Source organism: Bacteroides faecis MAJ27 (assembly GCF_900106755.1).
Taxonomy (GTDB): domain Bacteria; phylum Bacteroidota; class Bacteroidia; order Bacteroidales; family Bacteroidaceae; genus Bacteroides; species Bacteroides faecis.
Map to the genome: position 1 here is coordinate 57,672 of NZ_FNNN01000005.1, position 57,671 is coordinate 115,342.

General features: G+C 42.5%; 44 protein-coding genes and 2 pseudogenes (1 of these 46 only partly in view). 26 read left to right on the top strand and 20 right to left on the bottom strand.

From position 1 onward, the window contains the following. From BLW31_RS05855 to BLW31_RS05865, 3 genes and pseudogenes are all read right to left on the bottom strand, one after another. On the bottom strand, positions 1-919 hold the 5' portion of the coding sequence (locus BLW31_RS05855) for an ATP-binding protein (protein ID WP_022301166.1). The gene continues 2,201 nt to the left of window position 1, outside the view; the window shows 919 of its 3,120 coding nt (coding positions 1-919); its start codon is at positions 917-919; its stop codon lies beyond the left edge, outside the window. A 120-nt stretch (positions 920-1,039) separates the two neighbouring features. Then, positions 1,040-1,660: pseudogene (locus tag BLW31_RS05860) on the bottom strand (sensor histidine kinase); the annotation flags it as partial. A 633-nt stretch (positions 1,661-2,293) separates the two neighbouring features. Continuing rightward, positions 2,294-2,821, bottom strand: coding sequence for a DJ-1/PfpI family protein (locus BLW31_RS05865; protein WP_022301164.1), 528 nt, complete (start codon positions 2,819-2,821; stop codon positions 2,294-2,296). Positions 2,822-2,987: 166 nt separating this feature from the next. On the opposite strand from BLW31_RS05865, the gene BLW31_RS05870 reads away from it, so the two are divergent. Continuing rightward, complete coding sequence (locus BLW31_RS05870; protein WP_010538490.1) at positions 2,988-3,335, top strand: winged helix-turn-helix transcriptional regulator; 348 nt, start codon at positions 2,988-2,990, stop codon at positions 3,333-3,335. An 85-nt stretch (positions 3,336-3,420) separates the two neighbouring features. On the opposite strand, the gene BLW31_RS05875 is transcribed toward BLW31_RS05870, so the two are convergent. Continuing rightward, positions 3,421-5,655, bottom strand: coding sequence for a S9 family peptidase (locus BLW31_RS05875; protein WP_010538489.1), 2,235 nt, complete (start codon positions 5,653-5,655; stop codon positions 3,421-3,423). 260 nt (positions 5,656-5,915) lie between these two features. Here BLW31_RS05875 and BLW31_RS05880 point away from each other — a divergent pair, with 260 nt between their 5' ends. From BLW31_RS05880 to BLW31_RS05910, 7 genes are all read left to right on the top strand, one after another. Then, positions 5,916-6,359, top strand: coding sequence for a GNAT family N-acetyltransferase (locus BLW31_RS05880; RefSeq protein ID WP_010538488.1), 444 nt, complete (start codon positions 5,916-5,918; stop codon positions 6,357-6,359). A gap of 13 nt (positions 6,360-6,372) precedes the next feature. Further along, positions 6,373-7,053, top strand: coding sequence for an RNA polymerase sigma factor (locus BLW31_RS05885; protein ID WP_010538487.1), 681 nt, complete (start codon positions 6,373-6,375; stop codon positions 7,051-7,053). A gap of 61 nt (positions 7,054-7,114) precedes the next feature. Beyond that, positions 7,115-7,645: a DinB family protein gene (locus BLW31_RS05890; protein WP_010538486.1), complete on the top strand. Its 531-nt coding sequence runs from the start codon at positions 7,115-7,117 to the stop codon at positions 7,643-7,645. 92 nt (positions 7,646-7,737) lie between these two features. Further along, a complete protein-coding gene (locus BLW31_RS25200) occupies positions 7,738-7,968 on the top strand; it encodes an SUMF1/EgtB/PvdO family nonheme iron enzyme (protein ID WP_488174968.1) in 231 nt (76 codons plus the stop codon). A gap of 210 nt (positions 7,969-8,178) precedes the next feature. After that, positions 8,179-9,153: an alpha/beta hydrolase gene (locus tag BLW31_RS05900; protein ID WP_010538485.1), complete on the top strand. Its 975-nt coding sequence runs from the start codon at positions 8,179-8,181 to the stop codon at positions 9,151-9,153. 1 nt (position 9,154) lies between these two features. After that, positions 9,155-9,436, top strand: a complete 282-nt coding sequence (locus BLW31_RS05905; protein WP_010538484.1) for a DUF2089 family protein — start codon at positions 9,155-9,157, stop codon at positions 9,434-9,436. Continuing rightward, entirely contained in the window at positions 9,436-10,023 is a 588-nt protein-coding gene (locus BLW31_RS05910; RefSeq protein ID WP_010538483.1) for a hypothetical protein, read from the top strand. The genes BLW31_RS05905 and BLW31_RS05910 overlap by 1 nt, the downstream gene beginning before the upstream one ends. A 122-nt stretch (positions 10,024-10,145) precedes the next feature. Here BLW31_RS05910 and creD read toward each other — a convergent pair whose 3' ends face one another. From creD to BLW31_RS05925, 3 genes are read right to left on the bottom strand one after another with little or no spacing between them, the layout of a single operon-like run. Further along, positions 10,146-11,501, bottom strand: a complete 1,356-nt coding sequence (gene creD, locus BLW31_RS05915) for a cell envelope integrity protein CreD (RefSeq protein WP_010538482.1) — start codon at positions 11,499-11,501, stop codon at positions 10,146-10,148. 25 nt (positions 11,502-11,526) lie between these two features. Continuing rightward, positions 11,527-11,823: a winged helix-turn-helix domain-containing protein gene (locus BLW31_RS05920; RefSeq protein WP_010538481.1), complete on the bottom strand. Its 297-nt coding sequence runs from the start codon at positions 11,821-11,823 to the stop codon at positions 11,527-11,529. Next, positions 11,824-12,423 carry a hypothetical protein gene (locus tag BLW31_RS05925; RefSeq protein ID WP_010538480.1) on the bottom strand — a complete coding sequence of 200 codons (600 nt, stop codon included), beginning with the start codon at positions 12,421-12,423 and terminating at the stop codon, positions 11,824-11,826. It lies immediately after the preceding gene. 202 nt (positions 12,424-12,625) lie between these two features. On the opposite strand from BLW31_RS05925, the pseudogene BLW31_RS05930 reads away from it, so the two are divergent. Beyond that, a pseudogene (locus BLW31_RS05930) lies at positions 12,626-12,862 on the top strand (MFS transporter); the annotation flags it as partial. Positions 12,863-13,028: 166 nt separating this feature from the next. On the opposite strand, the gene BLW31_RS05935 reads toward BLW31_RS05930, so the two are convergent. Both BLW31_RS05935 and BLW31_RS05940 read right to left on the bottom strand, forming a co-directional pair. After that, positions 13,029-14,519 carry a UxaA family hydrolase gene (locus tag BLW31_RS05935; RefSeq protein ID WP_010538478.1) on the bottom strand — a complete coding sequence of 497 codons (1,491 nt, stop codon included), beginning with the start codon at positions 14,517-14,519 and terminating at the stop codon, positions 13,029-13,031. Positions 14,520-14,544: 25 nt separating this feature from the next. Further along, on the bottom strand, positions 14,545-15,609 hold the full coding sequence (locus BLW31_RS05940; RefSeq protein WP_010538477.1) for a LacI family DNA-binding transcriptional regulator: 1,065 nt from the start codon (positions 15,607-15,609) through the stop codon (positions 14,545-14,547). 252 nt (positions 15,610-15,861) lie between these two features. On the opposite strand from BLW31_RS05940, the gene BLW31_RS05945 reads away from it, so the two are divergent. Then, positions 15,862-16,887 carry a sugar kinase gene (locus BLW31_RS05945; RefSeq protein WP_010538476.1) on the top strand — a complete coding sequence of 342 codons (1,026 nt, stop codon included), beginning with the start codon at positions 15,862-15,864 and terminating at the stop codon, positions 16,885-16,887. Positions 16,888-16,947: 60 nt separating this feature from the next. After that, positions 16,948-17,616, top strand: coding sequence for a bifunctional 4-hydroxy-2-oxoglutarate aldolase/2-dehydro-3-deoxy-phosphogluconate aldolase (locus tag BLW31_RS05950; protein WP_010538475.1), 669 nt, complete (start codon positions 16,948-16,950; stop codon positions 17,614-17,616). Between the two features lie 201 nt (positions 17,617-17,817). Here the strand turns inward: BLW31_RS05950 and BLW31_RS05955 are convergent, their stop codons facing one another. The 8 genes from BLW31_RS05955 to BLW31_RS05990 all read right to left on the bottom strand — a co-directional run bounded on the left by BLW31_RS05955 (position 17,818) and on the right by BLW31_RS05990 (position 28,557). After that, positions 17,818-18,084, bottom strand: a complete 267-nt coding sequence (locus BLW31_RS05955) for a hypothetical protein (protein WP_010538474.1) — start codon at positions 18,082-18,084, stop codon at positions 17,818-17,820. A 579-nt stretch (positions 18,085-18,663) separates the two neighbouring features. Beyond that, positions 18,664-18,990: a DUF2149 domain-containing protein gene (locus BLW31_RS05960; protein WP_010538473.1), complete on the bottom strand. Its 327-nt coding sequence runs from the start codon at positions 18,988-18,990 to the stop codon at positions 18,664-18,666. Continuing rightward, on the bottom strand, positions 18,987-19,604 hold the full coding sequence (locus tag BLW31_RS05965) for a MotA/TolQ/ExbB proton channel family protein (protein ID WP_010538472.1): 618 nt from the start codon (positions 19,602-19,604) through the stop codon (positions 18,987-18,989). Before BLW31_RS05965 ends, BLW31_RS05960 begins: the two co-directional genes overlap by 4 nt. A 33-nt stretch (positions 19,605-19,637) precedes the next feature. Further along, on the bottom strand, positions 19,638-20,339 hold the full coding sequence (gene hmuT / locus BLW31_RS05970) for an HmuT family protein (protein ID WP_010538471.1): 702 nt from the start codon (positions 20,337-20,339) through the stop codon (positions 19,638-19,640). 51 nt (positions 20,340-20,390) lie between these two features. Further along, a complete protein-coding gene (locus BLW31_RS05975; RefSeq protein WP_010538470.1) occupies positions 20,391-24,788 on the bottom strand; it encodes a cobaltochelatase subunit CobN in 4,398 nt (1,465 codons plus the stop codon). Between the two features lie 42 nt (positions 24,789-24,830). Next, positions 24,831-26,978, bottom strand: a complete 2,148-nt coding sequence (locus BLW31_RS05980) for a TonB-dependent receptor (protein ID WP_010538469.1) — start codon at positions 26,976-26,978, stop codon at positions 24,831-24,833. Positions 26,979-26,995: 17 nt separating this feature from the next. Continuing rightward, the gene (locus BLW31_RS05985) at positions 26,996-27,658 is read right to left on the bottom strand and encodes an HmuY family protein (RefSeq protein ID WP_029425604.1); all 663 of its coding nucleotides are present in this window, start codon (positions 27,656-27,658) and stop codon (positions 26,996-26,998) included. A 17-nt stretch (positions 27,659-27,675) separates the two neighbouring features. After that, the gene (locus BLW31_RS05990; RefSeq protein WP_032837105.1) at positions 27,676-28,557 is read right to left on the bottom strand and encodes a calycin-like domain-containing protein; all 882 of its coding nucleotides are present in this window, start codon (positions 28,555-28,557) and stop codon (positions 27,676-27,678) included. Between the two features lie 257 nt (positions 28,558-28,814). On the opposite strand from BLW31_RS05990, the gene BLW31_RS05995 reads away from it, so the two are divergent. The 15 genes from BLW31_RS05995 (at position 28,815) to BLW31_RS06065 (ending at position 53,717) form a co-directional block, all read left to right on the top strand. After that, positions 28,815-29,714 (top strand): cation diffusion facilitator family transporter, encoded by a 900-nt coding sequence (locus tag BLW31_RS05995; protein WP_010538466.1) that lies wholly within the window; start codon positions 28,815-28,817, stop codon positions 29,712-29,714. A 99-nt stretch (positions 29,715-29,813) separates the two neighbouring features. Beyond that, the gene (locus tag BLW31_RS06000) at positions 29,814-32,873 is read left to right on the top strand and encodes a SusC/RagA family TonB-linked outer membrane protein (protein WP_010538465.1); all 3,060 of its coding nucleotides are present in this window, start codon (positions 29,814-29,816) and stop codon (positions 32,871-32,873) included. 12 nt (positions 32,874-32,885) lie between these two features. Beyond that, positions 32,886-34,316, top strand: a complete 1,431-nt coding sequence (locus tag BLW31_RS06005; RefSeq protein WP_022301150.1) for a RagB/SusD family nutrient uptake outer membrane protein — start codon at positions 32,886-32,888, stop codon at positions 34,314-34,316. A 37-nt stretch (positions 34,317-34,353) separates the two neighbouring features. Further along, positions 34,354-35,538 carry a DUF4929 family protein gene (locus BLW31_RS06010; RefSeq protein ID WP_010538463.1) on the top strand — a complete coding sequence of 395 codons (1,185 nt, stop codon included), beginning with the start codon at positions 34,354-34,356 and terminating at the stop codon, positions 35,536-35,538. Then, positions 35,525-38,398 carry a M16 family metallopeptidase gene (locus BLW31_RS06015; RefSeq protein ID WP_029425602.1) on the top strand — a complete coding sequence of 958 codons (2,874 nt, stop codon included), beginning with the start codon at positions 35,525-35,527 and terminating at the stop codon, positions 38,396-38,398. The genes BLW31_RS06010 and BLW31_RS06015 overlap by 14 nt, the downstream gene beginning before the upstream one ends. Continuing rightward, entirely contained in the window at positions 38,379-39,278 is a 900-nt protein-coding gene (locus BLW31_RS06020; protein ID WP_010538461.1) for a ChaN family lipoprotein, read from the top strand. The genes BLW31_RS06015 and BLW31_RS06020 overlap by 20 nt, the downstream gene beginning before the upstream one ends. Before the next feature lie 111 nt (positions 39,279-39,389). Next, on the top strand, positions 39,390-40,988 hold the full coding sequence (locus tag BLW31_RS06025) for an aspartate:alanine exchanger family transporter (protein WP_010538460.1): 1,599 nt from the start codon (positions 39,390-39,392) through the stop codon (positions 40,986-40,988). A gap of 98 nt (positions 40,989-41,086) precedes the next feature. Further along, positions 41,087-41,419 carry a DUF8478 family putative metalloprotein gene (locus BLW31_RS06030; RefSeq protein WP_050544933.1) on the top strand — a complete coding sequence of 111 codons (333 nt, stop codon included), beginning with the start codon at positions 41,087-41,089 and terminating at the stop codon, positions 41,417-41,419. Positions 41,420-41,508: 89 nt separating this feature from the next. Beyond that, positions 41,509-43,836 carry a TonB-dependent receptor gene (locus BLW31_RS06035; protein WP_010538459.1) on the top strand — a complete coding sequence of 776 codons (2,328 nt, stop codon included), beginning with the start codon at positions 41,509-41,511 and terminating at the stop codon, positions 43,834-43,836. A 148-nt stretch (positions 43,837-43,984) separates the two neighbouring features. Beyond that, positions 43,985-44,302 carry a DUF8478 family putative metalloprotein gene (locus BLW31_RS06040; RefSeq protein WP_490016230.1) on the top strand — a complete coding sequence of 106 codons (318 nt, stop codon included), beginning with the start codon at positions 43,985-43,987 and terminating at the stop codon, positions 44,300-44,302. A gap of 103 nt (positions 44,303-44,405) precedes the next feature. Continuing rightward, positions 44,406-46,745, top strand: a complete 2,340-nt coding sequence (locus BLW31_RS06045) for a TonB-dependent receptor (RefSeq protein WP_010538457.1) — start codon at positions 44,406-44,408, stop codon at positions 46,743-46,745. Between the two features lie 280 nt (positions 46,746-47,025). Beyond that, the gene (locus BLW31_RS06050; protein WP_029425601.1) at positions 47,026-49,326 is read left to right on the top strand and encodes a family 20 glycosylhydrolase; all 2,301 of its coding nucleotides are present in this window, start codon (positions 47,026-47,028) and stop codon (positions 49,324-49,326) included. A gap of 162 nt (positions 49,327-49,488) precedes the next feature. Then, a complete protein-coding gene (locus BLW31_RS06055; protein WP_010538455.1) occupies positions 49,489-50,097 on the top strand; it encodes a TetR/AcrR family transcriptional regulator in 609 nt (202 codons plus the stop codon). Positions 50,098-50,169: 72 nt separating this feature from the next. Further along, positions 50,170-51,990, top strand: coding sequence for an ABC transporter ATP-binding protein (locus BLW31_RS06060; protein ID WP_010538454.1), 1,821 nt, complete (start codon positions 50,170-50,172; stop codon positions 51,988-51,990). Further along, positions 51,987-53,717, top strand: a complete 1,731-nt coding sequence (locus tag BLW31_RS06065; RefSeq protein ID WP_010538453.1) for an ABC transporter ATP-binding protein — start codon at positions 51,987-51,989, stop codon at positions 53,715-53,717. The genes BLW31_RS06060 and BLW31_RS06065 overlap by 4 nt, the downstream gene beginning before the upstream one ends. Before the next feature lie 392 nt (positions 53,718-54,109). Here BLW31_RS06065 and BLW31_RS06070 read toward each other — a convergent pair whose 3' ends face one another. The 3 genes from BLW31_RS06070 to BLW31_RS06090 form a co-directional block, all read right to left on the bottom strand. Further along, complete coding sequence (locus BLW31_RS06070; protein WP_010538452.1) at positions 54,110-55,201, bottom strand: TIGR04133 family radical SAM/SPASM protein; 1,092 nt, start codon at positions 55,199-55,201, stop codon at positions 54,110-54,112. Further along, positions 55,198-55,659, bottom strand: a complete 462-nt coding sequence (locus BLW31_RS06075) for a radical SAM-associated putative lipoprotein (protein ID WP_010538451.1) — start codon at positions 55,657-55,659, stop codon at positions 55,198-55,200. Before BLW31_RS06075 ends, BLW31_RS06070 begins: the two co-directional genes overlap by 4 nt. 952 nt (positions 55,660-56,611) lie before the next feature. Beyond that, entirely contained in the window at positions 56,612-57,637 is a 1,026-nt protein-coding gene (locus tag BLW31_RS06090; protein WP_010538449.1) for a TQO small subunit DoxD, read from the bottom strand. Positions 57,638-57,671: the final 34 nt, after the last annotated feature.

The window sequence follows — 57,671 nt, forward strand, 5'->3', positions numbered from 1 at the left end:
TCAATTGCTGATTGTAATGTTTCTGATTGTAAGTATAGCCACCTATCATACCTCCGTTTTCCTCGGTAATGTCGGCCATATTGAGGGTGAAAATAGGGGCGCTGGTTGTCACGATAAGTTTGTAGGCATTAGAAGCTAAGTATGTATTTCCCGCAAATTTAGTTTTATAGAGCCAGGAAGCAAATAGTATTCCTGTTGTATTCGGATCGATAAAATACAATGAATCCAGTAATTGGTTGGTTGTCCATTTCTTCGGAGTGATGAACTGATATTCGATGTCCGGATTCATGGTTTTCAACTTGCTCTGTATCTCAATGCTATTGGTTTGGTTGATTTGCCGTTCATCCCCGATAAATATAAATTTCTTCATATCGGGGACTATATGAGATATTAGTTGTATGTTTTCCTGAAGATAGAGGTTAGAGTATAAATGAACCAAGTTGTATGGATCGGCCAGTTGAGAGAGTGGTATACAGTCGGCTTTTACAATCGGTTGCTTGCATATATAGACTTCTTGTGAGCCTATATAGTTTTCTTCCGAACATAATACGATAGGAATATCCCCCCATAGTTCTCTATATTCGTCGCGCAGCAATAGAGCTGAATTACCCAATAATACCAGTAAACGTGGATGATGTTTACTATATTTTTCCTGAATAAGATTCTTGAATTCCTTCAAGGTGGTATCGGTATCAATCATTAGCATATTCATATGTTCCGCATATAAAGTTAATTGGGGAACTTTTTGTACATATTCTGATATAGCGGAGATCATCCGATTACTCCATGGAGCAGATTCTGCATAGGAATTGATACACAAAATGTAATTTGAGATATCTATGTGGTCTCTTTGCGCTAAAATAGGGGTAATAGATACGAAACATAGAAAAAACAGTAGCAGATGTTTTTTTATATTCATAAAGAGGTCTGTTTGTGCTCGATTTAATAATTAATGGTTGATTTGATATGGACAAAAGTAGTAAAAACAATCTGAAAAACGATAATATCCCTTCAAAAAATGATAAAATGAAAATATTAACTAAAGAATTTCATCTTTTATGTTGTATAGGTGCGTAAACCGAAAGCGAGAACCGGCTCCCTGTTCGGATTCTACCCCGATATGACTGCCGAGATGATCTATGATACTTCTGCAGATGGACAATCCCAGCCCCGTTCCTTTCGAAAAAGAATTCAATTTCACAAAACACTCGAATACATGTTCTTTTTTGTCCGGAGCGATGCCCATCCCTGTATCTGTCACGGAAAATTCGATTGTCTGACTATTTTCGTTCAGATGATATTCAAGAAGAATTTGACCTTCACTGGTGAATTTGAGAGCATTGTTGATGAAATTGGTGATAACCTGCATTAAACGTTTCTTATCTGTATAAATGCAGTAATCTGGAAGGTTGGAAGCAAGTAGAACGGGTACTGCCTTGTCCTCCTTTATGTCGTAATTGCGCATAATATCCTCACAGAAGCTCTTGACATTGAGATGGTCCATCGTGAATTCAAGAGTTCCGGCTTCTATTTTTGATAGATCCAGAATATCTGATATTAACTGTAACAGCAAATCTGTATTCTCTTGCATAATATTAATGTATTCCCGGCGCTCTTCTTTGCTGTCTGACTCGACAAGGAGGCTTGCAAAACCGACAATTTTTAAACCCATAGTATTTACAAATATCAGTTAGCGATTCTGTGATTTTTGCTTCGATAGTTTTATCACTGTTCAATCGTTCTAGAAAATGAAGTAAAAATGCGCTAAATCCTTGTTTCTCTTTGTTCATATACTGTTTATACCTAAGGTTAGATACGTTGCATGTGTATCGTTTTTCTTTTCAAATATTCAGGTCGCTAATATACAAACTTTTGAAAGATAATAATGTTTTACTATTTTTTTGTAATAGTCCGTTATTCTTTATTTTGATACGAAAACAGAAGGAGTGACAGCAGTTTTTTCTTAACTATAGAGAGTAATCGCCATATGTAGGTGTATGGAATGGGTACTATCTGTTTTTTATCAATAGTTACCTGCTCATTGTTGTGTTTTATTGACGAACGGATTGGGAAAATTGGTGAGTGGGAAGCGGATTTTGTAAGTCGTTGGTTCTTAATACTATATGAGTATTGTTTTTTCCCTTTTAAACCAACACCCTGTTGGTTTAAAACCAAGGACCCGTTTCTCGGTGTGCAACGGGCCGTTGGTTTTAAAGGAACGAATGACTTAATAATCCAATTGCATGAATCATTCTTCTTTTGTGTAGAATTCTTCTAAGATGTACTGCCAGGGTTATTTCAATGCTTCTATGATTCTTGGTAACATTGTCCAGATCGTATTCTCATCTTGTGCAGTAAAAAAGTTGCCATCTATTTCCGATTTTTCATCCGTGGCGGTTCCATTTTGAATTGCCGGTTTGGCTAGCGGGTGAACAGCTATTTTTTTGCCTTTCGTTATACCTGTAAAGTCAAACATCATGGCGCCGGCACAATGCCCGATCATCACCTTTCCTTTTTCTCCGAAGGTCTTGATGACTTCCATCAAGTCTACATTGTAAGGCTTGTCTGCGTATTGCTGGAATACAGGTACTGCATCACCGCAAGAGAATACGAGTGCGTCAAATTCGTCCTCATGTCCTTTTAGATTGGCTATTACATCATCTACTGTCAGGGTAACTCCTGAATTAGTTTTGATTTCTTTCGTATCCGATACGGCAAATACTTTATATGGAATGCCGTTTTCGAAAAAAGCTTCTAAATACTGGAATAAACCACACCCATTTACCGGATTAACTGCTAAAACTGCTACTTTCTTTGCCATAATCATCATTATTAGAGTGAAACAATAGTTATTTTTAGTAAGTTTATTACTTTTGTGATGCAAATGTATCTACCTTGATTGAGAAATACAATAACGAACCTCAGAATAAGGAAGTTACATGGAAGTAACTATTGCTGAAACTCAACAATATATAAAACGTTAAAAGATGAAAAACTTTCACCCGACAGGGAATTGTCCCGTAAGAGATGTTATATGCCGCTTGGGAGACAAATGGTCGATGCTGGTACTCATTACTTTGAATGCCAATGGCACGATGCGTTTTAGTGATATTCATAAAACGATAGAGGATATTTCACAGCGGATGTTAACTGTTACTCTTCGTACGCTTGAATCTGACGGCTTGGTTGAACGGAAAATATATGCAGAAGTTCCTCCCCGTGTAGAGTATTACCTGACAGATACAGGAGGAACTTTAATTCCTCATCTTGAAGGATTGGTTGGCTGGGCTTTAGAAAATATGGATACGATTCTGGAGCATAGGAAAGGCAGCTGATCAGTCAGGGCAATTGTGTTATTAGGCGCAAATGAAAACAAACAGGACTTCATTTGCGCCTGATAATCCATAGTGAAGACGGATGCTACTTTATTTCATTCCATCCCGGTGGAGTTGTATTTAGCAGATGGCGCACGAAGAAATCATAGCGTTTATGTTCACCATAACTTTCTCCCATCGTATGATGGGCTCCGGGGATGACGACTAATTCAAAATCTTTATTAGCTTTGATCAGAGCGTTCACTACCTGCATGGTGGAAGCCGGATCTACGTTATCATCCATTTCACCTACTACCAGCATTAGCGGACGGCTAAGCAGATGGGCATTTTCAACATTCGATCCTTCTTTATATTGCTCCCCAATGGGGTATCCCAGCCATTGTTCATTCCACCAGATTTTATCCATGCGGTTATCATGGCAACCGCAGGCTGAATATGCTGCTTTATAGAAGTCCGGATGAAACAGTACTGCTGTCATTGATTCTTGTCCACCTGCGGAACAACCATATATTCCGACACGATCTATATCCATATAAGGATACTTTTGGGCTGCAGATTTTATCCAGGCGATATGATCGGGTAACCCGGCATCTTTCAGATTCTTGTAGCACACGTTTTCGAAACTGCGTGAACGGAAAGAAGTTCCCATACCGTCTACCATTACAACAATAAAACCGAGTTCGGCAATACCACTCATATAATAGTTATAGGGGATGAAATTCTTGGGGACGTATTGGCTGCCGGGCCCTTGGTAGATGTATTCCAGAACAGGGTATTTCTTGGCGGGGTCGAAGTTGGAGGGACGAATGATGATTCCCCACATATCCGTTTTCCCGTCACGTCCTTTGGCTGTGAATACTTCGGGGGCTTTCCAGCCTTCCGCTATCAAACGGCTGATATCGGCAGTTTCGAGTGGCATGATGACTTTTCCGTTTTCAGCATTGCGGAGTACGGCTATGGGGGCTTTGTCTACCATTGAATATACATCGACCAGATATTGCATATCTTTGGAAAACCATGCGTTGTGCATTCCTTCTTCCGGAGTGAGACAAGTGAGATTTCTGCCATCGAAGCCGATACGATAGTAACGGATCAGGTAGGGATCTTCATTGGCCTGTACACCATTTGCCGAAAAATAAATAAGTTGGTTCGTTTCATCTACACGAAGAATATCACGTACATACCATTCGCCTTTGGTTATCTGATGAACAGGTTGGGCTGTGGTGCGATCATACATATACAGATGATTCCAGTTGTCACGTTCACTCATCCATATCATCCGTTTTCCATCTTGCAAGTCGTGGCGGAAATGGCGGGAATAATTGACGTATTTATCACTTGTTTCTTCTATTAACGGACGTACTTTTCCTGTTGTAGCCGAAAGCTCCAATACCCGGTAAACCTGATGGCCGCGTTGGTTGTATTCGAAGGTAACGGCTTGGCTGTCTTTATTCCATTCGGGACTCGTAAGATAATATTGTTGAGAGAATAAATCTGTTGATGGAATCACACCGTGTCCTGTTTCTACTTCGTAAATGCAGGGTATCCTAAATGGAAGTTCGTCTCCCGGTTTGGCATACTCTTGTTTGTGGAGTTTAGGTTGAAGTTGGTCGGTAGGGGAGGATTCAACATAATATACATAGCGTTTTTCTACCGGGCGGATCTTGCAGGAAGCCACTTTTTTACTGTCGGGAGACCAACGGATATAGGCTGAGTAATAATTTCCCAAAGTACCGTCGAGACTTAACTGTCTTTCTTTTCCGGTGGCTATTTCCTTTACATATATATTATGATTCTTAATGAATGCTACATATTTCCTGTCAGGAGAGGAGACGGGAGTTGCTGTTTTTTCGTCGTCAGTTTCCATCCAGTGGCGTTGTTTGTGTGGAGCCGGCAGAGTGCCTTCGTCTGTCAGCTGATTGGTGTTGATGGCATACATCCATCGATGATTGTTGAAGACGAAACGTAGTGTATCCAACTTCTTATTGACTGACAGACGATCCAGATAAAGAGAAGTCGATTCTATTTTACGTCCTGATGCTTCACTTAAAGCCGTTGCCATAAGTTTGTGGTCGAACAAGTCTTTCCTGTTTTTATGGTCGGCATCCACTAATACATAGAGACGTCCTTCGGGAGTATTTCGCACATACCAGAAATGATGTGTTTCATCAATCCACTCCGGATTCACATTGGAATAGAATACTTTGTTGGCACTGAATTTTTCTCCTGATGAGTAAGCGCGGCGGTAATCTTCTATGGTACCTTGTGCAACAGCTGTGTTTGTGCAAAAGAGCAAGACTGCTAATAACAGGTTTTTCATGATTCTACGATTAAAATTTGCCAACAAAGTAAACGATAATAATAGGAGAAAACAAACGCATTGTATTATTTTTCTATTGATTTGGACGATTGTCTGATTGTATCTGTATATTCTTAGAATGTGATATTCTCAATTTCAGCATTTATATCAGAGCAGGGACCGGCTGGACCGGTTCTCAAGATATACTTTCGAGAAATTGTTTATCAGGTGAATTTTTATACCTTTGCAAGATACTGATAAGATGTTCAAAGTTTTACAATATGGAGATAAAAAAAGTAATTTCTGATAAAAAAGAGTTTTTGGAACTGTTGCTGCTGGCTGATGAACAGGAAAGTATGATCGACCGTTATCTGGAACGTGGTGATATGTTTGTCCTGTATGATGACGGGTTGAAAGCGTGCTGTGTCGTCACCTGTGAAGGGGAGAGGATTTACGAAATTAAGAATATAGCTACGATCTCTTTTTTCCAGCGACAGGGATACGGTAAACGCTTGATTCAATTTTTATTTGAACATTATCAAGGGAGGTGCTCTGAAATGTTGGTTGGAACGGGAGATGTGCCTTCTACGAGATCTTTCTACGAACATTGTGGCTTCACCATCTCTCATCGGGTAGAGAACTTTTTTACCGACAATTATGACCACCCTATGTATGAAGACGGTGAACAACTGGTAGATATGGTGTATCTGAAAAAGACATTTTAGTGTTTACTCTGTAATGGAAATGGATGTAAACCGGTTGGTGGAAGAATATGGGAATATGATTTCCACGATTGCACACCGGATGATTCAGAATAAAGAAATAGCCCGCGAAGCGGCGCAGGAAGTGTGGTATGAACTTTGCAAAAGTTTCCATAGTTTTAAAGGCGATTCGGAACTTTCTACATGGATATATACTATTGCCCGGCGTACCATCGGCAGGTATGCGGAAGGTGAAAGGCAGATGAAGATGACCGAGGTAGAATATTTCCGTTCGTTGCCTGAAATCGAATATTCCGGTGAGGAAGAGGCAAAGCGGGAATGGATAAAGGAAAGATGCGACTGGTGTATTACTGCTCTGAATCATTGTCTGAATAATGATGCCCGACTGATTTTTATCTTTAGAGAAAATGTAGGGTTGCCCTATCGGCAAATTAGTGCGATAATGGAACTGAAAGAAAGCAATGTACGGCAAATCTATAACCGTTCAATTCAAAAAATCACTCTTTTTATGAATGATACCTGTCCGTTGTATAATTCCGGTGGTACCTGTAAGTGTCGTATTTGTAAACCGGTACATTCCATTGATATGGATAAGGAATACGCAATAGTGCAGAGAATGATGAGGCTGGCAGATTTATACCGGAAATTTGAAAAAGAGTTGCCTCGAAAAAATTATTGGGAGAGATTTTTGCTGTAAGTTGTCACAAACCTCATGTGTGTTTTCACTAACTATATGTATAATTTAAAAACATATAGTTATGAGTAAAATTGAATTTTTAAAAGAGCAGATGATAGAGGCTCGCGCTTTTGTGAAACGTTTGATGTCCGAATTGCCGGAAGATTTATGGTATGTGATTCCCGAGGGTACGGATTCAAATTTCATCTGGCAGGTGGGACATTTATTGGTTTCGCAGAATTTTCATACTATGACTGCTGTGACAGGAGTAAATAAGAAAGTAGGAGAGCTGTTGCCTATTAAAGAATATAACAGAATATTTAATGGAATGGGAACCATGCACCGTTCTATAGAAAAAGATATGATTCCCGTACTTAAATTAAAAGAAGAGTTTGAGATTGTTCACCAAATTTGTATCAGTAGCTTGGAAACATTAAATGATGATATCTTATCCGATTGTTTGGAACCTCTTCCGTTTAAACATCCGGTAGCAGAAGTAAAGTATGAAGCACTGGCATGGAGCTTCAAACATGAAATGTGGCATAGTGCGGAAATGGAAGCTATCAAAAGAGATTTAGGCTATCCGATTGTGTGGATGAAACAAGAAATATAATAATATAAGCGGAATTATAAAAAAATGGGGCATTAATCGGAAGACCAGTGTCCCATATTATATTTGTTCTACTCGTGAAGTATTTATAAATCATATACGGTTACGGCAATCAAACCACAGGTGCTTGTGGAGGTATTGACTTCTGGGGCAGTTGCTGGGAATGGACTTCATCCACGAACGCAGATGGTTTGTATATTGTCAAAGGTGGTAGTTGGGACTCTGACCGTGATGATTGTCGCAGCGAAAAATCGGATGTCGTAAGAACGGGTACGCAAGGCTATGTCAATGTTGGTTTCAGGGTAGTAAGAACCGATTTTATTTAATCATTAAAAACAATATTCAAATATGAAAAAGTTATGTGGAACATATGATTTCTTAAATATTCGTCTTATTATAACTCACAAAAGTGACTATAAATTCAATTAGTATTGAATATAATTAAATATAGATTTAATTATATTCAAATAATTATTTGTTTTATTCGTTTTTGTGATTACTTTTGTGATAAATTAAATCATCTAAATGTAAATCATATGAAGTGTATCTCTCTTACTTTAGCTCTTTTCTTATCCTTGTGTAGCTTTTTATGTCAGGCTCAGATTCTTCCTGTGGAAGAGCAAGCAGTAGTCTTGAATACAAAAGAGGGGGATATAAAAGGAAAGCTGCTGCTTCCTGATGAAGGGAAAGTATGGCCGGTAGTATTATTGATAGCTGGTTCGGGACCAACTGACATGGATGGAAATTCAGCTGTTGGTAACATGAAGAATAACTCGTTGAAGTTTCTGGCTGAAGGTTTGGCGAAGAATGGCATCGCATCTTTGCGTTTTGATAAGCGGGGGATAGCAAGTAGTGCTGCTGCCGGAAAGGAGGAGGTAAAACTACGTTTTGAAGATTACGTGAATGATGTGATCGGATGGATTGATTATTTGGCAAAGGACCGTCGTTTCACCGGTATTACGGTAGTTGGTCATAGCGAAGGTTCGTTGATTGGTATGTTGGCTTGTAAGGACCGTCCGAAAGTAAAGGGATTTGTTTCGTTGGCGGGAGCCGGGCGTCCGGCTTATGAATTGATAGAAATTCAGGTTGCCGCTCAGAAGTTACCTGAAGCGATGCTGAAAGAAGTGGCTTCCATTAATGAGTCGCTGAAGGGTGGTAAAGAGGTGACGGATGTTCCTGTGTATTTACAATCGTTGTTTCGTGCTTCTGTTCAGCCATACCTTATTTCATGGTACAAATATAATCCTCAGACTATTATTGCTGCTTTGAAAGTATCCGTTCTGATTGTACAGGGGAAAACTGACATTCAAGTTTCCGTGGAAGATGCGGAACTATTGAAGAAGGCTTGTCCTGCTGCCAGATTCCTTCTGATCGATCGTATGAATCATGTTTTGAAAGATTGTGATGTGACGGATCAGCAACAGCAACTTGCTGTTTATACTAATCCTTCGTTACCTGTGAATACCATTTTAATATCTTCTGTCAGTTCATTTATAAAGAAACCAAAGTAATATGGGGGAGATAAAGAAGCGTTTACCATTACAGTGCCCGGCATGTGATGCTCCTTTGAGAGTGAACCGGTTGTTTTGCGAAGAGTGTAATACAGAGGTTTGTGGTAATTTTGAACTGCCTCTGCTGGCACGGCTGTCGGAAAAGGAACAGCAGTTTGTACTCGACTTTGTAAAATCGAGTGGCAGTTTGAAAGATATGGCAAAAAATATAGGAGTCAGTTACCCTACTGTTCGAAATATATTGGATGATTTAATCGAAAAACTAACAAAAATGGATGTATGATGGGAAATAAGGTAATAGAACAAATCGTAAATCCGTTCATTCGGATTGCCGGTATGAAAGCATTGGGCTGGGGAGTTTTAGGTCTGGCTGTTTCTACGTGGATCTGTTGGATATCCGGTTATCATTATCACGGATTGCTTCATTTCGGTCCTGCTCCCAATCCGGCTTGGTGGTGTTATTTGGCGGAGCATTTGATCGTGTGGCTGATTCCTGCGTTACAGTTCTTTCTTGGAGGTGTTTTTTTGTCACATTCCCACATTCGTATAGTAGATGTGTTGGGCACTGTGCTGTTTGCCCAGTTACCGTTACTGGTGATGAATTTAATTAGTTTATTGCCGCCTATGCGAATGTTGTCTCAAATGGATATGAACATGTCACCCGAAAAGCTGCTGGCACAACCTTATTTCTTGCAAGCGGTGGTTTTGTCGTTGCTGGGATTACCCTTTCTGATCGTTATGCTTGTATGGATGTTTAACGCATTGAAGGTATCTTGCAACCTGAAGAGCTGGCAGTTGTGGACAGTTGCACTAGTAGGAATTATCGGCGGTGATGTTTTGTGCCGTATAGTGATCGGGTGGTTGTATTGACGGTCAAAAACATGGTGACACTATCCTGCTGTCATAGTGTCACTATCACACAGATATAGTGACACCATAACAATGGGATAGTGTCACCATGTTAAGACTGTTTATATTGCCATCCAGGCTTCCTATTCATTGAACCAGTCTATCTTTTTAGAGAAGTACATTACTAATGCCAGAATGCAGAACAATCCCAAACTACCTGCCAGTAAAGCGAAGGTCTCCAGCTGAATGAGAATAAAGATATAAAGGTAAAGGATGCTCAACAATCCGGACATGATCAGTGCAGGTTTCTTCTTTTTGATGATACCAAACATATATCCTCCTACCAACATAATGGTTAATGCAGCCGATATTAAATATGCTGGGTTGAAACCGATATGTTCGGAGAAGGAGAGTAGTAAGCTGTAAAACAGACATAATGCCAGACCTACCAGTAAATATTGTAAAGCGTGGATACGGGTCTTATTCATGATTTCTGTGAAGAAGATTACTCCGAATGTTAGCAGGATAATCAGAATTGCATATTTGGCGGAACGCATAGATTGTTGATATTGCTCTACCGGAATCTTAAAGTTGACACCAAAACTGGAATTATCCACCTCTTTAATATTGGCACCACTGTAATCCATCATGACCTGTGAATAGTTACGGTTCAGATTTAAAACCTGCCATTGAGCCGAGAAATCTTTTTCTGTGACATTCCGGTTATTAGGCAAATAATTGCCTGTAAAACTGGGGGTGCTCCAGTTAGCTTTCAGATCAACACGAGTTGTTTTCCCCAGTGGGATAAAGTTTAGAGATTGAGAACCTTTCAGTTTTATTTTTATCTCATAAGGCAGTTTCTTGTTCGTCTTCAACTCCGACAGATTAGCGATGGTATGCACACCTGTACTGCTTAATCCCCTGTTGTCCATTCCCGGTTCAAAGATATAAACAGAATCTCCCAAAGCAATGCTGATTTGCTCGCTGATTCCCCGCATGTCCGTCAGGTTCAGGCAAATGGCAGCTCTGTCCAATTGTAGTTGCTCTATATCTATTCTGCTTTTTCTCAGTTCTTCCGAGCTGAATGAACCTTTCAATGTGAGCTCCGACTGATATACATTGACCTCATAGATACTCCTTTTGAGTATTTCTGTTTTTAGCTGGCCATTGATTGAAAGTTCGTCAGGGAATAACATCAGGTCTTTGATAGATACTTTCTTTTCCCCTTTGTTTTCCGTAACGACCGGATACTGGATATTCAGATACGGTCCGGTGACGGTCTGTGCAAGGCTCCATTTTTCGCTTACCTCGTTAATTGCTTCTTCCTGTGTGCGTCCTCGTTCCGAGATGAGGTCTTCGATCATAAACATAGGTATCATCAGAAGAATAATTAATCCTCCGATAATCACAATTTTGATTGTTTTTGAGAAGCGATGCAGGCATCCTAATGGTTGCTGCTGTTCTACCTCTTCGTTTGATTTTTCATTGAAACCGTCCATAAGATAATAGTGTTTAGATGAATTATTATGTTGACTTTAGAAAATTCTCTAAGGCTTCAATATGGGATTTAAAGGCATCTCTGCCTAATTTTGTAGCTCGGAAAACTGTTCGTGGTTTTCGGCCTACAAAACCTTTTATGCATTCGATATATTTCAGCTCTTCCAGTGCACGGGTATGACTTGCCAGATTGCCATCTGTCAGGGAAAGCTGTTCTTTCAGAAAATTGAAATCAGCTTCCTCATTGACCATCAGCACAGCCATAATCCCCAACCGGACTTTGCTTTCGAATGCTTTATTAATATTTTGGAATGCTTCTATCATTTATGATTTCCTTCTTTCGTAATGTAAATAGAACAATATGCCATATAGAATATGGAACCCACCGAAACCGATGGCCCAAAACAGTAAGGAATGACCTTCCCAAAAACAGTCGATGATTCCCAGTCCGATAAAGGCATATCCTAACCAGGCAATGCTTGAATAGGTAAACTTGGAAACATTGACTAATGTCAGACCATAAAATAAAAGCATGATTGATGCTATTATGTCATAATATCCATGCAATAGAATGGAAATACATAATATGCCTCCGGTCAACATCGGGAGAGAAAAATTCCACAATGCCCGATAAGTCAGCCGGCTAAAAAACTTTTGCCCAGTCTTTTTGGATTTATAGTAGGAAAGGATACAGGCAGTGACAGCGGAGACTGTCAATACAAGTGAAGCTACTATGATCATTAGTTCCAAAGCTGTGCTCAACTTTGTGTCTGGTGTAATAACTTGTGTAGCGACATAGGCGCCCACTAATGCGTAAATGCCCGCCATAATTGCAGCGAGACCACTGAAAGAGATAAACTTTGAGGACTTTTCCATCAACTCTTTTATCTCATTTACTGATTCTAATGCTTTGTCTTTATTCATATAAAAAGTACTTTGTAGTGCAAAGTAAAATAAAAGATTTCAGATGAACAAGATTTTAATCGGATTATTTTGAAGAGAAATGTTGAGATATACTATTAATACGTTGATAATTGATTAGTATATGGATAAATGAAGTTGTATGTAATCACTAAATTCGATATATAAACGAAATTAGTCAAATGTTTGACTAATTCGGGGGAAATACAGTCAGTCTTTAAACATGGCTCTGTCACAAGGTCACAAGTATGACGAAGCTGTACAAATAGCAACTAATTCTCTCCATGCAACCTTACAACAGCAAAGTTTGCTGCTTGCTTTAAAAGAGATTCTGGGATATCTGTTGGTAATATCGGTTATTATTGCTGTTGTCTCCCGTTTTATCCCGTTTCATAAAACGATTCGTGTTACATTCCTTAGGACAGGGGATGATATGGTTTAATATGAGTAGGCGCTTTGAAGTTCTTGTAGATAAAAAGAGTTTTTGATAATGAAAAGAGTTGCTGTCCGATCCAACTTATGTTGGCTATTGGATAGCAACTCTTCATATTGTTCTACGTACCTTTTAAGGTTTCGTTTTAGTCTATTGCGTTAAATGTACATTACTTTTATAAAGTAACTCCTGTCTTAAAGATCGCAATTTCGCGATAACCTTTCTTTTCGTTGTTCACGAGTTCGCCGCTTGCCACTTTAATCACATAATCGATAAAACGTTCACAAGTTTTCTCCATCGGTTCGTTTTCAACGATCACTCCGGCATTAAAATCAATCCATCCCGGTTTGTTCTTTGCTAAAGTAGAGTTGGTAGAAATCTTCATTGTCGGAACAAAAGTACCGAAAGGAGTTCCGCGTCCGGTAGTGAAAAGTACCATATGACATCCGCTGGCTGCGAGAGTAGTGGCAGCTACCAGGTCATTACCCGGGGCAGAAAGTAAATTGAGCCCTTTCTTTTGCAGGCGTTCTCCGTAAGGCATCACCCCGGATACATAACTCTTCCCACATTTCTGTGTACATCCCAGTGCTTTTTCTTCCAAGGTAGAGATGCCTCCGGCTTTGTTACCCGGAGATGGATTCTCACCCACAGGCTCTCCATGTGACAGGAAGTATTCTTTGAAATCATTAATCAGATGCACAGTCTGTTCGAACAAGTCCTTGTTTTCGCAACGATTCATCAGGATTGTTTCTGCACCGAACATTTCCGGAACTTCTGTCAGCACGCTTGTACCACCCTGCGCAATCAGAAAGTCGGAGAACATACCCAATAACGGATTGGCTGTAATACCGGAGAAACCATCGGAACCGCCACATTTCAGACCAACACGCAATTCGGACAGAGGCACTTCCGTACGTTCATCTTTAGATGCCTCAGCATATAAGTCACGCAGAATTTCCATTCCTTCTTCATATTCATCGCCTACTTTCTGAGTAACCATAAACTTTACACGATCCTGATCGAAATCACCCAGAAATTCACGGAATACATCCGGCTGGTTGTTTTCACATCCCAAACCTACCACCAATACTGCACCTGCATTGGGATGAAGTACCATATCACGAAGAATCTTTTTCGTATTTTCATGGTCGTCACCAAGCTGTGAGCAACCGTAATTGTGGGGGAATGCAACGATAGCATCTACCCCTTTTCCTTCTGTTTCGCGACGCAAACCTTCGGCTAGTTGTCCGATGATACCGTTTACACAACCTACAGTCGGGATAATCCAGATTTCGTTTCTTACACCGACATCACCATTCTTACGGCGGTAACCTTTGAAAGTTAGGTCTTTATGGGGGATATCCAATGCAACCTGAATCGGATTATAGGTATATTCCAATAGTCCGGCAAGGTTCGTCTTGATATTCGTTTCGTTCATCCAGTCTCCCTGTCTCTTCGCCATGCGGGCATGGCCGATAGGGTAACCATACTTGATTACGTTCTCGCCTTCTGCAAAATCTTTGAGTGCAAACTTATGACCGGCAGGAATGTCTTCATTCAGTGTAATCTCAATGCCATCTACAGAGAGATGCTCTCCTGCCGGGAGGTTAACAATGGCAACAGCAACGTTGTCGGCAGGATTAATTCTTAAATACTTTGTTTCCATGTACTTGTTTAGTTGGATTTTGTTGTTATTTGCTATGGTAATAGTCTATTGTCTCTACAGTCAACAAGTCAATTGGCATATAGTTGATGCAGGTCACGTCTTTCTTGAAAATGAGGTGATCGCACAGTGCCTTGATACCATTGAGACCTTGTAGCTCCGGTTGCTGGGCTATGAGGAAAGAAACGCTTCCTTCTTTCAGGCAGGTGACGTTTCGTTCCAAAAGGTCATAACCTATCAGATTGAAATCTTTCTTTCCGCGGCTTTGCAGATATTCGCCAACGATGTAGACTTTCGAATTGAAAGTGATTCCATTCTTCACACTCGGGTGGGCGCGGAAGAATTCATCCAGCATTTCGTTATCTTCATCATTACGCTCTGCATGTAAGTCGAGCTCCAGTATATTACAAGACGGATGATGTTCCTTCATGTACTGCCTGAATCCGATTTCCCGGTTTTCCTGTTGATTAGAACCGACAATTCCTTCATGTATTTTGCGGAAAATGACAATCTCTTTTTCGTCTCTGGCAAGCAACATCAACATACGGGCGGCAAAGTATCCGCTTTGGCGTGAGTTCTGCCCAAAGAAGGCGAGGGGAGGGACGTCTTTAATATTTGAGTCTATATATATAAAAGGTATATCCAGTGCTTGCAACTGGTCAGTGAATCCTTTAGTATATTGAGGAGCTGTAGGAGCTACCATAACTCCGTCCGGTTGTTGAGTCAGAATTGCTTCGCTGGCATCTACAAACGAATGGTAATCGTAAGGATCATAATAGTTGATTTTCACTGAAGTATTGAAATCTGAATAGGTAGCGATGGCTTCGTGGATGCCCAATTCTACTGCGGTCCAGTATTCACCTTCCAAGTGTTGGGGCAGAAGGCAAATGAATGTATACTTTTTGTTGGATGCTAAAGCGCTGGCATACATATTAGGTTGGTAGTCAAGCTGCTTCAGAATTTCTTCCACCCGTTTTTTACTTGCTTCTGATACGCCGCTGCGCCCGTGAATGACGCGGTCTACTGTTCCTACTGACACGTCTGCTAAGCGGGCGATGTCTTTGATTCTGATTCTTTCGGGCAATTTATTCATACGATCACCTTATTTATATAGGTTTATGTGCTCGCACACAATAATAATCTTAATATTTTCGACACAAATATATAACAATTTTTGTAATTACGAAAATTGTTGTATCTTTGTGCCCGCACACGAAAGGTGTGTGGCGTTACTCTGTTTATAGATTAAATGTCATATAATCAGCTGTTTAAACCCTAAAATGGACTGAAAATGATAAATTGAAACTTCATAATATTAATAACTTAGAATTTAAAACATAAGATTATGGGAAAGAAAGTCGTTACATTAGGCGAAATCATGCTTAGATTGTCAACTCCGGGTAATACTCGCTTTGTTCAGTCTGACTCTTTTGATGTAGTATATGGTGGTGGAGAAGCAAACGTTGCAGTAAGCTGTGCCAACTACGGACATGAAGCCTATTTCGTAACCAAATTGCCAAAACATGAAATCGGACAGTCTGCTGTAAACGCTTTGCGTAAATATGGTGTGAAGACAGACTTTATTGCTCGTGGTGGAGACCGTGTAGGTATCTATTATCTGGAAACTGGTGCTTCTATGCGTCCTAGCAAAGTTATCTATGACCGCGCTCATTCTGCTATTGCTGAGGCTGATGCCGCTGACTTCGATTTTGATGCTATCATGGAAGGTGCTGACTGGTTCCACTGGTCTGGTATCACCCCTGCTATCTCCGATAAAGCTGCCGAACTGACTCGTCTGGCTTGCGAAGCTGCGAAGCGTCACGGTGTGACTGTATCAGTTGACTTGAATTTCCGTAAGAAACTGTGGACTAAAGAAAAAGCTCAGTCTATCATGAAACCATTGATGCAGTATGTAGATGTATGTATCGGCAACGAAGAAGATGCAGAACTTTGTCTGGGCTTCAAACCGGATGCTGACGTTGAAGCAGGTCATACAGATGCTGAAGGTTACAAGGGTATCTTCCAGCAGATGATGAAAGAGTTCGGATTCAAATATGTTGTTTCTACATTGCGTGAATCTTTCTCGGCTACTCACAACGGCTGGAAAGCTATGATCTACAATGGTGAAGAATTCTATACTTCGAAACGTTATGATATCGATCCGATTATTGACCGTGTAGGTGGTGGTGATTCTTTCTCCGGTGGTATTATCCATGGTTTGATGACTAAGCCTAACCAAGGTGCTGCTCTTGAATTCGCTGTTGCTGCATCTGCTTTGAAACACACTATCAATGGTGACTTCAATTTAGTTTCTATAGAAGAAGTTGAAGCTTTGGCTGGTGGTGACGCAAGTGGTCGCGTACAGAGATAAGTTGAGAATAGAGAGTTGAAAATTTGAATAGTCAATTCATTTAAAATAGTAAATAATAAGATGGCAAAATTCGATAAAATAGCCGTAATGAATAAAATCGGCTCTACAGGTATGGTTCCTGTGTTCTATCATAAAGATGCAGAAGTGGCAAAGAAAGTTGTAAAAGCTTGTTATGACGGTGGTGTCCGCGCTTTTGAATTCACCAACCGTGGTGACTTTGCGCAGGAAGTGTTTGCTGAAATCGTGAAATATGCAGCAAAAGAATGTCCTGAAATGGCTATCGGTATCGGTTCAATCGTTGATCCGGCTACTGCTGCAATGTATCTTCAACTGGGAGCTAACTTTGTAGTAGGTCCGTTGTTCAACCCGGAAATCGCTAAGGTATGTAACCGTCGTCTGGTGGCTTACACTCCGGGCTGTGGCTCTGTATCAGAAGTTGGTTTTGCGCAGGAAGTAGGCTGTGACCTTTGCAAAGTATTCCCTGGAGATGTCTACGGAACTAACTTTGTAAAAGGGTTAATGGCTCCGATGCCATGGTCTAAGCTGATGGTGACAGGCGGGGTAGAACCTACCAAAGAAAACCTGACAGCATGGATCAAAGCCGGTGTATTCTGTGTAGGTATGGGCTCTAAACTGTTCCCGAAAGATAAGGTAGCGGCAGAAGACTGGGCTTATGTAACTGCAAAATGCGAGGAAGCTCTCGGCTATATCGCTGAAGCACGCAAGTAAGATTAGACGGCGAAAGCCATCTATATAAAACAAGAGGCTGATGTGTCAGCCTCTTCAAAATATGCCTCAAAGGGTTAGTTAGTTTAGTTAGTAATGAGGCATATTTTTCCATTTTGTTTAAAGGTGTTTAAAGGGGATAAGTCATCGGAATGAGTGATCATTTCGGTGACTTGTTTTTTTTGTTTGCTGCGGTCGTTCTTTTTAAGAATGATGAACCATTCGTACTTTGATAATTCGTCCGATAACGAGTGCTGCAATATATACCACGGCAAAGCCTATGATTGAAAATACAAACGGCTTCTGTTCATTGAAAGTACGACGTGGAGGTATAGCTGCGTAAGCCTCATTAGTGGTAGTCTGATTGTCAGACTTGGCGACGGCTGTTACTTGCAGTGTTGTTTCTGTTGCTACCATCTGGCAGCTATCTGTTGTTGTGGATACAGTATCCACTAATACTTCTGTAGACATCTTTTTTACCCTTTTAAATGATACGTAATACAACATAGTACTAAAGGGTTAGTTCAAAGGGATTTTTAAAATCAGCGCAAAGGTAATTAAAAAAGTAAATGATAGAGCATGAGAAGACTATTCTTTTCAAAGGATTTGATATAAATCAATTTTTAAGAGCTTTTTCTCTTGTTCGTTTGCCGGCGGTGGAGAATGTAGACAGGCAGAAGCATTAGTAATAAACAGAAGATGCTGATGAGAGGGAAATAGCGATTGTAGATATACTCATTTTCATCAACATTATTCATCAGGCAAACAGGCATGTACATTCGGGGTTATCGCTGCTGTGTAATGACAAACAGATTGAAGCAGCTTATCATGACAATGAGGGCAAGGACTACCTTTATATACAAATGTGATTGCTTTTTGTGATCTTTTGGCAAGAGTACTATCATGTGTGTGTTAAATCTGTGCGATCTGTCACTTGAAATTTGCCAAAGAGTCTCCTTTCTGTTTATGTATAAGAAAAGGAGATCTTTCGGCAAATTCAGAATAACAAGATACTATGTATATATTTACTTTAAACCAATCTTAAATCGGTTATTCGGGTACATAAATGATTTCACCATTATCCAGTTCATAGGCGATACCTACTTTCTTTCCACGTTTTCCTTCTTTCTTATCCTGATCTTCAGATGGAGTATATCGGTTGATCTTATTACCTTCTTTGGTAATGATTTCCATATTCTCTTTACCCGGATTTTTCACCATCGTATAGTCTTCCTGCGAAAAGACCTCTGTCATGTTATACCGGCTGACGAGTGCTACCATCAATGCAACAGCAAAAACCATCGCAATGTCGAACAGGTTGGATACTACACTGATAGGATCGGCGTCTTCTTCTTTTCGTAATAGGTTATGCTTCATTTCTCTGTAGTTTTATTGATTGAACGTTTGTCATTGAGCAGTTCGGATATGAATTCAAGATTGGTCATATCCTGTAAGTACCAGCGTTGTTTCACCTGCTGTGTGAGGAAACCTACGGCACCTGCTACCAGTCCGACTACAGTGGTGGCGAAAGCAATCTGCATGTTGTAAGCCATGGAAGCAATATCACCACTGGCCAGTCCTGCAAGGGCAGGGCCCATTGGGATCAGCGTTCCCATCAACCCTAAGATAGGGCCCAGTTTAGTCAGAGTTTTAGAGATGGCTAAATCTTTGTCTGCTGCAATTTCAAAATTAGCTAATAAGCGTTGTACCTGTGCCGGAGTATCACGCGCATCCAATACTTGGCGCATATACATAATGACAAGGGATCTGGAGTTTTCCGGAAGATTGGAGCCAAGTTCTCCGACGGTATCCGGAGTCAGTTTGTTCAGTTCGTTACGGAGCAGAGCCTCTGTTTTACGGATAGACAGATATTGACCATAGAAACTACCGGCAAGTATGATTGCACGGCAAAAGAGGATGATTAATAAAACGATCACAGGAACAAGTAGGCCTGTTGAGATCCAGTATAAAATGTCTGATATAAGATTCATTGTTATTGATAATTTAATGCGTTATTTATTCTTTTATTGTTTCACACTTTTTTCTTTATTTCTATTTCGGATGTTCCACCAGAGAAGACCGAGAATTCCACCAGCCAATGCAATGATTATGACGCCTGCCAATGCTTTCCAGTCTATTTCACTGACACCTGCTGCGGAAGTCTTTCCGTTGACTGTGGCAACAATTCCCAGAACGGCTACCAAGGCATTGGTCAGGAAAAATAGTTCGAGGCGTAGCTCTTTCTCCGGCAGTAAATGGAGGAGTATAAATCTGCCACAAGGAATAGCTGCCAGAATAAAGGCTGCATAACTCCAGGCTATCGTCTGGAATGAAGTGCCGGGAAAAGCAAAGATGAGATATACCAGACCGCTGAATAGAACGGGAAAAATCAATAATCCCGGAAACCAGCGGAGGAAACGGTACATGAGTATCATGCGCGGTTTGACCGGATAGTCATTGGCCACGTGGACGGCAAGCATGGCATAAGCCATTTGTATGCAGACTTCCACACTGAGAAGCACGGAAGTATCCAGCATCAAAGGCTGATTGCTCAGCCAGTTTGCTATCTGAGTTTTCGATTGCTCGATAGCATATGGCCACATTAATCCGGTGAAGACAGCGCAGATAGCGGCGATAATGCAGACCGCTATCAATTTCCAGAACGTTTGCTTCAACAGAAAGTTGAATGCTGTAAGAAGCATAAGTACAAGAACAACTGTATCCATTATACGATTTTACGATTTACAATTTATGATTGATAATTCACCGCTCAGGACTTACATCTGACTGTTTTTGCGACGCTTGCGTACAAAGAGTATCAGAGCAAGAATAACGATTATAACAGCGATGCCTACAGCTACATTGCTCAATGTATTTGTTTGCTTTTCGGCTGTCTGATTTATTTCTTCTTTTTTCATGACCACTCCCTTATTGTTTCCGCTGGCTTTTGCTTCACGGATTTTAGAGATATTCTCTTTATACTGTGTAGCGGTTTGTGCGTCAGCTTTAGATGCAATGAAGTCACGGAGTTTGGAATTGTCACAAACAAATCCGGAACACGACGGACGGTAAGTATTGACGATTTCCGTATGAAGTTTACTTAACTCTGTAACCTGTTCTTCACTTGCTTTCCACAACCCTTTGCGGGCGCTTTCAAGCATTACAGCAGTCATCTCTTCCAGAGCTGCAGGATTCTGTTGCTCGAAATATTGTTTGACTCCCAAGTTCAGTTCATCCTTCACATATACATTATATATATTATCCCAGAGTTCTTTGTCGATTGCGGCTGGTTTCATCACATTCCATCCATAGGTGTTTGTGATAACTTCTGCAAATTCACTTGCGGAAGAGGCTCCACCTTTCATTTTCTCTTTGATGTAAGTCGGATTCAGAATAGTGGTACGGCTTTCTACGCCGACAGCTTCTTTCAGTTCTTGCATCTTCATGTGGTTCCGATTGCGATAATCACTGAGATAGGCATCCGGATCTTTGCCGGTCACATTGCGTACGGCAAGATTCATACCTCCCATAAATTCGTATACATGGTCGAGGCTTAAAGCTCCCCAAGTATTGCTTTGTCGTGGCTGTACTACAACATCCGTTCGGGTCAGTGCGGCTTCGAAAGCGAACTTCTGGAATACTTCCCAATTCTTTTCACTGCCGTAATAGGCTCCCATATTGTTGAGATAAGTATCTGCGATTTCCGATTCATTCTCCCAACGGTCGCCGGATTCCACCATTTCCTGAATACCTGTTCCATACATGCCGTTGGTTCCTCCGAATACCCGGAACGTTGAAATTTCGCGGGCATCTTTCGGGCTTAGTCCTTTTTCGGTCAGTACCCGTTCGGCTTCTATTACGCTGGCGGCAACCTGATTCTCATATTGGTCGTCTTTGGCCGTGGCAGCCATCTCTACTGCACGATTGACAAGGAAGAGGCGGGAGGCGGCAAGATCACGGAGCTGTCCGGAAGTCTGGACCACTACGTCAATACGTGGGCGTCCTAACTCGGCAGAAGGAATCAGTTTTAAATCACTGACACGACCGAAAGCGTCACGGACAGGTTCAACTCCTAACATATAAAGTACTTGTGCGATGGTTGCTCCGCCGGTTTCAATAAACTCGGATGACCAGAGTGTGTAGCTGACTTTGCGTGGTATGGAGTCGTTGTGACGTTGCTTGTATGTCTCGATCGTCTGTTTGGCTAAAGCAATCCCTTTTTCCCACGCAGACTCTGTCGGAGTTGCTTCGGCATTGATAGCATACATATTGCGTCCGGTAGGCAGCGTGTTCGGATTAGCGATCGGGTCACCACCGGGAGTAGGGGCCGTGTATCCACCTTTTAATGCATTCATCAGACTGCTAAGTTCCTCTTCAGGGCTTGTCAGCAGTGCATTTTTATAGTTAGCTATATTCTTGATTGTACGTTCTACTTCGGTTACTGCAAGTGCGAATTCTACTTCTTCTTTGCTGTATTCTTTCGGAGCTTTTCCCATAGCAGCCATCATAGCTGACATCCCCTGTGGTTTTTCGGCATTTTCCGTTTTTTCCGGTTTGCCCGGAGTATTTGCAGTTTTGCTTTGCTCTTTATTGGCTTTCATGCCGGCTTCCATCTTCTTCAATGCTTCCGGGCTGGCTCCCATAGATTTAGCCATTTCCATTGCTTTTTCCGGGTCCATGTTAGCTCCCATTTTTTTCATGGCCTCTTTCATGCTTTCGGGCATTTTGCCATGAGGGTTTGTTTCTGTTTTTGCCGAAGTGGGATGACCATTGCCTGATTTTGTTTTATCTGCCTGATCCTTCTGGGCTGCGGCAGCCATCATCATTGCCATCATGCCTTTGGGGGCATTACGCTCTGCTTCTATCTGTCTTGCCTTTGCTAGTTCCTGCGGAGTGATTCCGGCTGTACGACAAATCAGTTCATCGTTCGCCAGTGAAGGATTAGCCATCAGTCTTTCTACCAGAAGGCGGGCAGGAGTGAGGTATTGTTGTGTAAAGACACTCCGATGCTTTCCGGCAGCTTCTGTCGCTTTTCCACGTTGCTTGTCAAGGGCAAAAAGGCTATAAGCAATTGGTTCTGTAGCCATTGCGTAAACAGAAGAAGTAATTCTTTCCGGTTCGTAAGGAATCCCCATAGTGTACAGTTGTCCTGTGATTTTCTCTGTAGCCAACTCTTCGGCAAAGTTTTCTACACGGACGATTTCATCTTCTGTATATGGTTTGTTGGCAATACTGTCCAGTCCTAAATCACGGTGAATACCCATCTTCACAGTCAGGATTTTCACAGCCAGTGCTTCCTGGTCTTTGTTTTCCTTTTGAGAATTATTATAGATTTTGATCTTTTCCATTAATTCCCGGTAGATGCCCCGCACGCTGCTTTCCAGAAAAGGAGGAGTGAGGTATGACTGCAATGTAGTATAAGAACGGCGTTTGGCCATCATGCCTTCTCCGACGTTCCCAATGGAGTAGATATAGTAATGAGGAACAGCCCCTACCAGACGGTCCGGCCAGTCATTGCTGCATAAGGCAACTTGCTTTCTTGGAGTAAATTCCAGACTGCCGTGTGTACCGAAGTGGATAAGTGCATCGGCCTTGAAACCGTGCTGCATCCATAAATAGGAAGCAATATAGGTGTGTGGCGGAGCCATGTTGGTACCATGTACCACTTGGAAAGAATTGTCACCGCTTCCGGCAGCATTTTGTGGCAAAAGCACAACATTGCCGAATTGTAAACGGGCGATACCCAGTTTACCATCGGGAGTCGCCATATAATTGCCGGGAAATTCACCGAAAGCATCTACTACTTCCTGATACTTTTCGGGACGAAGTGATTCTTTCACCCAACCTTCATACTGTTCTTTTGTTATCAGTTCGGGGTGTCCGTTTTGCATGAACTCGTTGAAAGCTCCTTCTGCATAAGCATTGAATACTGCTCCCTGAGCTTGTATCATTTTTCCCAGTTCCTGTGCATTGGCAGGGAGGCCGGATATATTATATCCTTCCTGTTTCATCCGAAGCAGAAGATTATAAAGGGAAGGTACTACTTCCATTCCGGCAGCTGTCAATGCGTTTTGACCGGGACCTTTGTAGTAGTAGATTGCTACTTTCTTTTCAAAATTTGGTTTCGTTTTCAGATTCAGATAGTTATCTATCGTAGATACAAAAGTCTTCAGACGTTCGGGAACTGCATATGAATGACGCAATCCTTCTTTATCTTCATACTGTGCAAAAAGGGCGAAAGGACGAATAGCTCCGTCTATCTCCGGTGTCACGATACTTTGCGACATGAACCCTCCCGACATACCCATCGGATCATTTTCCCATTCATCCACAAGACTGTTGATTGTGAGCGGAGCGAACAAAAGGATATTCTTAGCTTTCAGATAATCTACCATTTTATCTCCCATGCGTCCGTGTGCCATGTTAATAACAGCATCGGGCTGCACTTCATCAATGAATGACATAAATCTTGTCATGGATTGAACGGGATACACATTGTATCCTGCATTTTCGAGCGCTTTGATCAGATCGGTGGCATCTGCCATTTGTCCGGTAATCATGATTTTTCGTGCTTTTTCTTTATAAAGGTTGTTATCACGCGTGAATTTCTCATAATCGGTAACAGTGAGGAATTCGAGTTCATCATCCGGGTTACTGATTCCGGCATGATAAAGCATGTCGCTAGGCCTTTCTACCGGATCTTCCACTTCGGGTACGGCAGAAGCCTTTCTGTCGATGGCTTTACGGATATAGTTCAGCATGTTGCGGTAGTTGGTTTTTCCACCGTTGCTTAGATAGCCGCGTATGAGATTCTGCTGTATACTGTCGAGGTTGCAGATATTGTTGGCCGGGTTGGTAGCCATGGAAGTGTATACAGGGATACCTTTATCCGCTGCCTGCTGTATTTGTTGACGCTGCTCTTCGACAATACGCAGTCCCATGCCATTGATGAATACCATGTCATAATTGGCCAGACGATCGAGATTGTCAAGAGACACTTCACTAAGTTTAATGAATGAATTGTCGTTGGCTTTCGAAATACTTCCCTGCTGTATCGTCTGGAAGTTGACGAAAGCAATCTTTGTAGCGCTGAACCAGGTATTCCATACGGATAGCCCTGTCAAGGCTGCTACGACGATGCATCCACCTAAAATGATTTTACTTTTCTTTTTCATTTCTCTTATTTTTAGCTTTGTATGTAGTTCTATTGCTGCTGTTTATTTCTTGAAGATCCTGTCTATATCCAGCGAAAGTCCCAACGTAAGATTGGTGCCCGTTGTGGTAGGTGAGTTGAAATAATAGTAATCAGGCACATAATCGAACAGGTTGTTTACAGCCAGATTCATATTTACTCCTTTGATGATTCCCAACGAGAAGGTAAGATCCCATATCATATATCCCGGATACTCTACTGCCTGACTTCCGGCAGCCGGATTATTGAAACTATCGTTGTATATGTTGGTTTTCACTTTCGACAGCACGCGTCCGTTGAGTGAATAGTTGAAATCGACTTTATTCAGCGTTTTGCTCCAGTCAATTCTTACAGTTGCTGTGTGAGGGCGTGTATCTGTGAACTTTTTTTGTCCGTCGTGCATGAACTCATGAATATAAGTGTATGACAGACGATAGCCGAGTCCGCAAGGATATTTTGCGGAGATGTTGGCATCAATTCCTGCAATATCCATTTTGTCGGTATTGGTATATATTTGTCCCTTGGGGTCTTCACTGTAAACGGTATTGATACGATTATGCACCAGATTATAATAGCCTGTCACAGAAAAGTTATAACGGTTCTTGGTATATTCGGCAGATACGGAGAAATTGTGACTCGTTTCCGATTTCAAATCCGGATTACCATAGATCATCATCATATTTGCCATATTGAATACCATATACATCTCCTTTAGAGTAGGGGAGCGGAATCCTTGCGAATAAGATCCTCTTAATGAACAGTTGCCTATCTTGTACATCATTCCCAGATGTGGAGACAAATGACGTACATTCGAATCAGAGAAATAGTCGAACCGCAATCCGGCTATTACGTTCAGCCTTTCTGTCGGATTCCAGTCGAACTGTCCGAATGCGTCTGCTGTATGCATAGTATGGTCCGCGTTATCAGTAAACTGGTAAGACATCAGATAATCGCGCAGATAATCGGCGCCGACAGTTAGCGTATGCTTTCCATTAAAGGTATAATTGTAGAGTGCATGTACATTGTGTTGCACGTTGCTGTAATCACGTACATCATTTTTATAAAGTGACTGATAGTCGCTTTTGTCATACTGGTCAAAGGTATAACCAACTTCAAGATTACTCATAATATTGAAAGTATAGTTAGCTTTCATTCCGCCACTGAATCCCCGATATCTGTCTTGGGTATCTCCCGGCTTATTACGTTCACGGAAATAATATCCCGCTCTTCCTGTCAGTTTGAGTGTTTCAAGCGGATGATAGATTAGACGTTCTTTAAAGTTCCATACCCGGCTTCCAAACACTGTAGAGAAGTCTCCCGGGTTGTCTACGGCATAAGTGTCGACATTGTTATATTGTACGTTGGTCAGGCTGTTGAATTTGCCAGCATTGAATCCCACAGTGCCGCCATATCGCTGGTCATTGTGTTCGGAGAAGCGCGAATTGAGATTGAGGTTCCATGGATCATCCGATTCGCGGGTAATGATATTAATCACTCCTCCGATAGCGCTGGAACCGTAAAGGGTAGATGCTGCTCCCTTTACTATCTCTATGCGCTCGACATTGTCGAGATTCAGACGCTCATAGTCTACATTATTAAGTGTTTCTCCTGCTAACCGTTCGCCATCTACCAGAAACAGCACGGAGTTACCCCCAAAACCTTGCATGTTGATGGCGGTTTGCTGATCCATGGAAAAGGTAAATTCGATACCGGGCAATTCTGTCTTTAGCAGATCGGCAACGTTATTGGCATTTACTTTCTTAATATCCTCCGAGGTGATTACCCGAGTGATGATGGGAGCATCTTTCAGCAATTTGGGAGTACGGGTACCGGTTACAACGACCGTTCCGAGGTCGAACTGATCTTCGGATAAACGAAAATTCACTTTCTTTTCCTTTTCGGTAGTTATTCTTTTTTCTTCTGTTTGATAACCTATGTAGGATGCTGTGATGATATATGAACCGATTCCGGGGAGTTGTAATGTATATGTTCCGTCAGCAGTAGTGACAGCTCCTGTTTTTTCTCCTTTTATGGAGATGGTAGCACCTGGGAGAGGTTCTCCGTTTGTATCAGTGACACGTCCGCTGATATGTTCTGTTGATTGTTGTGCGAATGTGGAACAGGTTGCTATAAAGGAGAATAGTAAGATGGATACTATATATGTAGGTTTCATTCTTTGTAATTGGTTTCTTAGTTGTTTTCTTCGAAATCAAGCGGATATAGAAAATCGAAGTCGATATATCCTTTTATGCCTCTGGCATTGGTATAGTTGGTAAAACGAATTGCTGCATAGGTGTTATCCTTCAGCCGTATCAGATAAACTTGATTGGACATCGTATAAATAGGGGGCATACTTGAAGTATCTACATTCAACCAGCCGGATAAGATCTCATTGCGATAATCTTCTGTATATTTAATGTTTCCTTCCATCATGCCGGACATATCGATTGCTATTTTATCAGTTGTCCATTCATCTTTTATAAAATTTTCTTCAGCAGGAAGTTTTCCACTTGCTTTCAGCTCATCAATATTAGTATAGGTCGTCTGATAGGCTGCACCTTCGTTTGTTTTGATATCGTAACGGTGGATGGCGAGATCCCATTCTGCCGGTATCTCACTTTTATGTTCCTCTCCGATTTCTACAGTTGTTGCTTTGCGTTCGGATAAATCGATATATACCCAGTTGGTGTACTCGGTAGTATTGATTTGTGAAAAGCTACTTTCTTTAATTTCCATCTCACTTTCGATGGGATCATCATAAATCCCTTCAAACATTCCATTACAAGCTGAGAGCGACATCGTCGCTCCCAGTATCATGATATTTTTGAAAATAGTGTGACTACTTCTTCTCATATCTTCTTTCAAATTAGTTATTGTGCACTACTTTTGCTGCTTCCGGTGAAAACTGCCGTGATTGGCATAGGCATACTTCCCGGTTTGAAAGCTACAGTGATTTCAGCGGTACCGTCTGTTGCAACTGTACCTTCCAGGCTTACACCTGTAATTGGGGTAGGAGTGCCGGTTGAAGATTCTGCCTCAGATTCGAATTCACCTAAACTTAGTGTGTAGCCGCTAGTTGTTTTTTCAACGTTTACTCCGTTAATCGTGAAATCTCCCAGACTCATATTACTTCCTCCTCCGGTTAAATTGCCAAATCCGTTCAGGGTGATATTTACTGTAGTTTCTGAAGCACGTTTAACAATTGCTTTGCAATTTTCGGTAGAACCGTATGAACTTCCCATAACACTGATGGAAAGATTAGTATTGTACTGATAGGTAGAAGCTACATAATAAGCAATCGGAGTTTCTGCTTGAATGAATTCGATGTCGATACCGCCCATCGGTACGGGAACATTCGCTTTGAGAGTTAATACCTTTGCATCGCTGACACTACCTTCCAGTGTATATTCGTAGTTACCCGGAGTGTTTCCACCCATGGCCAAAGCAACTTCACCTTCACCTTTGAAAGATTTAGAAGAAACTTTCAGATTATTCAGTATGAAATCTCCGGACCCAGATTTATATACCAGATTGATAGTACCATCCGAATTGGCTATAATGGTGGCACTGGCATCGGCTCCCATTAGATAGTCGGAAAACATTTTGCTTTCACCAATAGAATAACCTTTATAAGTGCCGGCAATTGCTTTCGCTTGTTCTGCATTGTCGGTATCGTCGTCGCTGTCACTACAAGAAACAAAAGTTGATGATAATGCCATAAGGGCAATCATCCATAAGTTTAATATTTTCATCCTTAATTTTGATAGATAATGATTAATTTATTTTTCGTCTGCAAAGTTACGGGGATATATAAGCAAGGACAATACCTAAAAGAAATGAAAAGAAATAGGGCGTTTAATCATATGTAGGTATTAAAGATAACTGGTTTATATTTTTACAGTCATTTATAAGCTTTAACTTAGGAGTCTGCTCAAGATTAGGGAGAAAAATATGAACTATTTATTTTAGCATTTGTTTCCTGGATACAGGATATAAAACTATATATAATATGGAATCTCATCATCACGAACATACTCATCGGATAACTTCGCTCAATAAAGCTTTTATAATAGGTATTGTTCTAAATCTCTCTTTTGTGATAGTTGAATTTGGAGTTGGTTTCTATTACAATTCTTTGGGGCTGCTTTCTGATGCCGGACATAATTTGGGTGATGTGGCAAGCTTGATACTTGCTATGCTGGCTTTTCGGTTGGAGAAAATTCATTCGAACAGCCGTTATACTTACGGATATAAAAAGAGTACCATATTAGTATCTTTATTGAATGCGGTTATATTGTTGGTCGCTGTCGGAATAATTATTGCCGAAAGTATTGATAAGTTGTTTTATCCTGTTGCAGTAGACGGTTCTGCTATTGCATGGACAGCAGGAGTGGGAGTGGTAATCAATGCACTTACTGCGTGGCTTTTTATGAAGGATAAAGATAAGGATCTGAATGTGAAAGGTGCGTATCTGCACATGGCGGCAGATGCATTGGTGTCTATAGGTGTAGTTGCTTCCGGTATCATTATCATGTATACGGGATGGAGTATTGTCGATCCAATTATCGGACTGGGGATAGCTGTGGTTATTGTGATTTCAACATGGGGACTTCTCCGTGACAGTCTTCGGTTGTCATTGGATGGTGTTCCTGTGGGGATAGATATTAATGAAATAAGGCAGATAATACTGGATCAGCCCGGCGTGGAGAGTTGTCATCATCTGCATATATGGGCATTGAGTACTACGGAGACTGCTTTAACTGCACATATAGTCATTGATAATATGGAAAGAATGGAAGAGATAAAACATCTGATCAAAGCACGGTTGGAAGAAGCGGATATTCATCATGTTACTTTGGAGTTTGAATGTGAAGGCGTACCGTGCGAAACTGAAAATGACTGTTTTTAGGTATTTTTAGCTGATGATATAGTTATATATGGTGATTGTCCGGGCTGTGAATAGTGTCTATTTTTGCAGTCCGGATAATACTATATAACAAACGCTAAAATGAGAGCATTTATTATCACTTTAATTTTTATCTCTGTAATTTATTCTACAACTACTTATGCCCAACAAAGAGACGTTGAACTGACCGGTATGGTCACTGATCATCAAGGTGAGCCACTTCCCGGAGTTACCATTCGTGTCAGGAATACACAGTTCGGTACGGTAACAGATACTGACGGACGCTATCTGTTGCGTGGGCGGTGGAAAGAGGGAGAGATAATTGTCTTTTCTTTTGTGGGAATGAAAGATGTCCGTATAAAGTATAGCGGGCAAAAAGTACAGGATGCTGCCATGCAGCAAGATACCAAGTCACTGGATGAAGTTGTTATAGTTGCCAAATCGAATATTAATGAGCTGGATATTCGTGCAAAATCGGGCGTGGTGCAACGGGTAGATATGGAAAGGTTAAACAGCAAACCTATGATTGACATGTCTTTGGCTTTGCAAGGAACGGTTCCCGGACTGATAGTGACAAATACGGGTGACTTGGGTTCGAAGCCCAAGATACGCATTCGTGGAAACTCATCTTTCCGTGAAGGAGACTCGGCAAACGAGCCGCTTTATGTGAAAGATGGACAAGTTATTTCGTCGGATGCTTTTATGACACTCAATCCATCAGATATAAAGGAAATAAAAGTGCTGAAAGATGCTGTTGCCTGCGCCTTATATGGCATTAAAGCAGCTAACGGAGTGATTGAGATTACTTCCTTGCGTGGAAATCCGGACGGGAGGCTGACAACCAATTACAGTTTTAATATGGGTATTACCACCCGTGGCCGCAGAGGAGTGGAAATGATGGATACTGACGAGAAACTGGAGTTGGAGCGATTGTTACAAAATGCTTCCACCCCGGGATATCGCTACAGTGAAGATTATTATCGGAAGTATTACGCTGCCGATCCCAATCTCAATCAAATGATAGCCGAAGGACAGTCTGTACTGGATTCTCTGAGAAATATCCATACCGACTGGTTCGATGAATTGATACACTTGAGTACTTACCAACGTCATAACCTGAGTGTAAGGGGCGGAACGGAGAATACTTCTTATTATGCATCTGTCAATTATGCCCAGCAAGGTGGACGAGTGCCGGGAAATGATACGCACCGTTTCACTGCCAGTTTGAGTCTCGACCAGAAATTGGGTCGATGGGGTTACCTTTCGGTAAGTACGAATGCAGGATATTCTGCAACGGATACTCCAAATGGTAGTGTGTATTCACCCACGGACCTAGTTTATCAACTGAATCCTTACGAGACACCTACCAGTAAATTAATATCTTACTCCAACGAGTCGTCTGAATATACTTATAAAGATTTGCTTAGTCAATATAACAGCAAATCGACCGATAAGCGGGGAGGAGTGAGCGGAAGTCTGAACTTGCAACCTGTCAAAGGACTGGATATTGATGCCGTGGCAGGTATTGATGTGGTACTGAATGAAGCATTGACATTAGTACCTTCCACTTCTATTCAGGAGCGTAAGAGCGGATCTCCTGTGGAAGAACTCGGTAAACTGACGAAAGACAAGAACGTGACGACGAATGTTTCTTCCAATATACGTATTACCTACAATAAGGTGTTTGCCGACAAACATGATTTTACGGTCGGCGGCAATATGGACTACTATATGACAGATGCTGACAATGTCTCCATTGTAGGTTACGGAGTAGGTACTCAAATGTCTCCTGCGGCTATCAATCAGTCTATATCCGGTAATCGTAAACCGTCGGTTGGATCGTTGAAAGAAAAGACTGCTCAAATGGGATTTGGATGGGTGATGGGGTATAGCTTCGATGCTACTTATGACTTTTTTGCTACGTATAAGGCGGATGCTTCTTCGATCCTTCCCAAAGACAAGCGATGGAATGCCGCGTGGGCAGTCGGTTTGGGGTGGACGGTGAGTCAGTATCCTTTCCTGAAAGATAATGAAGTAATTTCTCATCTGAACCTGAAAGCCTCTTATGGAAGAATGGCCAATCTGGCAGGTGTATCTGCTTCATCGACTATCGGAACTTTCTCTTATTCGACAAATTATTACGGCAATGCCCGTCTCTTGCAACTGCTTGCACTTTATAATACGGATTTGAAGCCGGAGCAGACGACGTCTACAGATGTCAGCCTGTCGTTCGAACTGTTTAAACGCCTGACATTAAGTGGTAATATTTATCGGAGGGAAACAAGTGATGCACTGCTGGATGTTCCTGTTCCTTTGTCCAACGGCTTTCATACCATGAAACGTAATATTGGAGTACTTCGCAATGAGGGGTACGAACTGAGTGCTTCCGTAAAGGTGCTGGATACTTCGGACTGGCGTTTGTCTTTGCGTGGTTCGCTGGCTTACAATCGCAATAAGGTAGTCGACTTATATTATTCCGACCGTCTATATACAAGTGAAGAGGAGGTTGTTCCTACTTATGAGGTCGGAAAAGCTTACGATATTGTTTACGGGTTGAAGTCTCTCGGCATTAATCCTATCACCGGGCTTCCGGTATTTCAGGGAGCGGATGGCCGTGAAATACCGGCTACTGAAACTCCGGTGAAGGAGAATATTATAGCGTTGGGGCATGCTACTCCTCCCTATAGCGGTACATTAAATCTGAGTTTTTCATACAGGGACTTTGACTTGGATATGGACTTTTATTATGTATTCGGAGGTATCAAACGATATAACTACAGTTATGTACGTTCATCCGACACTTCGATAAAGAATGCCATTAAAGGACAAGTACAGGATATGTGGTTCAAACGGGGAGATGAAGGTAAAAAATATCATTCACCTTATTATAGCTCGTCTGCCCTTGCTTCGTTAACGCTGTATCCTAATACGGAAACGGTGGGAAAAAGTGATTATCTCAAACTGTCTATGGTGTCGTTACGCTATCGTGTTCCACATGCTTTTCTTGAAAAGAACATCCGTTTTATTCAATATGCTAATGTTGCTTTTCAGGCTTCCAACCTGTTTATGATTACTCCTTATAGTGAGTCCGATCCGGAAACGGGAACACTGGCAGGAGGAATGCAACCGGTATTAACAATCAATCTAAGTTTGACTTTTTAATTAGAGAAGTGTATGATAACAATAATACATAAAATAAAAGATTGGAGTTATTTATTGGCAATATGCTGTGTAGGTACATCGTGTTCGCTTGATATTCCTTATGAGAACCAGTTTTCCGATCCGGATGCCGTCACTACTCCGGCTGCTGCCCGTGAATTGCTGGCATCTGCTTATTCGGAACTGCCGACCCCGGAGTTTAATTTGTCTGTATTGGGAGATGATTTTGAGCCGACATATCTGATTGCTCGTAACTCTTCTTTGAGTAATCTGTATAAATGGCAGCCACAGCCGTTGGAAGACATTTCCTTATCCATGTGGCAAGAATATTATGCAACAGTAGCTATTGCCAATGCAGTATTGGAGCGCATTGATAATGTGAGCATAACTTCGGATAAAGAAAGGCAGGAAATACGTTGTATCGTCAGTGAAGCGAAACTGTTGAAAGCCTATTGTTATTTTAATCTGTTACGCCTTTTTGCTCCTGCTTATGCCGATGGTCCGGAGAAAGACGGTATCATTCTGAAAGATGAGTTTAAACTGGGATTCCTGAAGCGTTCGAGCATAGGGGAATGTGTTACAGCTATTCGTAACCTATTGACAGAAGCTGTAGAAGTGGAGAATAATCCTGCACAGGAATATTGGCTTTCTCAATATAGCGGGTATTATCTGCTGGCTGAATTGGAATTATATGCCGGGAATTATGAACAGGCAGAAGAGTATGCGCAAAAGGTGATTGATATTAAAGGAGGGTATGATGTGTTGACGACAGCCGGCTATAGCAAGTTGTTTGGAAACGAAGTTTGTGATGAACGTATCTTTTCTGTTTATACCTCCGGTTCGTACTATACCGATATGAACTACGATAGGGATAAGGGGGATTTCTTTACGCTGAACACGTCTTTGGTCCGTCTTTATTCCGAAGGAGATATTCGTTATGACGAGACCGTCTATTGGTTTGCAATGTCGGGAGAAACGGTAGGAGAGATCACTTCGTCTCCTTATTTGGGAAAATATAACAAGATGAATTGGGAGAAAAAGGAAACGCGGTATATCAATAAATTCCGGGTGGCAGGTGCCTGCTTTATTCTTGCGGAGGCTTATTGCCGTGACGGGAAGGCGCATGATGTGCAGGCGGTGAAAGTGATGAACGAGTATCTCGCACGGCGGGGAGCGACTTTGCTGGATGAAAATCTTAGCGGTGAGGTATTGTTGAAAACTGTCCTTACGGAAAAATGGAAAGAATATGCGGGAGAAGGAGAGCGCTACTTTGACTTGAAACGTTGCCGGAAAGAAATATTGTCGGATTGGAATGTTTCCGGTTCAATGGACGGCAGACGAATACAGAAAGATGATTATCGTTGGACATTCCCCATTCCCAGGGGAGAATATCTGTATAATGAGAATGTGTCGCAGAATGAAGGCTGGACTAAAATAGAGAATTAAGATAGCTAATTTGAATTACAAATAAAAAGAAGAAAAAATGAAGAAGTTTTATGTTTATGCAATGGGGGCTTTAATATTGCCTTTCCTTGCTTCGTGTGGAGATGACAAAGAAGATAGCGGATATACAGGAGTGAATCAGATTTATTTGTCGGCTGAGAATCCGGTAGTAGAAGAAACGGAAGCTACGCCATTGACGGTGAATGTTGATCTGACTAAAGCTTGTGAGCAGAACATTACGCTCAATTTCGAGATTTTGAATGATGAGAAAGAGATATTAAGGTTGGAGAGCAATCCGGTCACTATTCCGGCAGGAAGTAAATCGGCTATTTTTCAGGTAGTGTCCAACCAAAAAGAGCTATTGACGGAAGATACTTACTTTGAAATTGGTATTTCTACATTTCCTTTAGACAATATGAAGTTGAATGCTTCGTTAAGAGTACGTGTGAAGCCTAATCCTCAGATACCTGAACTGACGGAAGCCCAGAAAATACTGATTGAAGGCTATAAGTCGAAATATGGCATTGATCTGACCGATTGGCTGGGAGCTGTAACTTATCATACAAAAGTGGAGAGTCCTGCCAGTGATTATCTTCCTCCTTTTGCAGAGCCTTTCACCAAAGATTTTGATGGAAAAACGATAATAACGCTGAGTGACCAGTCTACGGAAGAACTGCCGGTATTGAAGATGGTGGACGATCCGATGGGACTCACAGAATATCTGGCTTGGGTGTTGAGAAAGGAAACGATAGAAAACGATGAATTCTGGTATGGAGAATATGCAAGTCCTGCTTATGCTCAGATTATGGAATTGTTGAATTGGAATAAGGCGAACCCCGGGACTTTTACGATGTCTTTGGATGGAATAAAATTGAAAAATATTTCGGATGGAACGGCTACCGTTGATTTTCTGCCGGTGAGTGTACCTGATGTTCGTACGATTATTCCTTTTGAATATGTATTCAGCCCGTGGGAGCTCCAGAAAAAACTGATTAAAGAGGGAAATCAGATAGCTATTGATCTGGAAGAGGCTGACGGCACAGCTAATCCGGCTCATTATTTGCAAGCGTCTGATGTTGCAATAGATGAGTTGGAGGATGGAACCTTTATGCCTCCGGTTGGGAAAATTGATTTCAAAGCGAAGAAGCTGACTTTCCAATTTGTGTTTGATCATGCGTATGCCGGAGGGTATAATCGTGCCAATGTCGTTTATGAAAAGAAATAATATAAAAAAATGCTTATACATAGTGGCTATCTTCTTAGCTGCAATGTATGTCAATATACCGGTTTATTCCAATTCTCGGTCTATCCCTGTCTCTCTTCCCGCAGGGACACTGGAAGGACATCTGCCCAATGGCTTGCACTATCTGATATTGCAGAATCCTTCTCCTGTTTCCCGCGTTGAATTTCGTTTGGTGATGCGTGTTGGTTCTGTACAGGAAACCGAACAGCAGAAAGGATGTGCTCACTTCCTGGAACACGTGGCTTTCGGCGGAACCACTCATTTCCCCAAACGTTCGCTGGTAGAATACCTGGAATCTCAGGGCATGAAGTATGGGCAAGATATCAATGCTTTTACCGGTTTCGACCGTACCATCTATATGTTTGCTGTCCCTACCGACCATCAAAAGGAAGAAGCTGTCAATCGTTCCTTACTGATCATGCGTGACTGGCTGGACGGTATTTCCATGAACCCTGAAAAGGTAGAGAATGAAAAGGGAATCATATTGGAAGAACTGCGCGGTTATGACTTGGGAGACGACTTCTATTCGCTGAAGATAGGACAGGGGATATTCGGACGGCGTATGCCGTTGGGAACAGCAGAAGATATTCGGAAAGTAACGCCACAGATACTGGAAGAGTATTATCAAAAATGGTATATCCCCTCTTTGGCTACATTAATTATTGTAGGCGATGTGGCTCCACAGGAGATAGAAGCCCGGATCAAAGAATACTTTTCTTCATTGCCCAAACGTTCGTCAGATGATTTCCGGACTTATCCGCTGGAATATGAGAAAGGTATTCATTTATCGGAAATCCGTGACTCGTTGCAGACGAAAACAAAAGTAGAACTGATGATTCCGCATCCTTGCGTGGTAGAGCGTACGTTGGGAGATGCAGTGCGGAAAAATATGGGAAGATTACTTGTACGTGCTATTTCCTCCCGTTTCAATGGTAGGAAGTTGAAGACGAATGTGTCAGATCAGTGGTATCTGAGCGATAAGAATCATCTGGTCCTGACGGTAGAGGGAAAAAACAGAGAAGAGCTATTGACTGCTCTCTCTGCTGCCGTAGCCGAATTGAATCATCTGATTCGGAATGGATGGGAAGAAGAGGAGTTAAGGGATATAAAAGATGATTTTTGCCGTCAAATGGCATCCGGTACCAACAATATTTCCCGTTCTTCTTCCGCTTGGTGTGACGATTTCGTTGATTATGTCATATCCGGCGACCGGTATCTGACTGACTCAATTCAGCAGACACAGCTAAAGATTGCCATGGGTGAGCTACAAGGTAACGCTCTGCAAGCATTATTGAAAGAATGGTACTCGTTTTATAAGGAAGCTTTGTTGGTAGCTTGTAGTAGTCATTCCGGCTTAGGTGCTCCGTTGACCAAAGAGGAGATTGCTGGGGCATGGTCGCATGGTGAACAAACAACCTGCTCTCCTTATACCTATGTGAGTCCCGAGAAAGAGGAAGAAACTGAAATCGCTACTCCTCCCTGCCTTGCGGTATGTCCTCCTTTTGATGCTACTTCTATTACCCGCATTGCGGAATACCCGAAAATGAACGTCCGCGAGATAGAGCTGAAAAATGGAATCCGCTTAATTCTCAAACCTACCCAAGAAGCAGACACATCTCTGTTTCTGACTTCTTTCGCCCCTTTCGGAACCTCGTCTTTGTCTGACGAAGAATATCCTCTACTGGAGGGTATGGCGGGATATATGGACATGGGGGGCATTGCGAAGGTAGAAGGAAAGATTCTCTCGGACTATCTCTCCCAGAAAGAGATTTCGCTTACGATGGCAATGGAGAACCATTGGCATGGCTTCATGGGAATGGCTCCGGTTACCGGTGCGACGGAGTTTTTTAATCTGATTTATGAAAAGATATTCGACCCCGAACTAAGACGGAATGATTTCGAAGAAATACGTCAGGGATTACTCCGGGATTACGGAAAGGAAACCGTTTTAGAAAAAATGTTGAAGCGTGCACCGGACCGCCTCTTGTCCGCCCGTATGGATGAATTGATGGGAGCAGCTCTGCCCCGTTCTTCGCGTAAACTGTCTCTCGAACAGATGGAAGGTTTGAATCTTGATTCTATCGCGGCTTTCTACCAGAAACTCTATACACGTCCTGAAGGGACAACGTATGTCATTTGCGGCAATTTCAATTCGGACAGTGTCATGCGCCAGTTTGTATCGGTATTCGGACGTATTCCTGCTTCATCGTCTCCGTCAGAATACGCGTATCCTCCTTTTGAACTTCCTACGGCCAAGTACGTAGAAGGTTTTCCAAATGACAATGAAACGCAGACATTGTTTGACTATCTCTTCTTTGGGCATTTCGAACCTGGACTGAAAAGTACATTAACGCTGAAACTGATGCGTGATGTCATTCGCAGCCGCCTGATATCTGTTCTCCGTGAACGCGAATCGCTCGTTTACTCGCCTTACATCTCTTTAGTGTACGACGGTATCCCGTGGGGAATATTTTATTTTGATATCAATGCGTCCGCCGACAATCGTAATATGCCGGGCATAGATGTTTTATTGAAAGATATTCTGCAGAAGCTGCAACGTGAGGAAGTGGATCTGGAAGAACTGCAAACCATCAAACGTTCTTTCCGGATAGCAAAGCGTGAAGCACTGAATGAAGAAGCATCTGCCACATGGCGGTCTACACTGGTCGGACTGCTGAAAAACGGAGAATCACTTGCTGACTTCGAACGGTATGAGGAATGCCTTGACAGCATAACTCCCGCCGCTTTGCGCGAAGCATTTGAACGTTATCTGGATATCGAGAATTACGTTCTATTATATTTAAGTAAAAAACAACTGAATAATGACACAAAGAATAATTAATCGTGTATTATCTCTGGTATGTTTGTGTTGCTGTTTCCAGAACATCATGTATGCTCAGGAGGAAACCGGCAGACGTGCTTATACCTTATTTGATAATACCGGCAAAGAAATCACTTACGGCGAATTGATTCGGCATCTTTCCGGATATGACATTGTCTTTCTGGGAGAGATACATAATTGCCCCATAACTCATTGGCTGGAATTTGAGATCACTCGTTCGCTTTACCACCTTCATAAGAACAAACTGATGTTGGGGGCAGAAATGTTGGAAAGCGATAATCAATTGATTCTGGACGAATACATGCAGCGTAAAATTTCTTATGACCGTTTCGAAGCGGAAGCCCGTTTATGGGATAATTACAGTACAGACTATTATCCGGTTGTTTTCTTTGCCAAAGAGCATGGTATTCCGTTTATTGCTACCAATATCCCCCGTCGTTATGCCAATAGCGTGAAAAACGGAGGGCTTGAAGTGCTTGATTCTTTATCTGCCGAAGCTAAGAAGTATATAGCTCCCCTTCCTGTTCCTTTTGAATATAACGAGAAAGAAAGTGAAGCGGCATTTAGCCTGATGAATATGATGGGAGGAAAGAAAACCGGGGACAATGAGAAACTGGCTCAGGCACAAGCCGTAAAGGATGCTACCATGGGCTGGTTCATTGCCCGCAACATGAAAGATAAATTCCTGCATATCAACGGAAGTTATCATTCGGACTTTAAAAGTGGAATTATCCCTTATCTGCTTCGTTACCGTCCCGGTACGAGTGTGGTGACAGTCACTTCCGTACGTCAGGAATCCATCAGTAAATTGGATGATGAAAATAAAGAACGTGCTGATTTCTACATTTGTGTACCAGAAGATATGGTGACCAGTTACTAAAGGCGGAGCTGAATCTATATCAGTGAAAAGAATAAAAGTCTCTATAAAACAACTTTATGGAGACTTTTTTTGTACCTTTGCGCCCTTAAAACTAACTAACCTTTTATTTTTATGTTTACTGACTTATTGCATTCCTCTTATTTCTCCCTTTTCCTGATTGTTGCATTGGGATTTATGTTGGGTAGAATTAAGATTAAGGGGCTATCGCTTGATGTGTCAGCGGTGATCTTTATTGCTCTTCTTTTCGGACACTTCGGCGTTATCATTCCTAAAGAATTAGGAAACTTCGGTCTGGTACTTTTTATCTTTACCATTGGTATTCAGGCTGGTCCGGGATTCTTCGATTCTTTCCGTAGTAAAGGAAAGACGCTGATTCTGATTACTATGCTTATTATTAGCTCGGCCTGCCTGACAGCAGTCGGACTGAAATATGCATTTGATATTGACACACCGAGCGTTGTCGGATTGATTGCAGGGGCTTTGACCAGTACTCCGGGACTGGCGGTAGCAATTGACAGTACAAACTCTCCGCTGGCATCCATTGCTTATGGTATCGCTTATCCGTTTGGGGTCATTGGAGTGATCCTGTTCGTGAAATTACTTCCCAAAATTATGCGTGTAAATCTGGACCAGGAAGCCCGTCGCCTTGAAGTAGAGCGTCGTGGACAATTTCCTGAATTAAACACATGTATTTATCGTATCACAAACGCTAGTGTCTTTGGCCGTAGTCTGATGCAGATAAATGCACGTGCGATGACAGGAGCGGTCATTTCGCGCCTGAAGCACAAAGATGAAATATCTATTCCCACTGCGCATACGGTATTGCATGAAGGAGACTATATTCAGGCAGTAGGCAGTGAAGAATCGCTGAATCAGTTAGCAGTATTGATGGGTAAACGGGAGGAAGGTGAACTGCCTTTGGACAAGACACAGGAAATCGAGTCTTTGTTGCTGACTAAAAAAGACATGATTAATAAACAACTGGGAGACCTGAACTTACAAAAAAACTTCGGTTGTACAGTGACCCGCGTACGTCGAAGTGGTATTGATTTATCTCCGTCCCCCGATTTGGCATTGAAGTTTGGTGACAAGCTGATGGTGGTAGGAGAGAAAGAAGGTATAAAAGGAGTAGCTCGGTTGTTGGGAAACGATGCGAAGAAGCTTTCCGATACGGATTTCTTCCCTATTGCGATGGGTATTGTATTAGGAGTTTTATTCGGCAAACTGAATATCTCTTTCTCCGATAGCTTGTCATTCTCTCCGGGGCTGACAGGAGGAGTGCTGATGGTAGCTCTTTTCCTGAGTGCAATCGGTAAAACCGGACCTATTCTCTGGTCTATGTCCGGACCCGCCAATCAGTTGTTACGCCAGTTAGGTTTACTTCTCTTCCTTGCCGAAGTAGGAACTTCCGCCGGAAAGAACCTCGTAGCTACTTTTCAGGAAAGTGGACTGCTGATGTTCGGAGTAGGAGCAGCTATTACAGTGGTGCCGATGCTGGTAGCCGTACTTGTAGGACGACTGGTATTCAAAATCAGCCTGCTTGACTTGCTGGGAACCATCACAGGAGGTATGACAAGTACTCCGGGATTGGCCGCTGCCGATTCGATGGTGGATAGCAATATTCCAAGTGTAGCCTATGCAACTGTTTATCCGATAGCTATGGTATTCCTTATTTTGTTTATCCAGGTGATAGCCTCAGCTGTGTATTAATGAAAATCAATATATATAGGTATTGATTGTTAAAAAATAGTTCGTATCTTTGCCGCCTCAAATAAAAAGATGAGGTGAAACGATTGTCATTGAATATCATGCGCTGTTTCTTACCGGTACTGTTTGTATCGTATCTGGTAAGTATCACATTCTTTGCTCACATACATGTGGTCAATGGCGTGACAATCGTCCATTCGCATCCCTTCAAAAAAGGGGCGGCACATAAACACTCAACAGTCGAACTGTTATTAGTTCATTTCTTGTCTCACCTGACAACGGACGGTGCGGCTGTTGTGTTTGCTCTTTCTCTTTTCATCCCATTTATCTTGTGGCGGTTGCATGGTATTACGCAACATACGCACTACCATTCTCCCTACCATGGGGTGGTGGCACTCAGGGCTCCGCCTGTTATTCGTTTTTCCGCTATTTAAACTGATGGTATTCTGTCTTGTGTCAAGACAGGAGTAATCATCTGTTTGTTTACATCATCACTTTACAAAAAACGAATAACAAACGAAAAATGAAGAAATACATTCTTTCGCTTGTCTGCTTGTGCTGTGCATTGTTGCCTGCCCTCGAAGGACAAGCTGCTCTCCATGAGCATCCCGAATATCCGGATTTACGTAAATCGGATGCTAATATTGTAGGCCATATCCTTGATAAAAACACGAAAGAACATCTGCCCTATATCACTGTGGCATTGAAAGGTACAACGATTGGTACCGTGACTGATGCTACCGGACACTACTTCTTAAAGAATCTTCCCGAAGGTAACTTCGTGCTTGAAGTTAGCTCAGTCGGCTATAAAACCGTAAGACGCAATGTGACACTGAAAAAAGGCCGTACACTGGAAGAGGATTTTGAAATAGAAGAGGACGCGGTTGCCTTGGATGGTGTAGTCGTTTCCGCCAACCGTAACGAGACTACCCGCCGCTTGGCACCTACTTTGGTGAATGTAGTCGATATGAAAATGTTCGAAACAACCAATTCTACTACCTTGGCACAGGGATTGAGTTTCCAGCCGGGAGTGCGTGTAGAATCCAACTGTCAGAATTGCGGCTTCCAGCAGGTACGTATTAACGGTCTGGATGGTCCTTATACACAAATTTTGCTTGATTCCCGTCCCATCTTCAGTGCGCTTTCAGGTGTGTATGGTATTGAACAGATTCCCGCCAGCATGATAGAACGTGTAGAAGTAATGCGTGGAGGCGGTTCGGCTTTGTTCGGTTCGTCTGCTATTGCCGGAACAATCAATATTATCACCAAAGAACCGATTCGCAATTCAGGAATGTTGTCTCATACGATCACAGGTATTGGAGGCGGAGACGCTTTCGATAATAATACAGCTTTGAATGCTTCACTGGTTGCGGATGACCAGCGTGCAGGTTTATATATCTTTGGTCAGAACCGTCATCGTTCGGCCTACGACCATGATGGAGACGGATACTCTGAAATACCGAAAATACATGGTCAGACTGTTGGTTTTCGTTCCTTCCTGAAAACGACTACTTATTCGAAACTGACTTTCGAATATCACCATATGGAAGAATTCCGCAGGGGAGGGGACTTGCTGAACCGTCCACCTCACGAAGCGAATGTTGCCGAACAGACAGAACATTCTATCAATGGCGGTGGATTGAAATATGACTATTTTTCACCGAACGAGAAACATCGCTTCAATGTGTTTGCCTCTGCACAGCACATCAATCGTGACAGCTATTATGGAGGTGGACAGGACTTGAATGCCTATGGAAATACCACCGACCTGAACTGGATGGCAGGATCACAGTATGTTTATAGTTTCGGAAAATGTATTTTCATGCCTTCTGACCTGACAGCCGGAATAGAATTTAATCAGGATAAGCTGGAAGATAATATGTGGGGATACCATCGTACAGTAGACCAGAAGGTAAATATCGGTAGCGCATTCCTGCAAAATGAATGGAAGAACGATCGCTGGGGATTTTTGCTTGGTGGCCGTCTGGATAAACATAACCTGATTGATCATATTATATTCAGTCCGCGCGCTAACTTACGTTTCAATCCTACACAAAATATCAATCTGCGTTTGAGCTATTCTTCTGGTTTCCGTGCGCCGCAGGCTTTTGATGAAGATTTACATGTAGAGAATGTGGGTGGAAAAGTGGCAATGGTTGAGCTTGCAAAGGATCTGAAAGAGGAGAGATCACAGAGTTTGAGTGCTTCGGCAGATATTTACCATCGTTTCGGGGCATTCCAGATCAATTTTCTGGTAGAAGGATTTTATACTAAATTATCGGATGTTTTTGCTTTGACCGACGGTGAAGTAAAAGATGGTATACTGACACGTACACGCTATAATGCTCCGGGAGCCCGTGTCATGGGATTGACACTGGAAGGAAAGATGGCTTATCTGAATAAATTCCAGATTCAGGCAGGAGTTACTTTGCAGCAGAGTCATTACAGCGAGCCTCATGAATGGAATCCGGATGCTCCGGCAGTGAAGAAGATGATGCGTACTCCGAATACTTACGGCTATTTTACTGCAACCTATACTCCGGTAAAACCGTTGTCTATTGCTCTTTCGGGCACCTATACCGGTTCGATGCTGGTGCCTCACGAACCCGTTCCCGGATTCCTGGATAAGCCGATAACAGTAAATACGGAGGATTTCTTTGATATTGCATTGAAGGCGGCTTATGATTTCAAGCTATATAAATCAGTGAACCTGCAGGTGAACGCCGGAATACAAAATATCTTCAATGCTTATCAGAACGATTTTGATAAGGGAGCCGACCGTGATTCAGGCTATATTTACGGTCCTTCACTGCCGAGAAGTTTCTTTGCCGGCGTGAAGATTAGCTATTAATAATGGTTTAAGAACCTTTTTAGCTCTAAAATCGTTATATATAGGGATTGTCCGTCTGTGAAACAATCCCTATATTTGTCACGCAAAACTAAACATATTAGATTTCTTGCACAAAAACGAACGAATGAAACAATTATACCTGAATATAATGAAGTGTTTTCTGCCTGTACTATTTATATCGTACATGGCAGGGATTACTTTGTTTACCCACTCCCATGTGGTAAATGGTGTAACAATTGTCCATTCACACCCTTTTAAGAAAGGCAGTGAACACAGCCATACGACTGTTGAGTTCCAGTTACTTCATTTATTGAATCATGTATTGACAACAGATAGCGGAATCATTCCTTTATTTGTTGCTGCTGTTTTATCTATATTATGTATTCTTTTCACCCGTCCGCGAGGCATGCGATATGCGTGCTCTTGCCCGGGTGTCGTTTCTTTAAGGGCACCTCCCGCCGTTTAGTCTACACTTTAGGAGGCAGATATTTATCATTCAGAAACAAATACTTTATTTGCTTCCGCTACCTTATTATTTTCTGATTAAAAACATTAAAAGACTAACGACAATGAAAAAATATCTTTTAGTCCTGGTCAGCCTGTGTTGTGCCCTGTTGCCTGCATTGGCTGAGCACCCGGAGTACCCTGAACTGAGAAAATCTGATGCGAATATCATCGGTCATATATTAGATAAAAAAACAAACGAACATTTGCCGTATATTACAGTAGCACTGAAAGGGACTACTATCGGAACGGTAACGGATGCTACCGGACATTATTTTCTGAAAAACTTGCCGGAGGGGAATTTTGTACTGGAAATCAGTTCGGTAGGATATAAGACGATCAGCCGGAATGTAACCTTGAAGAAAGGGAAAACATTGGAAGAAAATTTCGAAATAGAAGAAGACGCGATTGCTTTGGACGGAGTCGTCGTTTCTGCCAATCGTAGTGAGACAACACGGCGTTTGGCTCCGACTTTGGTGAATGTGGTCGATTTGAAGCTGTTTGAGACTACTAACTCCTCCACCTTATCGCAGGGACTGAATTTTCAGCCCGGAGTGCGGGTAGAAACAAACTGTCAGAATTGTGGTTTCCAACAAGTCCGGATCAATGGTCTGGATGGCCCCTACACACAGATACTCATCGATTCCCGTCCTGTGTTCAGTGCCCTTTCAGGTGTGTACGGTTTAGAGCAGATTCCCGCCAGCATGATTGAACGTGTGGAAGTGATGCGTGGAGGAGGATCGGCATTGTTCGGTTCATCGGCTATTGCAGGTACGATTAATATCATCACGAAAGAGCCTTTGCGAAACTCCGGCCGGTTATCGCATACAATTACTTCCATAGGCGGCAGTTCATCCTTTGACAATAACACCTCGCTGAATGCTTCGTTGGTGACGGACGATCATCGTGCCGGATTATATATTTTCGGGCAGAATCGTCATCGGTCGGGATATGATTACGACGGAGACGGATTCACAGAACTTCCGAAACTGAAGAATCAGACGGTAGGTTTCCGCTCTTACCTGAAAACGAGCACCTATTCTAAACTGACGTTTGAATACCATCATATGCAGGAGTTCCGGCGTGGCGGCGATATGCTGAACCGTCCTCCGCATGAAGCCCATATTGCCGAACAGTTACAGCACTCCATAGATGGCGGAAGCCTGAAGTACGATTATTTCTCACCGGATGAGAAGAATCGTTTAAGTGTATTCGCTTCAGCGGCTAATACGGATCGTGACAGCTATTACGGACCTGGTAACGACCCGCTCAAAGCATATGGAAAAACGACGGACCTCACTGCGATGGGCGGCGCGCAGTATGTACACTCCTTTGATAAACTGTTGTTCATGCCTTCCGATCTGACGGCAGGGCTTGAATACAATCGCGACCGGTTGAAGGATAATATGTGGGGGTACGATCGCCACACGGATCAGACTGTCAATATTTACAGTGCCTTTCTACAGAACGAATGGAAGAACAAACACTGGGGGATTCTGATCGGTGGTCGTCTGGATAAACACAATATGGTGGATGATATCATTTTCAGCCCGCGTGCCAACTTGCGTTTCAATCCTACGGATAATATCAATCTGCGTTTGAGTTATTCCTCCGGTTTCCGTGCCCCACAAGCATTTGATGAAGATATGCATATCGAAAATGTAGGTGGAACGGTCGCTATGATTGAGCGTGCTAAAGATTTGAAGGAAGAAAAATCGCAGAGTTTTAGTATGTCTGCCGATATGTATCATCGTTTCGGTGCTTTTCAGACTAATCTGCTGGTGGAGGGATTCTATACAAGACTGACTGACGTCTTTGTACTGGGAGAACCCTATGACCGGGGAGATGGTATATTGGTGAAGCCCCGCAGCAATGGCCCGGGGGCTAAAGTAATGGGAATCACCTTGGAAGGAAAACTGGCTTATCTTTCCTTGTTGCAAATACAAGCCGGGTTAACATTGCAGCGTAGTCGCTATGATGAAGCGCATAAATGGCACGATGACGCCCCGGCAGAAAGAAAAATCTTCCGTACTCCCGATACATACGGCTATTTTACCGCTACTTATACTCCGATCAAACCTCTGTCAATAGCTTTATCCGGTACATATACCGGTAATATGCTTGTGCAGCGTATGGATATCACAGCAGAAAATGCAGCGATGGGAGATATGCCCGAACGGAAAGCAGAAGCGATACTTACACCGAAATTCTTCGATCTGGGAGTAAAAATAGCCTATGACTTTAAGCTATATAAAACGGTAGATTTACAGCTTAGCGGAGGTGTTCAGAATATCTTCGAATCTTATCAGAAGGACTTCGACAGGGGAGCTAACCGGGATTCCGGCTATATCTATGGCCCCGCACTTCCGAGAAGTTTTTTTGCGGGAGTAAAGATTAGTTATTAATAACAATGCCGGTCTGTTATTTTCCGATGCCAGAGTAGCGGACTATGCATCCGGGAATGTGATGAAACGATTGCTTCCCGGATGTTTTATAAATGAGGAAGTTCTTAAAAATAGGATATCTTAGCTGTTGGCAGGTTGTATCCACCCTTTTAGGATGTGCATTTAGTAGGGAATCACTAAAAACTTCTCTTTCTCTTTTAGTAGTTTTGCTGTTTGAGTTGTATTATATATAGATAGTCAATAAAAGTCAAAGTAATCAATTTATTAAACAGTTAACCTTATGCTCAAACAACTAAGTACTTCTTTACTGATTGTATCAGCATGTATTTTGTCCTCTTGTACGCCTACGGTGAAGCAAGAGATCGCAATTTTACCTACCCCCGTTAGTCTGACGGAACGGTCGGGTGCTTTCGTCTTAAAGGATGGAATGAAAATCGGTGTTTCCGATCAGTCTTTATTTCCGGCTGCCGGATATTTGCAGGATATTCTGCGGAATATAGTATCTACCTCAGTAGAAGTGACCGAGGCCGGTCAGGCGGATATTTATCTTCAACTGGAACAAACCGATGGAAAATCGGGTTCTTACAAGCTTCAGGCTACCCCCGAGTCTGTTCAGATAGAAGCCGGAGATTATTCGGGTATTGTTTCCGCTATTGCCAGCCTTCACCAACTCTTGCCTGCCGAAATAGAAGTGCAGGATACGAAGCAGACTTTTTCTATTCCTGCTGTGCAGATAGAAGATTCACCACGTTTTGAATGGCGGGGATTTATGTTGGATGCCTCCCGCCATTTCTGGAATAAGGATGAGGTGAAGCATGTATTGGATTTGATGTCCCTGTATAAACTAAATAAGTTCCATTGGCACTTGACGGATGATCAGGGATGGCGGATCGAAATCGAGAAATACCCGTTGCTGACGGAAAAGGGAGCGTGGCGGAAGTTCAATAAACACGATCGTGGTTGTATGGAACGTGCAGTAGAAGAGGATAACACCGACTTCCTGATTCCGGAAAATAAGATACGGATTGTGGAAGGGGATACCCTGTACGGTGGTTACTATACACACGAAGATATCAAGGAAATTGTGGATTATGCTGCGCAGAGAGGAATTGATGTAATTCCGGAAATAGATATGCCGGGACATTTCTTGGCTGCCATCACCCAATATCCCGATCTCGCTTGTGACGGGCTGATTGGTTGGGGGGAAACCTTTTCTTCTCCTATCTGTCCGGGGAAAGATGCTACTCTCGAATTCTGTCAGGACGTCTTTAAAGAGATATTCGATCTCTTCCCTTATGAATATGTACACATGGGTGGTGACGAAGTAGAGAAAACCAATTGGAAGAAATGTCCCCGTTGCCAGAAACGAATCCATACGGAAGGACTCAAATCTGTGGAAGAATTACAGGCATGGTTTGTGCGTGATATGGAGAAGTTCTTCCTGGCCAATGGTAAGAAACTGATAGGCTGGGATGAGGTCGTTGCCGACGGTCTGACCTCGGATGCTGCCATTACCTGGTGGAGAAGCTGGTCGAAAGAGGCGGTGCCTATGGCCACTTCACAAGGACAAAAAGTGATTGCCTGTCCGAATGAATATTTCTATTTTGATTATGCGCAGGATAAAAACTCCGTGAAGAAGATACTCGCATATGACCCGTATGCGGACGACCGCCTGTCTCCGGAACAGAAAGATTGTTTCTGGGGTGTACAAGCTAATCTCTGGGCAGAATGGATTCCGTCTATGAAGCGTGTCGAATATCTGATTCTTCCCCGTATGGTGGCATTGAGTGAAATAGCCTGGGTACAGCCGGAGGCAAAACCGAATCTGAAAGAGTTCTATCGCCAGCTTGTTCCGCACTTCAAGCGGATGGACGTAATGGGTTTGAATTATCGGGTACCCGATCTGGAAGGATTCTATCAAGTGAATGCTTTCCTTGATGAGACTTCGGTTGATTTAACCTGTCCGCTACCCGGCATTGAAGTTCGCTATACTACGGACGGCAGCATGCCGACGAAGCAATCTACTCTTTACGAAGGCAATCTGAAAGTGACGGAAACGACAGATTTTACTTTCCGTACCTTCCGTCCCGACGGTTCTCCTTCGGATGTAGCACGTACTCGGTATGTCAAAGCTCCTTATGCAGAAGCGGTAATGGCCCGGACTTCTCTGAATCCCGGATTGAAAGCTGTATGGCATAAATTCCGCGGCAATCTTTGTGAAGATATTGATACAGCTCCCGTGAATGGAGAATATATCGTAGAATCTGTTTCCATTCCCGAAGAAGTGAAAGGTGATATCGGCCTTGTGTTGACCGGCTATTTGGAAGTACCTGCTGACGGTATTTATACTTTCGCTCTTCTCTCGGATGATGGCAGTACACTGAAACTGGATGGCGAACTGCTGGGCGATAATGACGGAGCACACTCTCCGGTTGAGATCATTGTACAGAAGGCGTTGAAAGCCGGACTGCATCCGATGGAAGTACGTTACTTCGATTGTAACGGAGGAGTGTTGCAAATGGAACTGGTCAATGAAAAGGGCGAAAAGGAAGTTCTCCCGAAAGAATGGCTGAAGAATTAAGAATGATGAATGAAGAATGAAGAATTGGCTGCGCTATCACGCTGCAAAGTAATTCTTCATTCTTCATTTCTATAGGTAGTACATTGTAAGAATATCCCTATAAATGGGTATTTCTCAAACCAAAAGTTCTTCTCAACTTTGCAGAGTGAATAAAACGCCACTATGCAATATTTGAAAGAAGACATACAGGAAAAGATTCTCCATATAGCCGAAGAAGTATTCTCCGAAAAAGGATATAAGGATGCTTCCATGCGCGAAATTGCTTCCCGGTCGGGGATAACAGTCAGCAACATCTATCACTATTTCACCAATAAGGATGAGATATTCCGTACGATTCTGAAGCCGGTGCTGAATGAATTGTATGCCAAGATATACAGTCATGATGCTAACCAGATGACGATAGATGTTTTTATAAGTTCAGATTTTCAGCAGGCATCTGTGCAGGAGTATATTGATTTGGTTTCCGGGCACCGCATCCGATTGCGTATGTTGCTTTTTCAGGCACAGGGATCGTCTCTGGAAAACTTCCGCGCCGAATATACCGATGCGATGACACGTACTATTTTTGTCTTTTTCCAGGGAATGAAGCAGAAGTATCCACATTTGAATATAGGTATCACCGATTTCTTTATTCATCTCAATACGGTGTGGCTGTTTGCTTTGCTCGAAGAACTGGTGCTGCACCACGTGAAGAAAGAAGAAATGCAGAAATTTATAGCAGAATATATAGCCTTTGAAACGGCAGGTTGGAAGGAGCTCATGAACGCATGAGCTCCTTCTTTTTTTTGAACGATTCGAAAGATTGTTCTTTTTTAAAGACTTAGTGATATATAAATAAATGGTATGAAAGAAAAACAGAAAAGAAAGAGTGGTGTAGCCCGCTTGTTTGAGATAGCAGGCGAGAAGAAGGGCTTGCTGATATTGGCCGGAATACTTTCGGCGGTCAGTGCCTTATGTATGTTGGTTCCCTATTGGTCAGTATATGAAGTGCTGAAAGAACTTTTGTTGCATGGCAGCAAGATCAATGAATTGGATAGCAGTGTACTTATGCACTGGGGATGGGTAGCGTTTATCGGTCTGGTGGCAGGACTGCTTTTGCTGTATGGAGCATTGATGGCATCTCATGTAGCTGCATTCCGTATTCTTTATGGGTTGCGCATCCGTTTGTCCGAACATATCGGACGACTTTCGCTGGGATACCTGAATGGTACTTCTACCGGAGCAATCAAGAAAACGATGGAGCAGAATATAGAGAAGATCGAGAATTTTGTGGCACACACGATTCCCGATTTAGTCAATGTGCTGGCAACCGTTGTGCTGATGTTTATCATTTTTTTTTCGCTGAACGGGTGGATGGCAGCCATTTGTGTGGTCTGTATCGTTTGCAGCATCGGTTTGCAGTTTATGAATTTCTTTGGCAAGAAAGCTAAAGAGTTTATGAAGATCTATTATGACACGCAGGAGCGTATGAGTGCTTCGGCTGTTCAGTATGTGCGGGGTATGCCTGTGGTGAAGATCTTTGGTCAGAGTGTCCGTTCGTTCCGTCAGTTTAATAGCGAGATAGAAGCTTACAAGAGCTATGCCTTAAGGGTCTGCGATACCTATCAGTCCGGTATGACCGCCTTTACGGTATTGCTGAACTCGCTGATCACCTTTATTTTGCCCGTCGGCTTGTTGCTTTTGAGCAGAGAACCGCAGAATATTGTTCTGGCGGCAATTTACCTCTTCTTTATTATCATGGGGCCCGGTGTGGCATCTCCTATTTATAAGTTGATGTATCTCGGTTCAAGTACGAACGAAATCGATGAGGGAGTGAAACGTATCGACCGCATATTTGATGAACAGGCACTTCCTGAAGCAGAGGTTTCGCGTCTGCCTGTTTCCTATGATATCGAGTTTCGTCAGGTGTCGTTTGCCTATGAGAACAAAGCGGAAACGACTCGTACCGAAGCACTGAAAGACATCTCTTTTACTGCACCGCAGGGAGCGATTACTGCATTGGTGGGGCCGTCCGGTTCCGGGAAGTCTACGGTAGCCAATCTGATACCCCGTTTCTGGGATGTCAGCGAAGGCGAGATTTGTATAGGCGGAATCAATATAAAAGAGATAGCGACCGAGGATTTGATGAACCTTGTTTCATTTGTTTTTCAGGATAGTTTTCTCTTCTTCGATACCCTTTATGAGAATATCCGGGTTGGCAATACGTCCGCTACACGCGAGCAGGTGATCGAAGCTGCCCGTGCGGCGCAATGTCATGATTTTATAGAAAGTCTGCCGGATGGCTATAATACCCGTATCGGTGATAAAGGAGTGTATTTGTCCGGTGGTGAATCGCAGCGGGTCTGTGTGGCAAGGGCCATTCTGAAAAATGCGCCGATACTGGTGCTTGATGAAGCGACTGCCTTTGCTGATCCGGAGAATGAATATAAGATGCAGCAAGCTATTCAGCAACTTATAAAAGATAAAACGGTCATCATTATTGCCCACCGGCTTTCGTCTATTATTTCAGCCGAGCAAATACTGGTGCTGAAAGAAGGCAGACTCATACAAAGCGGGCGCCATGAAGTATTAAGTAAAACGGATGGAGTATACAAAAGAATGTGGGATGCCTATACCAGCGCGTTCCGTTGGCAATTAACTGTTAAAAAGGAGGAAACAAAATGAATGTAATCAAGAATATTACGGTAGGACATACCGAACGTCTGCGTAAGCCTGTCGGTTACACGATGCTTGCCAATCTGGTGAATATTGTCCCGTTCTGTCTTTCTATCGAAGCTATCAATGTGATATTCCGCACGTTCGACGGTAGCGGTACACCGTTGGATACCAATCGTCTCTGGATGATTTTTGCTGTATTGGTGGTGTATATGCTGGTAATGGCTTTTGCCGAACGTGCCGCCTATCGTGCCAACTTTCGGGGGGCTTATGAAATGAGTGCCGAAGGGCGCATTCATCTGGCGGAGCATCTGCGTAAATTATCATTAGGCTTCCTGTCCCGCAGAGATCCGGGCGATCTTTCTTCGATGCTGATCACTGATTTTACTATGGCGGAAACGGGTATCTCGCATCACTTGCCTCAATTGATGGGAGCATTGGTGATGCCGGTCCTTGCCTTTTTGGGGTTGCTTTGGATTGACTGGCGCATGGCAGTGGCTATGTTTGTTGCTTTACCGCTTGCAGTTGCCGTGCTGCTGCTTAGCAATATTGCCCAGCGCAAATTGAGTGTACGGCAGATTGAAGCCAAGATTAATGCCGGAAACCGTCTGGAAGAATATCTGCAAGGGATACGGGTGATGAAAGCATACAATCTGCTGGGCGGTAAATTCGAACGCCTGAAAATGGCTTTCAGTGATCTTCGTCGCGCCTGTATCCGGCAGGAAGCACTTCTCGGTCCTTTTATCTTATTCTCGGTCACATTGATCCGTGCCGGACTGACATTCATGATACTCTGTGGTACTTATCTGTTGATAGGAGGGGAACTTTCACTGCTTACGTTTGTCATGTTTCTGGTAGTCGGTTCCCGTGTCTTCGATCCTCTGACGTCCGCTCTGACTAACTTTGCCGAGTTCCGCTACTTTTCCATTGCGGGAGGACGTATCCTTTCGTTGATGAACGAACCGGAGATGAAGGGGGACCGTGACGTGCCCGAAAGCGGAGACATTACCTTTGACCATGTATCCTTCGGCTATCAGGAAAAAGAGATATTGCATGATATCTCCGTGACTCTTAGAAAAGGAACACTCACTGCTCTGGTCGGTCCTTCCGGAAGTGGAAAGAGTACCATGCTGAAACTTTGCGCACGTTTCTATGATCCCTGTAAAGGTGCGGTCCGTTTTAACGGAATGGATATGAAGGAGCTGGAGCCGGAGTCGTTGATGAAGCATTGCTCTATGGTCTTTCAGGATGTGTATCTGTTTCAGGACACGCTGAAGAACAATATCCGTTTCGGCAGGACGGATGCTACGGATGAAGAGATCGTAGCGGCAGCGAAAAAGGCTTGTTGCCACGAATTCATCATGCACCTGCCCAAAGGGTATGATACGATGGTAGGAGAGGGCGGCTGCACGCTTTCGGGAGGAGAAAAACAACGGATTTCCATCGCCCGCGCTATCTTGAAAGAAGCTCCGGTAGTATTGCTGGATGAGGCTACTGCCTCTCTTGACCCGGAAAATGAGGTAGAAGTGCAACAGGCCATCAATACCTTGATTGCGGGACGAACGGTAATTGTCATCGCTCACCGGCTCAAAACAATTAAGAATGCCGATCAGATTATTGTACTGGAAGAAGGAAGAATTGCAGAGCAGGGTACTCATGATGAGTTGCTGAGTCAGCCGGGACTGTATGCCAAACTCTGGAATATACAGGAACAGACATCGGGATGGAAACTGTAAATACAGACCGCCGGATATAAAAACAGAAAGGTCCGGCTTTTACAAGCCGGGCCTTTTGTTTACTAGAATTTATGCTATTTACACTTATTCTGTAATATTGAATACATTATATGGTTTTTGTTTACTAACAACCAAATGTGAAAATGCGGGAGAATCACTTCTGCCGATTCCAATGTTTTCAATGTGGCTACGTAATTTTTAATTATGACTAATTAATTCAATTCTGATACTGCAAAGATAGAGGCTTTTACGATTTCATGCAATCACCTGAAATGGGTATTCTTGGGGGAGTTAGTAACTATATATGGTGGGTTTATATCGTGTGGTTATCTGCCAATATAACGATTATAACGGTAAACCGGACATTTATATTATAAACTGTTTTGTCTCTGTCATTTGGCAGAATCTTCCGTCAATCTGTTCAGATGGCATACCAACAGTTTTCCTTCATTATCTCTCAAATGCATACCGTTGCCCTGGCAATAGCGGAAGTATTTACACCGGGCACATTCGTCCTTTTTCATCCATGAACGGTCACGGTAAGGTTGGAATCTCGTTTGCCATACTTCCCAGAAGTCGTCTTGATAGATATTGCCCTGGTGATAGTTGGAGCGGATACTGCTACAAGCGCTGATGGAACCGTCAATCAAGACGGAACCTACTGAAACTCCGGCGCTACAAAAGAAAGGTGTGTTCCGTACTTCACCTTCGTAATTTCCCAGGAAACCTTCGCAGGCATAACTGGCTCGGATTATTCCTTCTTTTCGGGTGTCGCGGATGAAGTCGAGTACTTGTTTTAATTCTTCTCCGTTCATGCGAAATTCCGGTTCTTCGGCGGCTCGTCCTACCGGAAAGATGGTAGATACTCTCCATCGTTTGACTCCGAGACTGATAAGTAGCTCTTTCATGGCCGACAATTGTGGCAGGCTACGGCGGGTGACACAGGTAATGACATCGAATGTCAGTTCAGGAATGGCTGTAATTTCGCGTATGGCATTCACTGCACGGTCGAAACTTTCGGGATGGCGGCGCATCCAGTTGTGTACATCTTCCAGTCCGTCAAGGCTGATGGATATGCTGCTCATACCGTTGCGGATTAAGTTGTGTAGCCGTTGGCGTGTGAGGTAAAGTCCGTTGCATACCATTCCCCACGGATAACCTCGTCGGGATATTTCTTTGGCACAAGTTTCAAGATCTTCACGTACGGTCGGTTCACCGCCTGAGATGATTACAAATACGTTATGCGGATCGGTGTGTGTGGCTATGCTGTCCAGTACTTTCAGGAAATCTTCCAAAGGCATATCCGGAGTAGAAGGAGAAGATTTGCAGTCGCTACCACAATGGCGGCAACGTACGTTGCAGCGTAATGTACATTCCCAAAATAGTTGTCTGAGGGGATGTTCTTCTATTCTTTCGCGTTTCATCCGGCGGAATATCTCTAAAGCCAGCCATCGACGCGGAGATAAGGGAATGATACGTTTCATTCTTTAGTTTCCTCTTCTTCTTTTTTTTCTTCTTTTATTAAGGTGACTTTTCTGTCTTGTCCGAGCTCCTGCATTTTTATTGTTTTTTGCTGGTATACACCATTCTTCTCACCGTCTACATCGGTATACTCAAGGTATATTTCACTGTTTTTGGGAGGGTACTCTTTGAATTTTAGTGTACTGGTTGCTATGCCGCTTACCGTGTAGTTGTCTATCTCGCGTGATTCTGTGTAGGCAGTATCTGTAATTAATGAATCATTTTGATTTTTGTAGCTGGCTATTACGCGGATTCCATTGATGGTGTCCTCATCTTCATTTTGTACCTGAGTGGTTAGTTTGACATCGGGAGTCCAGTCGGGACCGGGACCGTAATAACAAGGCTCATCCCAAACGTTGTTATTGCTGCATCCGGAGAATCCGAGAGCTGCCAGAAGGCTTAGTAGATATTTGTTTTTCATATCTTTAAGTGTTTAGTTCTTGATGGGACAAAGATAAGTATTCTTTTGGCTCATTATATTGATTTTGTCTGTTTTTATTTTGTGAATAAGATAAATTGATATAAAAAAGAAACTGAAGGGCAACGATCTGCTTAATAGGAGAGATGAAAAAGTCGATTGGTTTGCATATTCTGCTATATGGTTGCATTTTGATTTCAAAAATGGCGTTTCTCTTTCTCCTGATTATCATAAAAAGCTTCAGATAGGAGGCTGCATTTTTCAAGAACTAAGCTTTCTATTTTATGCCCGGCTCTCAGAGTACTTCAGGTAGGGAGGAAGTTGGGGTGAAGAGCGAGGTCAGACGAAATATAGAGTAAGTATAAGGAACAAATAGAGTAACTATGCTTGGCGGATAGCGTCACTATGCTTGGTAAATAGCGTAACTATACTTGTAAGATAGCGTCAGTATCGTGAAAATGAGTAAAAACGTACTGTTTTAGAGCTTCCTTTTTTCTATATCATTCGTTATGCCCGTTGAATCAGATAGTGCAGAAGGGAAGATGTCTTGTGAATTAGTTCGCATTGAGAGTGGAAATAGAAAGAATGAGTGTGCAGAGTGACGAGTTTTATATCATAAAGGAGTGATACTGATAAATCGCTAATCGCTTAGAATCGAATAAAAATATCGGGTATGATGATAGACTGGAAATATGGAAGCTATGGGGAAGCTAAAATACAAAGTGTCAAAAATGACACTTTGTATTTTAGCTTTTAGAGTGAGTCTTAGCATGGCTATGCATCTCACCTGGTGGAAAATTCACACTGAAATAGATAATCGATGTCGTAGGAATGTTATAGTGGAGAAAATGTGGAGGAACATTGGCTTGCGAAACAGAGGGAATTCTATTCTTGTGGCAATCTATAGTTTACTGATATCCACCTTCTGTTTGTTTTCAGATGCTGCTGATTTTACTTAATCGACAGTAATATCTTGCTTCCAGGTTATCCCGCTTATGTCTGTCAAAGTAAGTTCATACCTGCCTTTGGGCAAATTCTGTAGACTGCTGTCTTTTATTGTAAGGGTTGCTTTACTCCCTAACGGAATGATTAGGCTGTGCTTGCCCGGAGTTACCTTGGCTATATAGTCATTTTTAATTCCGGTAAGAGGGAATCGGGAAAGTTCTTCTCCATCTTTTTGAAGTATGGTCTTTCCTCTGGAATCTTTTAAAGTAATACCTATAAGGAATGATCCGTATACATCCGCACCTTCTATACGGTATACTTTAAAGTTGAGGGCATCATTGTGGATATCTGCATTGGATATCTCCAGTTTTGGTTTGACTGATTTATTATGTAGCGGTCCCCACACACCATTGTGAAATTCCTGATTGGTATATAGAGTAAGAATGAAAAGTAGTATCGCTCCGGTTATCGCCACTTTACTGAATTGCTTAATAGGTAGCGGGAGTTCACCGGAGGTGAGCCATACAAGCCATTTCTTTTTGGACAGTTTGGATTGGAACAAATGATCTAATGAATACTTTCCGCCTCCGGACAGGAAAATGGTAAACCCTGCGGCTACTCCCAAAATGCCGATTTGCCATTCGTCAAGACAGGTAGTACCTAGCCAGCCGGAGCCTAGGAGAATACCGAATGCCAGGCTGAATACACCGATGCTCATTAACCTGGTGAAGAAACCAAGCATATAAAGGAGCCCGACAACGCCTTCTACTAAAGTGAAAATAAGCATTGCCCACCAAAGTAAATCGGGGGTGCTGACCAGGTATTCAATAATGGGTTTGATACCAATAGAGTTGGGAAGGAAATGATTGAATTTTTCTCCGATGTATCCGCTGCTGTCCGGAATGAGCTTGTTTTCGAGGACAAGTCTGCGCCAGAAAGCTGAGAAGTAAGTCCAGCCGACTATCAATCGTAGTGAAAGAGTGAAAATACCTGCAAGTACGTAGGCTTTGGTTTGTTCTTGTTGCTGTGTCACCATACTGCTTGTTGTTAGTTTGTTGTTGAGAGAATCG

Coding starts and splice junctions, on each gene's coding strand:
- BLW31_RS05865 (WP_022301164.1), bottom strand. CDS start 2,821: ATGGCAAAGAAAGTAGCAGTTTTAGCAGTTAATCCGGTAAATGGGTGT.
- BLW31_RS05870 (WP_010538490.1), top strand. CDS start 2,988: ATGAAAAACTTTCACCCGACAGGGAATTGTCCCGTAAGAGATGTTATA.
- BLW31_RS05875 (WP_010538489.1), bottom strand. CDS start 5,655: ATGAAAAACCTGTTATTAGCAGTCTTGCTCTTTTGCACAAACACAGCT.
- BLW31_RS05880 (WP_010538488.1), top strand. CDS start 5,916: ATGGAGATAAAAAAAGTAATTTCTGATAAAAAAGAGTTTTTGGAACTG.
- BLW31_RS05885 (WP_010538487.1), top strand. CDS start 6,373: ATGGAAATGGATGTAAACCGGTTGGTGGAAGAATATGGGAATATGATT.
- BLW31_RS05890 (WP_010538486.1), top strand. CDS start 7,115: ATGAGTAAAATTGAATTTTTAAAAGAGCAGATGATAGAGGCTCGCGCT.
- BLW31_RS05900 (WP_010538485.1), top strand. CDS start 8,179: ATGAAGTGTATCTCTCTTACTTTAGCTCTTTTCTTATCCTTGTGTAGC.
- BLW31_RS05905 (WP_010538484.1), top strand. CDS start 9,155: ATGGGGGAGATAAAGAAGCGTTTACCATTACAGTGCCCGGCATGTGAT.
- BLW31_RS05910 (WP_010538483.1), top strand. CDS start 9,436: ATGGGAAATAAGGTAATAGAACAAATCGTAAATCCGTTCATTCGGATT.
- creD (WP_010538482.1), bottom strand. CDS start 11,501: ATGGACGGTTTCAATGAAAAATCAAACGAAGAGGTAGAACAGCAGCAA.
- BLW31_RS05920 (WP_010538481.1), bottom strand. CDS start 11,823: ATGATAGAAGCATTCCAAAATATTAATAAAGCATTCGAAAGCAAAGTC.
- BLW31_RS05925 (WP_010538480.1), bottom strand. CDS start 12,423: ATGAATAAAGACAAAGCATTAGAATCAGTAAATGAGATAAAAGAGTTG.
- BLW31_RS05935 (WP_010538478.1), bottom strand. CDS start 14,519: ATGGAAACAAAGTATTTAAGAATTAATCCTGCCGACAACGTTGCTGTT.
- BLW31_RS05940 (WP_010538477.1), bottom strand. CDS start 15,609: ATGAATAAATTGCCCGAAAGAATCAGAATCAAAGACATCGCCCGCTTA.
- BLW31_RS05945 (WP_010538476.1), top strand. CDS start 15,862: ATGGGAAAGAAAGTCGTTACATTAGGCGAAATCATGCTTAGATTGTCA.
- BLW31_RS05950 (WP_010538475.1), top strand. CDS start 16,948: ATGGCAAAATTCGATAAAATAGCCGTAATGAATAAAATCGGCTCTACA.
- BLW31_RS05955 (WP_010538474.1), bottom strand. CDS start 18,084: ATGTCTACAGAAGTATTAGTGGATACTGTATCCACAACAACAGATAGC.
- BLW31_RS05960 (WP_010538473.1), bottom strand. CDS start 18,990: ATGAAGCATAACCTATTACGAAAAGAAGAAGACGCCGATCCTATCAGT.
- BLW31_RS05965 (WP_010538472.1), bottom strand. CDS start 19,604: ATGAATCTTATATCAGACATTTTATACTGGATCTCAACAGGCCTACTT.
- hmuT (WP_010538471.1), bottom strand. CDS start 20,339: ATGGATACAGTTGTTCTTGTACTTATGCTTCTTACAGCATTCAACTTT.
- BLW31_RS05975 (WP_010538470.1), bottom strand. CDS start 24,788: ATGAAAAAGAAAAGTAAAATCATTTTAGGTGGATGCATCGTCGTAGCA.
- BLW31_RS05980 (WP_010538469.1), bottom strand. CDS start 26,978: ATGAAACCTACATATATAGTATCCATCTTACTATTCTCCTTTATAGCA.
- BLW31_RS05985 (WP_029425604.1), bottom strand. CDS start 27,658: ATGAGAAGAAGTAGTCACACTATTTTCAAAAATATCATGATACTGGGA.
- BLW31_RS05990 (WP_032837105.1), bottom strand. CDS start 28,557: ATGAAAATATTAAACTTATGGATGATTGCCCTTATGGCATTATCATCA.
- BLW31_RS05995 (WP_010538466.1), top strand. CDS start 28,815: ATGGAATCTCATCATCACGAACATACTCATCGGATAACTTCGCTCAAT.
- BLW31_RS06000 (WP_010538465.1), top strand. CDS start 29,814: ATGAGAGCATTTATTATCACTTTAATTTTTATCTCTGTAATTTATTCT.
- BLW31_RS06005 (WP_022301150.1), top strand. CDS start 32,886: ATGATAACAATAATACATAAAATAAAAGATTGGAGTTATTTATTGGCA.
- BLW31_RS06010 (WP_010538463.1), top strand. CDS start 34,354: ATGAAGAAGTTTTATGTTTATGCAATGGGGGCTTTAATATTGCCTTTC.
- BLW31_RS06015 (WP_029425602.1), top strand. CDS start 35,525: ATGAAAAGAAATAATATAAAAAAATGCTTATACATAGTGGCTATCTTC.
- BLW31_RS06020 (WP_010538461.1), top strand. CDS start 38,379: ATGACACAAAGAATAATTAATCGTGTATTATCTCTGGTATGTTTGTGT.
- BLW31_RS06025 (WP_010538460.1), top strand. CDS start 39,390: ATGTTTACTGACTTATTGCATTCCTCTTATTTCTCCCTTTTCCTGATT.
- BLW31_RS06030 (WP_050544933.1), top strand. CDS start 41,087: ATGCGCTGTTTCTTACCGGTACTGTTTGTATCGTATCTGGTAAGTATC.
- BLW31_RS06035 (WP_010538459.1), top strand. CDS start 41,509: ATGAAGAAATACATTCTTTCGCTTGTCTGCTTGTGCTGTGCATTGTTG.
- BLW31_RS06040 (WP_490016230.1), top strand. CDS start 43,985: ATGAAGTGTTTTCTGCCTGTACTATTTATATCGTACATGGCAGGGATT.
- BLW31_RS06045 (WP_010538457.1), top strand. CDS start 44,406: ATGAAAAAATATCTTTTAGTCCTGGTCAGCCTGTGTTGTGCCCTGTTG.
- BLW31_RS06050 (WP_029425601.1), top strand. CDS start 47,026: ATGCTCAAACAACTAAGTACTTCTTTACTGATTGTATCAGCATGTATT.
- BLW31_RS06055 (WP_010538455.1), top strand. CDS start 49,489: ATGCAATATTTGAAAGAAGACATACAGGAAAAGATTCTCCATATAGCC.
- BLW31_RS06060 (WP_010538454.1), top strand. CDS start 50,170: ATGAAAGAAAAACAGAAAAGAAAGAGTGGTGTAGCCCGCTTGTTTGAG.
- BLW31_RS06065 (WP_010538453.1), top strand. CDS start 51,987: ATGAATGTAATCAAGAATATTACGGTAGGACATACCGAACGTCTGCGT.
- BLW31_RS06070 (WP_010538452.1), bottom strand. CDS start 55,201: ATGAAACGTATCATTCCCTTATCTCCGCGTCGATGGCTGGCTTTAGAG.
- BLW31_RS06075 (WP_010538451.1), bottom strand. CDS start 55,659: ATGAAAAACAAATATCTACTAAGCCTTCTGGCAGCTCTCGGATTCTCC.
- BLW31_RS06090 (WP_010538449.1), bottom strand. CDS start 57,637: ATGGTGACACAGCAACAAGAACAAACCAAAGCCTACGTACTTGCAGGT.